At 56.5% G+C, this 51511-nt stretch carries 53 protein-coding genes and 2 tRNA genes; 29 read left to right on the top strand and 26 right to left on the bottom strand.

Features of this window, described 5'->3' with window-relative positions; all coding sequences use genetic code 11:
* Window positions 1-63: 63 nt before the first annotated feature.
* The gene (locus ACK4S7_RS00275; RefSeq protein WP_409643418.1) at window positions 64-900 is read left to right on the top strand and encodes an ABC transporter permease; all 837 of its coding nucleotides are present in this window, start codon (window positions 64-66) and stop codon (window positions 898-900) included.
* Between the two features lie 12 nt (window positions 901-912).
* A complete protein-coding gene (locus ACK4S7_RS00270; protein ID WP_409643273.1) occupies window positions 913-2043 on the top strand; it encodes an ABC transporter ATP-binding protein in 1131 nt (376 codons plus the stop codon).
* Window positions 2044-2058: 15 nt separating this feature from the next.
* On the opposite strand, the gene ACK4S7_RS00265 is transcribed toward ACK4S7_RS00270, so the two are convergent.
* The 5 genes from ACK4S7_RS00265 to ACK4S7_RS00245 form a co-directional block, all read right to left on the bottom strand.
* Window positions 2059-2856, bottom strand: a complete 798-nt coding sequence (locus tag ACK4S7_RS00265; protein WP_409643271.1) for an FKBP-type peptidyl-prolyl cis-trans isomerase — start codon at window positions 2854-2856, stop codon at window positions 2059-2061.
* A 375-nt stretch (window positions 2857-3231) separates the two neighbouring features.
* A complete protein-coding gene (locus tag ACK4S7_RS00260; RefSeq protein ID WP_409643269.1) occupies window positions 3232-4623 on the bottom strand; it encodes an aspartate aminotransferase family protein in 1392 nt (463 codons plus the stop codon).
* Between the two features lie 101 nt (window positions 4624-4724).
* Window positions 4725-5462 carry a gamma-glutamyl-gamma-aminobutyrate hydrolase family protein gene (locus ACK4S7_RS00255; RefSeq protein WP_409643267.1) on the bottom strand — a complete coding sequence of 246 codons (738 nt, stop codon included), beginning with the start codon at window positions 5460-5462 and terminating at the stop codon, window positions 4725-4727.
* Complete coding sequence (locus tag ACK4S7_RS00250; protein ID WP_409643265.1) at window positions 5459-5770, bottom strand: hypothetical protein; 312 nt, start codon at window positions 5768-5770, stop codon at window positions 5459-5461. Before ACK4S7_RS00250 ends, ACK4S7_RS00255 begins: the two co-directional genes overlap by 4 nt.
* Window positions 5767-6930 (bottom strand): isovaleryl-CoA dehydrogenase, encoded by a 1164-nt coding sequence (locus ACK4S7_RS00245; protein WP_409643263.1) that lies wholly within the window; start codon window positions 6928-6930, stop codon window positions 5767-5769. Before ACK4S7_RS00245 ends, ACK4S7_RS00250 begins: the two co-directional genes overlap by 4 nt.
* A gap of 108 nt (window positions 6931-7038) precedes the next feature.
* On the opposite strand from ACK4S7_RS00245, the gene ACK4S7_RS00240 reads away from it, so the two are divergent.
* From ACK4S7_RS00240 to fdxA, 4 genes are all read left to right on the top strand, one after another.
* Window positions 7039-8274 carry an NAD(P)/FAD-dependent oxidoreductase gene (locus ACK4S7_RS00240; protein WP_409643261.1) on the top strand — a complete coding sequence of 412 codons (1236 nt, stop codon included), beginning with the start codon at window positions 7039-7041 and terminating at the stop codon, window positions 8272-8274.
* A gap of 7 nt (window positions 8275-8281) precedes the next feature.
* Window positions 8282-11068 carry a helicase-related protein gene (locus ACK4S7_RS00235; RefSeq protein WP_409643259.1) on the top strand — a complete coding sequence of 929 codons (2787 nt, stop codon included), beginning with the start codon at window positions 8282-8284 and terminating at the stop codon, window positions 11066-11068.
* Window positions 11069-11082: 14 nt separating this feature from the next.
* Window positions 11083-11331, top strand: coding sequence for an RNA-binding S4 domain-containing protein (locus ACK4S7_RS00230; RefSeq protein WP_409643257.1), 249 nt, complete (start codon window positions 11083-11085; stop codon window positions 11329-11331).
* 106 nt (window positions 11332-11437) lie between these two features.
* On the top strand, window positions 11438-11776 hold the full coding sequence (fdxA, locus tag ACK4S7_RS00225) for a ferredoxin FdxA (RefSeq protein WP_409643255.1): 339 nt from the start codon (window positions 11438-11440) through the stop codon (window positions 11774-11776).
* On the opposite strand, the gene ACK4S7_RS00220 is transcribed toward fdxA, so the two are convergent.
* From ACK4S7_RS00220 to lipB, 3 genes are read right to left on the bottom strand one after another with little or no spacing between them, the layout of a single operon-like run.
* Window positions 11773-13065, bottom strand: a complete 1293-nt coding sequence (locus ACK4S7_RS00220) for an NADH:flavin oxidoreductase/NADH oxidase family protein (RefSeq protein WP_409643253.1) — start codon at window positions 13063-13065, stop codon at window positions 11773-11775. The genes fdxA and ACK4S7_RS00220 overlap by 4 nt on opposite strands.
* A complete protein-coding gene (locus ACK4S7_RS00215; RefSeq protein ID WP_409643251.1) occupies window positions 13062-13355 on the bottom strand; it encodes a hypothetical protein in 294 nt (97 codons plus the stop codon). Before ACK4S7_RS00215 ends, ACK4S7_RS00220 begins: the two co-directional genes overlap by 4 nt.
* 16 nt (window positions 13356-13371) lie before the next feature.
* Complete coding sequence (gene lipB, locus ACK4S7_RS00210) at window positions 13372-14049, bottom strand: lipoyl(octanoyl) transferase LipB (protein WP_409643249.1); 678 nt, start codon at window positions 14047-14049, stop codon at window positions 13372-13374.
* 79 nt (window positions 14050-14128) lie between these two features.
* On the opposite strand from lipB, the gene ACK4S7_RS00205 reads away from it, so the two are divergent.
* Window positions 14129-14872: a hypothetical protein gene (locus ACK4S7_RS00205; RefSeq protein ID WP_409643247.1), complete on the top strand. Its 744-nt coding sequence runs from the start codon at window positions 14129-14131 to the stop codon at window positions 14870-14872.
* On the opposite strand, the gene ACK4S7_RS00200 is transcribed toward ACK4S7_RS00205, so the two are convergent.
* Genes ACK4S7_RS00200 through ACK4S7_RS00190 form a run of 3 tightly spaced genes read right to left on the bottom strand, consistent with a single transcriptional unit; the run spans window position 14862 to window position 16771 of the window.
* A complete protein-coding gene (locus tag ACK4S7_RS00200) occupies window positions 14862-15446 on the bottom strand; it encodes a GNAT family N-acetyltransferase (RefSeq protein WP_409643245.1) in 585 nt (194 codons plus the stop codon). The two genes, ACK4S7_RS00205 and ACK4S7_RS00200, sit on opposite strands and share 11 nt — an antisense overlap.
* 9 nt (window positions 15447-15455) lie before the next feature.
* Window positions 15456-16313 (bottom strand): oxygen-dependent coproporphyrinogen oxidase, encoded by an 858-nt coding sequence (gene hemF / locus ACK4S7_RS00195; RefSeq protein ID WP_409643243.1) that lies wholly within the window; start codon window positions 16311-16313, stop codon window positions 15456-15458.
* Window positions 16310-16771 (bottom strand): tRNA (cytidine(34)-2'-O)-methyltransferase, encoded by a 462-nt coding sequence (locus ACK4S7_RS00190; protein ID WP_409643241.1) that lies wholly within the window; start codon window positions 16769-16771, stop codon window positions 16310-16312. Before ACK4S7_RS00190 ends, hemF begins: the two co-directional genes overlap by 4 nt.
* Before the next feature lie 276 nt (window positions 16772-17047).
* On the opposite strand from ACK4S7_RS00190, the gene ACK4S7_RS00185 reads away from it, so the two are divergent.
* A complete protein-coding gene (locus ACK4S7_RS00185) occupies window positions 17048-18079 on the top strand; it encodes a cell wall hydrolase (protein WP_409643239.1) in 1032 nt (343 codons plus the stop codon).
* 196 nt (window positions 18080-18275) lie between these two features.
* Here the strand turns inward: ACK4S7_RS00185 and ACK4S7_RS00180 are convergent, their stop codons facing one another.
* From ACK4S7_RS00180 to petA, 7 genes are all read right to left on the bottom strand, one after another.
* Window positions 18276-19700, bottom strand: coding sequence for an ATP-binding protein (locus ACK4S7_RS00180; RefSeq protein ID WP_409643237.1), 1425 nt, complete (start codon window positions 19698-19700; stop codon window positions 18276-18278).
* On the bottom strand, window positions 19700-20419 hold the full coding sequence (locus tag ACK4S7_RS00175) for a response regulator (protein WP_409643235.1): 720 nt from the start codon (window positions 20417-20419) through the stop codon (window positions 19700-19702). Before ACK4S7_RS00175 ends, ACK4S7_RS00180 begins: the two co-directional genes overlap by 1 nt.
* A 127-nt stretch (window positions 20420-20546) precedes the next feature.
* The gene (locus ACK4S7_RS00170; protein ID WP_409643233.1) at window positions 20547-21113 is read right to left on the bottom strand and encodes an EF-hand domain-containing protein; all 567 of its coding nucleotides are present in this window, start codon (window positions 21111-21113) and stop codon (window positions 20547-20549) included.
* 335 nt (window positions 21114-21448) lie between these two features.
* A tRNA-Gly gene (locus tag ACK4S7_RS00165) sits at window positions 21449-21522 on the bottom strand.
* Window positions 21523-21641: 119 nt separating this feature from the next.
* A complete protein-coding gene (locus ACK4S7_RS00160; protein WP_409643231.1) occupies window positions 21642-22505 on the bottom strand; it encodes a cytochrome c1 in 864 nt (287 codons plus the stop codon).
* Window positions 22506-22523: 18 nt separating this feature from the next.
* The gene (locus ACK4S7_RS00155) at window positions 22524-23819 is read right to left on the bottom strand and encodes a cytochrome b (protein WP_409643229.1); all 1296 of its coding nucleotides are present in this window, start codon (window positions 23817-23819) and stop codon (window positions 22524-22526) included.
* A gap of 14 nt (window positions 23820-23833) precedes the next feature.
* A complete protein-coding gene (gene petA / locus ACK4S7_RS00150; RefSeq protein ID WP_409643416.1) occupies window positions 23834-24397 on the bottom strand; it encodes a ubiquinol-cytochrome c reductase iron-sulfur subunit in 564 nt (187 codons plus the stop codon).
* A gap of 390 nt (window positions 24398-24787) precedes the next feature.
* Between petA and ACK4S7_RS00145 the strand changes: the two genes are divergently transcribed.
* Window positions 24788-26161, top strand: a complete 1374-nt coding sequence (locus ACK4S7_RS00145; protein WP_409643227.1) for a class II 3-deoxy-7-phosphoheptulonate synthase — start codon at window positions 24788-24790, stop codon at window positions 26159-26161.
* On the opposite strand, the gene ACK4S7_RS00140 is transcribed toward ACK4S7_RS00145, so the two are convergent.
* The 3 genes from ACK4S7_RS00140 to ACK4S7_RS00130 all read right to left on the bottom strand — a co-directional run bounded on the left by ACK4S7_RS00140 (window position 26158) and on the right by ACK4S7_RS00130 (window position 28253).
* The gene (locus ACK4S7_RS00140) at window positions 26158-26880 is read right to left on the bottom strand and encodes a response regulator transcription factor (protein WP_409643225.1); all 723 of its coding nucleotides are present in this window, start codon (window positions 26878-26880) and stop codon (window positions 26158-26160) included. The genes ACK4S7_RS00145 and ACK4S7_RS00140 overlap by 4 nt on opposite strands.
* Window positions 26881-27026: 146 nt before the next feature.
* A tRNA-Gln gene (locus tag ACK4S7_RS00135) sits at window positions 27027-27101 on the bottom strand.
* A 63-nt stretch (window positions 27102-27164) separates the two neighbouring features.
* Window positions 27165-28253: a branched-chain amino acid aminotransferase gene (locus ACK4S7_RS00130; protein ID WP_409643223.1), complete on the bottom strand. Its 1089-nt coding sequence runs from the start codon at window positions 28251-28253 to the stop codon at window positions 27165-27167.
* Between the two features lie 60 nt (window positions 28254-28313).
* Between ACK4S7_RS00130 and ACK4S7_RS00125 the strand changes: the two genes are divergently transcribed.
* The 4 genes from ACK4S7_RS00125 (at window position 28314) to ACK4S7_RS00110 (ending at window position 31155) form a co-directional block, all read left to right on the top strand.
* On the top strand, window positions 28314-28823 hold the full coding sequence (locus ACK4S7_RS00125) for a MarR family winged helix-turn-helix transcriptional regulator (protein ID WP_409643221.1): 510 nt from the start codon (window positions 28314-28316) through the stop codon (window positions 28821-28823).
* A complete protein-coding gene (locus ACK4S7_RS00120; protein ID WP_409643219.1) occupies window positions 28823-29137 on the top strand; it encodes a phosphoribosyl-ATP diphosphatase in 315 nt (104 codons plus the stop codon). Before ACK4S7_RS00125 ends, ACK4S7_RS00120 begins: the two co-directional genes overlap by 1 nt.
* Window positions 29138-29152: 15 nt before the next feature.
* Window positions 29153-29530, top strand: a complete 378-nt coding sequence (locus ACK4S7_RS00115; RefSeq protein ID WP_409643217.1) for a histidine triad nucleotide-binding protein — start codon at window positions 29153-29155, stop codon at window positions 29528-29530.
* Window positions 29531-29595: 65 nt separating this feature from the next.
* Window positions 29596-31155, top strand: coding sequence for an amino acid permease (locus ACK4S7_RS00110; protein ID WP_409643215.1), 1560 nt, complete (start codon window positions 29596-29598; stop codon window positions 31153-31155).
* Window positions 31156-31209: 54 nt separating this feature from the next.
* Here ACK4S7_RS00110 and ACK4S7_RS00105 read toward each other — a convergent pair whose 3' ends face one another.
* Window positions 31210-32463, bottom strand: coding sequence for a multidrug effflux MFS transporter (locus ACK4S7_RS00105; protein WP_409643213.1), 1254 nt, complete (start codon window positions 32461-32463; stop codon window positions 31210-31212).
* A 47-nt stretch (window positions 32464-32510) separates the two neighbouring features.
* The gene (radC, locus tag ACK4S7_RS00100) at window positions 32511-33206 is read right to left on the bottom strand and encodes a RadC family protein (protein WP_409643211.1); all 696 of its coding nucleotides are present in this window, start codon (window positions 33204-33206) and stop codon (window positions 32511-32513) included.
* A 110-nt stretch (window positions 33207-33316) separates the two neighbouring features.
* Here radC and ACK4S7_RS00095 point away from each other — a divergent pair, with 110 nt between their 5' ends.
* The 16 genes from ACK4S7_RS00095 (at window position 33317) to ACK4S7_RS00020 (ending at window position 47529) form a co-directional block, all read left to right on the top strand.
* A complete protein-coding gene (locus ACK4S7_RS00095) occupies window positions 33317-36499 on the top strand; it encodes a YdbH domain-containing protein (RefSeq protein ID WP_409643209.1) in 3183 nt (1060 codons plus the stop codon).
* A 25-nt stretch (window positions 36500-36524) separates the two neighbouring features.
* The gene (locus tag ACK4S7_RS00090) at window positions 36525-36764 is read left to right on the top strand and encodes a YnbE family lipoprotein (protein ID WP_409643207.1); all 240 of its coding nucleotides are present in this window, start codon (window positions 36525-36527) and stop codon (window positions 36762-36764) included.
* Window positions 36764-37156 carry a YdbL family protein gene (locus ACK4S7_RS00085; RefSeq protein WP_409643205.1) on the top strand — a complete coding sequence of 131 codons (393 nt, stop codon included), beginning with the start codon at window positions 36764-36766 and terminating at the stop codon, window positions 37154-37156. Before ACK4S7_RS00090 ends, ACK4S7_RS00085 begins: the two co-directional genes overlap by 1 nt.
* A 179-nt stretch (window positions 37157-37335) precedes the next feature.
* A complete protein-coding gene (locus ACK4S7_RS00080; RefSeq protein ID WP_409643203.1) occupies window positions 37336-37653 on the top strand; it encodes an AtpZ/AtpI family protein in 318 nt (105 codons plus the stop codon).
* A 67-nt stretch (window positions 37654-37720) separates the two neighbouring features.
* A complete protein-coding gene (locus tag ACK4S7_RS00075; RefSeq protein ID WP_409643414.1) occupies window positions 37721-38476 on the top strand; it encodes a F0F1 ATP synthase subunit A in 756 nt (251 codons plus the stop codon).
* A gap of 43 nt (window positions 38477-38519) precedes the next feature.
* Window positions 38520-38747: a F0F1 ATP synthase subunit C gene (locus ACK4S7_RS00070; protein ID WP_125229901.1), complete on the top strand. Its 228-nt coding sequence runs from the start codon at window positions 38520-38522 to the stop codon at window positions 38745-38747.
* Between the two features lie 58 nt (window positions 38748-38805).
* The gene (locus ACK4S7_RS00065) at window positions 38806-39300 is read left to right on the top strand and encodes an ATPase (RefSeq protein WP_409643201.1); all 495 of its coding nucleotides are present in this window, start codon (window positions 38806-38808) and stop codon (window positions 39298-39300) included.
* A complete protein-coding gene (locus ACK4S7_RS00060) occupies window positions 39293-39913 on the top strand; it encodes a F0F1 ATP synthase subunit B (RefSeq protein ID WP_409643199.1) in 621 nt (206 codons plus the stop codon). Before ACK4S7_RS00065 ends, ACK4S7_RS00060 begins: the two co-directional genes overlap by 8 nt.
* 85 nt (window positions 39914-39998) lie before the next feature.
* Window positions 39999-41942 (top strand): excinuclease ABC subunit UvrC, encoded by a 1944-nt coding sequence (gene uvrC, locus ACK4S7_RS00055; RefSeq protein WP_409643197.1) that lies wholly within the window; start codon window positions 39999-40001, stop codon window positions 41940-41942.
* Between the two features lie 55 nt (window positions 41943-41997).
* Entirely contained in the window at window positions 41998-42882 is an 885-nt protein-coding gene (locus ACK4S7_RS00050; protein WP_409643195.1) for an alpha/beta fold hydrolase, read from the top strand.
* Between the two features lie 60 nt (window positions 42883-42942).
* Window positions 42943-43254, top strand: a complete 312-nt coding sequence (locus tag ACK4S7_RS00045) for a hypothetical protein (protein ID WP_409643193.1) — start codon at window positions 42943-42945, stop codon at window positions 43252-43254.
* A gap of 37 nt (window positions 43255-43291) precedes the next feature.
* The gene (locus ACK4S7_RS00040; protein WP_409643191.1) at window positions 43292-43882 is read left to right on the top strand and encodes a DNA repair protein RecO; all 591 of its coding nucleotides are present in this window, start codon (window positions 43292-43294) and stop codon (window positions 43880-43882) included.
* 152 nt (window positions 43883-44034) lie between these two features.
* Window positions 44035-45081 carry a 3-isopropylmalate dehydrogenase gene (leuB, locus tag ACK4S7_RS00035; protein WP_409643189.1) on the top strand — a complete coding sequence of 349 codons (1047 nt, stop codon included), beginning with the start codon at window positions 44035-44037 and terminating at the stop codon, window positions 45079-45081.
* A 27-nt stretch (window positions 45082-45108) separates the two neighbouring features.
* Window positions 45109-46317 (top strand): trans-sulfuration enzyme family protein, encoded by a 1209-nt coding sequence (locus tag ACK4S7_RS00030; RefSeq protein ID WP_409643187.1) that lies wholly within the window; start codon window positions 45109-45111, stop codon window positions 46315-46317.
* Window positions 46314-46724: a Co2+/Mg2+ efflux protein ApaG gene (apaG, locus tag ACK4S7_RS00025; RefSeq protein ID WP_409643185.1), complete on the top strand. Its 411-nt coding sequence runs from the start codon at window positions 46314-46316 to the stop codon at window positions 46722-46724. Before ACK4S7_RS00030 ends, apaG begins: the two co-directional genes overlap by 4 nt.
* Window positions 46725-46734: 10 nt before the next feature.
* Window positions 46735-47529 (top strand): LysR family transcriptional regulator, encoded by a 795-nt coding sequence (locus ACK4S7_RS00020; protein WP_409643183.1) that lies wholly within the window; start codon window positions 46735-46737, stop codon window positions 47527-47529.
* A 10-nt stretch (window positions 47530-47539) separates the two neighbouring features.
* On the opposite strand, the gene ACK4S7_RS00015 is transcribed toward ACK4S7_RS00020, so the two are convergent.
* The 3 genes from ACK4S7_RS00015 to ACK4S7_RS00005 all read right to left on the bottom strand — a co-directional run.
* Window positions 47540-48850 carry a serine hydrolase gene (locus ACK4S7_RS00015; RefSeq protein WP_409643181.1) on the bottom strand — a complete coding sequence of 437 codons (1311 nt, stop codon included), beginning with the start codon at window positions 48848-48850 and terminating at the stop codon, window positions 47540-47542.
* Between the two features lie 116 nt (window positions 48851-48966).
* Complete coding sequence (gene parE, locus ACK4S7_RS00010; RefSeq protein ID WP_409643179.1) at window positions 48967-50955, bottom strand: DNA topoisomerase IV subunit B; 1989 nt, start codon at window positions 50953-50955, stop codon at window positions 48967-48969.
* Window positions 50956-51040: 85 nt separating this feature from the next.
* Window positions 51041-51511, bottom strand: a 471-nt coding sequence (locus ACK4S7_RS00005; RefSeq protein WP_409643177.1) for a GcrA family cell cycle regulator, incomplete at its 5' end; no start/stop codon positions are given.

Raw genomic sequence — 51511 nt, 5'->3', positions numbered from 1 at the left:
CGCGATGTTCATCTTGATTGCATTGCAGTCCATGCGTTCGAACAAAGTGAAGGAGGTGCGTTGATGTTTAACCGCACCGCCATTGCCCCGCTCGAATATACCCGCAAATTGTGGATGCGCAGTTGGGTCGGGCTGACCATGCTGTTCCTATATGCGCCACTAATTGTGCTGATGATCTTCAGCTTCAACGACAGCAGGCGCAACATCGAATGGAAGGGCTTCACTCTTAAATACTACGAGAAAGCGCTGAACAACGACAGTCTGGTCGAGGCGATGGTCAATTCGCTCACCATCGCATTTCTGGCGACAATCGTCAGTCTGGTCATTGGTGCACTGGCTGCAGTCTTGCTGTGGCGCTTTCGTTTTCCTTTCAAGGGACTGGTCGAAGGCACAATGTCTTTGCCGATCATTGTACCCGAAATCTGCCTGGGCGTCGCGTTTCTGATCTTCTTTGCGAAGGTTGACTGGCCAACGGACCAGCCATGGCCGCTAAACCTGTCAGCCATCACCATCGCCCATATCACCTTTTGCTTCCCCTTTGTTGCCATGGTTGTCCGTGCGCGGCTGGCGAGTTTCAACCGGGAGGAGGAAGAGGCCGCAAAGGACCTTGGCGCAACCGAGTGGCAGGCATTTCGCGACGTCCTTCTGCCGCATATCAGGCCGGCCTTGATCGCAGGCGCGCTTCTTGCCTTCACGCTAAGTCTCGACGATTTCGTCATCACCTTTTTCACCAGCGGTCCCGATACGATCACTTTCCCGGTGAAGGTTTATTCCATGGTGCGCTTCTCGGTCACGCCGGAGGTCAACGCCGCATCGACCATCCTGATCATCCTTACCGTCGCACTGACCTTCATTGCCCTGAAATATCAAGGTGTGAAGAGCATCGCGGAAACCCATTGAAATGTTCCTATCATGAGCGAAACCAATCAGCCTATCATCCAAATCCGGAATGTATCCAAACGCTTCGGCAAGGTGACCGCGGTCGACAATATCAGTCTGGATATTCGCGCTGGCGAATTCTTCGTCCTGCTTGGGCCATCAGGCTGCGGCAAGACGACTTTATTGCGCATGATCGCTGGCTTTGAGATGCCAACCGAGGGGCAGATTCTGATCGATGGTCAGGACATGAGCCTTGTTCCGCCAAACAAGCGGCCAGTGAATATGGTCTTCCAAAGCTACGCCGTGTTCCCGCATATGAATGTGACTGACAATGTCGGCTATGGTTTGCGCATTGCAGGTGTGTCGAAGTCAGAGACCCGCGACCGCGTTGCCGAGGCGCTTGAGCTTGTGAAGCTTGGCGGGTTTGAGGACCGGATGCCCGACCAGATGTCCGGTGGGCAGCGTCAGCGCGTTGCGCTCGCGCGCAGCCTTGTAATGCGGCCCAAGGTATTGCTGCTTGATGAGCCACTCTCCGCGCTCGACGCGAAACTGCGTGCGCAGATGCAATTTGAGCTTTCGGACCTTCAGGACAAGGTCGCCATAACATTTGTCACTGTCACCCATGACCAGGACGAGGCCCTGTCAATGGCAAGCCGCGTTGCAGTCATCAACAAGGGCGAAGTGGCGCAGCTCGCGCCGCCCTCGGACCTCTACGAATATCCCGCCAACCGCTTTGTCGCGGATTTCGTTGGCTCAGTGAATATATTTGAAGGGAGGCTGACGCTCGACGAACCTGACAAGGCTGCTGTCGAATGCCCCGGTCTTGGCAAGATTTACCTCAACCACGGTGTCACCGGACCCCATGGCGCAAATGTGTGGGTCGCGCTTCGTCCTGAAAAAATTTACCTGCATGTTCCGGGCGAAGGCAAAGCCATCCGCGCCGCTGCACAAGACGCGCCAGACGGCCATAACTTCGCGCGCGGCACGATTAAGGGCATGAGCTATCTTGGCGACATCACATTATATGACATTCAACTTGAAGGCGGCCAAATCATCCGCGTGAGCCGCCCCAACCTCTCCCGCCATGACCAGGAAGACTTCACCTGGGATGACAAGGTCAGCATGCACTGGCGAGCGGACAGCCCGGTTGTGTTGTTAAGCTAGGCGAAATCGCCGCTTTTAATTGTCCGCGCTCGGCGCTGGCCGAAGGTCTATCAGCGTGACGATAATGTTGCTTTGCGGGGCTGAATCAGCAGCCTTTGGCATGCAAAAGCGATAGGTTGAGCCGATTGGCATCATCTTCAGGCTTTCGTTAAAAACGGGCGAAGCCTGGCTCAGCGGAATCTTCTCCCATTCGCTTTTCTGCTGCACGATGCCTGATGTTGCGTCGAACACGGTAAAATCAACCAGAGCCATGTCGCCATCGACCGGTTTTTTGCCCGCGGCGGCTTTTATGATGTCGAAGCCAACTCCTGACGCGGTGGATTGCGAACAAGTACGTTCGGCAGCGGGAATGACGGGTTTTGGCGGCGGGTTGGTGAAGGACAACAGATCAACCTCAAACACCAGATCAGCGTTGGCTGGAATTGGCCCGCTTCCCGCCGCGCCATAGCCTAGAGCTGCAGGGATGCAGAGGCGGTAGCTGCCACCCGGTTGCATCAGTTGCAGGCCTTGGGCAAAACCTGGAATGACGCCGCCAACGGGGAATTGGGCGGCTTGCCCTGAGTCAAATTCGGTACCGTTGGCCGTCAGCATACCCTTATAGTTGACGGTAACCTTGGAATCTGCACTTGGCCGCTCCCCTTTGCCGGGCTTTACGATAGTGTAGGACAGTCCCTCAGGCGTCGTCGTCGTGCACGAAAGCACTGGCGCCTTCGGCTTTGCTGCGACGGGTGCTGCTGCCTGTGCGGGTGCAGCTTGCACGAAAAGGGCGGGGGTGAGGGCGGCAACAGCCGCGCGCTTGAACGAAGATATCATGCGCCTTCGATAATGATTGGCCGCCATTTGTCCAGTTGGGTTTTAGGGCTTTGAGGGATTACCGATTTTACAAAGTCACATTAAGGTCTCACCAAAAACGATCTGGTGGCCGCCAGCGTCGCATTAATCAAACGCTCTTCTAACACTGAGAAAGAACATGGCCGACATCTGGCCGACGCGGCGATTCTCTCAAACGAAATCCTACATTGCAAGCTGGATCCAACTATTGAGATGCGGAAACGCGTTCAGCATGACATGGAGGGTCAGTCAGCCACCACGTGCCCTGACAAAAAGAGCACGTCCACCACCCGCGTTACCCGCACCGACCCCGTCACCCTGAACTTGTGTCAGGGTCCATCCTGCCTCTACTCGCGCTTATCCGATCGCCCGAAGCTTTGGTTCGGCTTCATCGAGCGACTTGTGGATAATGCCGACAAGCTCATCAATCTGCGCTGGCGTGATGATCAGCGGCGGGCACATGACGATACTGTCGCGAATGCCGCGGACCATCAGGCCATTGCGGATGCAGATGTCGCGCACCATGGGCCCGGCCGTCCCTTCGGCGCCGCCAAAGCGGGCACCGGTCGCCTTGTCTGCAACAATTTCGACTGCGCCAAGCAAACCGATGGAGCGGGCTTCCCCCACCAGCGGGTGGTCGCGCAAGGGTGCAAGTGCCTTGGCCAGATATGGCCCGGTTTCATTGCGGACTTTGTCGACCAGGCCTTCGCGTTCCATGATCTCGATATTGCGCAACGCCACGGCGGAAGCGACAGGGTGGCCCGAATAAGTGTAGCCATGAACGAAATCGCCGCCGGTCTTCATAACCTTTATGATATCCGCGCTGACGGCAACGGCGGAGATGGGCAGATAGCCGGACGACAGTCCCTTCGCCATGGCGATGATGTCGGGTTGAATGCCCATGGTCTCATGCCCCCACATATTACCGGTGCGCCCAAAGCCGCAGATCACTTCGTCGCAGACCAGAAGAATGCCGTATTTGCGGCAGATCGCTTCAACCTGAGGCCAGTAATTTGCAGGTGGGATGATGACTCCGCCAGCGCCTTGCACGGGCTCGCCAATGAAGGCGGCGACGTTTTCGGGGCCGACTTCCAATATCTTGTCTTCAATCGCCTTGGCGCACGCCGTGCCGAAATCCTCCGGCGTCATGTCGCGGCCTTCATTGTACCAATAAGGCTGGCGCACATGCTCGATGCCAGCCATTGGCAATATGCCAGGCGCAGGAAAGCCCTGGCCATGCATGGCCTTCATCCCGCCCATGCTGACGCCTGCAACCGTTGAGCCATGATAGGCATTATGGCGGCTGATGATCACGGTGCGGTTGTGCTCGCCCTTCACCTGCCAATAATGTCGTACCATGCGCAATATGGTGTCATTGGCTTCCGAGCCTGAGCTGTTGAAAAACACATGCGGCAGGCGATTGTTGGTCAGGCTCGCAATCTTGTCGGCAAGCATAATGGCTGGCGCGTTCGCCGTTTTAAAGAAGCTGTTATAATATGGCAGCTCAAGCATTTGCTCCCGCGCAACCTCCGCCAATTCGTCGCGGCCATAGCCGACGTTGACGCACCACAGGCCAGCCATCCCGTCCAATATGCGGTTGCCATCGCCATCATGGATGTAGCAGCCTTCGGCGTGGGTAATAATACGGCTTCCGCCCAGATCCTCGATTTCCTGCCAGTCGGCTTGCGCTGGCAAATGGTGGGCGATGTCCAAACGGCGAAGTTCGGCGATGTCGTAATTGCGTGGCATGTTATTCTCCCTGAAATGTAATGGCTTTGCGTCGTGCGCAAAGGTTCAGGGCGAAAAGCCGATCCGCGCTTGATAGCGATTAAAGCGGGTCACTGTAGTGTTCACAGATCGCCTCTTAACGCCTTTCCCAAAAGTTGGAAATAGGTTTGAGAATCCACATCATTTTCTGTGCCCCATTCGGGATGCCACTGCACCGCCAGCAGGGGCGCTCCGTTGGGCCGCGCGCTATAGGCCTCAATCAATCCATCAGGCGCGCGGGCTTCGACATTCAAACCATCGGCTAATTTTCCAATGCCTTGATAATGAACGGAATTCACGTTCAGCGCGCTCTTGGCATAAGCGCCACCCAACATGCCTCCATCAGTGAGTTCAACAGCGTGGCGGTGGTCGAACATGTCGTCGAAGCTGGCGTCGTCCGGCGCATGGTGACGGAGGAGGTCGTCGCTTGCGCTGGTGTCGCGGCGCAGTGTTCCGCCCAAGGCGACGTTGATCTCCTGAAAGCCACGGCAAATGCCGAACACTGGTTTTTGCGCGTCAATCATGCGGTCGACCATCGACATCGCAATTTCGTCGCGGCCGTCATCGAAGGGACCGTCGCCGCCGTCTTCGCCATAGAGCCGCGTGGCGACGTTGGACGGGCTGCCAGTGAGCAATATGCCGTCGATGCGTGGGGCGACCTCAGCGGCGGTCATCAGGTCGGGAAGCGAGGGAATGATGAGTGCTGCAACATCGGCATAGATCATGGCCGCCCGTATATATCGGTTCATCACCGCTTGAGCGACTTCGCTGCCGATAATGCGATTGCAGGCAATCACACCCAATACCGGACGGCTCATCATGTTTGCTCCTGCGCTACCTCTTCCTTGGCTTGTTCAGCAATTTCAGCGGCTTTGTCAATTTCTCGCTTCTTTTTGCGGCTAATCAGAAATTGCCAAACCCCAAACAGGTTGATGAACAACAATACGCCGTTCTGGATGGCCAATGGCATTCCGTCAGGTGCGGTCAGCCCTGAATAGACCCAAAGGCAAGCGACAATGGAGAACAGGACAAAGCCAAAGCCTGTGACACGGCGGCTAAAATCGGCAGCGACCATGGCTGCGGCCAAGATCGTTCCTATTGCCGCAATCCATTCAACTGGTCCGTTCACGCTGCTCCGATCAACTCCCGGCCAATCAACATCCGGCGGATTTCATTTGTTCCCGCACCAATGTCGAGCAACTTGGCATCACGCCAATAACGCTCAACCGGCCAGTCCTTGGTATAGCCAGCGCCGCCCAATGCCTGGATTGCTTCGCCTGCAACCTTCACCGCGCTTTCGCTGGCGAGCAGAATGGCGCCTGCCGCGTCGAAACGTGTGGTCTGGCCGGCGTCACAAGCGCGCGCGACATTATAGACATAGCTGCGCGCCGAATTCAGCGCGACATACATGTCCGCGACCTTTGCCTGCATGAGCTGAAAACTGCCGATAGGCTTGCCGAACTGTTTGCGTTCGCGAACATAGGGCAGGACGACATCGAGGCAGGCCTGCATCACGCCAAGCTGAAGCCCCGCAAGTACAACGCGTTCATAGTCGAGCCCAGACATCAATACGCCTACGCCGCCATGCAATGGGCCCATCATCTGTTCTTCGGACACAAAGCAGTCGTTGAATACCAGCTCGGCCGTGGGTGAGCCGCGCATGCCGACCTTGTCGATCTTCTGGCCGATGGAGAAACCCTCCATGCCCTTTTCGATCAAAAAGGCCGATATGCCACGCGACGCAGCTTCGGGCGCAGTCTTCGCATATACGACCAAAGTGTCGGCATAAGGCGCGTTGGTAATCCAGAATTTGGTGCCATTCAGGATGTAGCCGCCTTGAACCGCTTCGGCCTTTAGCTTCATTGAGACAACGTCGGAACCAGCACCCGCTTCAGACATGGCAAGGCTGCCAACATGCTCGCCCGAAATGAGTTTGGGCAGATATTTCGCCTTTTGATCAGGCGTCGCCCAGCGGGCGATCTGGTTGACGCACAGGTTGGAGTGCGCGCCGTAGGATAGGCCAATGGAGGCAGAAGCGCGGCTGACTTCTTCGACAGCAACGACATGCTCCAGATAGCCAAGGCCAAGGCCGCCATCGGCTTCATCCACGGTTAGGCCATGCAGGCCAAGCTCACCCATTGCAGGCCAGAGCTCTTCGCGGGGAAACCAGTCCTCCGCGTCAATTTTGGTGGCGAGCGGCGCGATTTTGTCGGTTGCGAAACGCTTGGTCGTATCGCGGATCATGTCGGCGTTTTCACCAAGAGCGAAGTCTAATGTCATGCTTGTCATGGCTTTGCTCTGCCAGTTATTTAATGGGGCTGCAAGCATGGGACTAGCCAGTCGGTGACCTTTTGCTTACCGCTTCACTCATGGTCCCTCAAGAACGAATCTTTCCATATGCATTATGATATTCTTATAGTCGGCGGCGGTCATGGCGGCGCGCAGGCAGCAATTGCGCTGCGGCAGGCCAAGTTTGAAGGCAGCATTGCTATTATTAGCGCTGAGCGTGAATATCCCTATGAGCGCCCGCCATTGTCGAAAGACTATTTTGCAGGAGACAAGGCATTTGAACGCATTATGATAAGGCCAGCGGCTTTCTGGGCGGAACGTGCCATCGACATGATGCTCGGGCAGCGGGTCGAGACTGTCGATGCCAAAGGTCATACAGTTACCACTTCGGACGGATCCGTAATCTCCTACGGCAACATGATTTGGGCCACAGGCGGAAGTCCGCGCCAATTGCCGGTGGAAGGCAGCAATCTGCGCGGAATGCATGTGGTGCGCACCCGTGCCGACGTTGATCGCATGGTGGAAGGTCTGGATGATGTCGCCGATGTCGTCATTGTGGGCGGCGGATATATCGGGCTAGAGGCAGCGGCTGTCCTGCGCAAGATGGGCAAGAAGGTGACTGTGCTGGAGGCGATGGACCGCGTGCTGGCGCGGGTTGCGGGCGAACGACTTTCGCGTTTTTACGAGGCAGAGCATCGCGCGCACGGCGTCGACGTGCGATTGGGCGTCGAAATCGCATCCATCGAGGGCGAGGAGTATGTAACAGGCGTGCGTCTAGCCGATGGGGACGTAGTCCCGGCGCAGATGGTCATTGTCGGCATTGGTATCGTTCCTGCCGTTGCGCCATTGATAAACGCTGGCGCCGCTGGTGGAGCAGGTGTGGATGTAGATGGATATTGCCGGACGTCCCTGCCGGACATTTTTGCCATTGGCGATTGCGCGGCACATGCAAATGATTTTGCTGGCGGTAACATCATGCGTGTTGAATCCGTTCAAAACGCGAATGATATGGCCAATGCTGTGGCAAAGAGCCTCACCGGCGAACGGACTGCTTATCATGCCGTGCCATGGTTCTGGTCCAACCAATATGACCTGCGTTTACAGACAGTGGGCATTAGCGCCGGTTTTGACGATACAGTGTTGCGCGGTGATCCCCATACGCGCAGCTTCTCGTTGATTTACCTAAAGGCGGGTAAGGTCATCGCGCTCGACTGCGTCAACGCGACCAAGGATTATGTCCAGGGCCGCTTGTTTGTGACCGAGGGCCTTTCGCCCACGGCTGAACAATTGGCTGATACCGAAGTTACATTGAAGGAACTCGCCGCAACTCTTACGGCCAACTAATAGCGATTTGCCCCCAGTCCGTTCAGCCCTCACGGCCATTTTAGGCCCCACCAACACTGGTAAGACCCATCTTGCCGTGGAGCGGATGTGTGCCCATTCCAGCGGGATGATCGGCTTTCCGCTGCGTTTGCTCGCGCGGGAAATCTACGATCGCGTTGTGGCGATCAAGGGCGTGCAAAATGTTGCGTTGATTACCGGCGAAGAGCGGATCGAACCGCCGCAAGCGCGCTGGTATTGCTGCACCGTCGAAAGCATGCCCATTCAAAAGGAGTTTGCCTTCGTCGCAATCGACGAAGCGCAATTGGGTGCCGATCCTGAGCGCGGGCACATTTTCACTGACCGGATATTGCACGCGCGCGGGCGCGAAGAAACGATGATTCTGGGTTCCGAAAGCCTTCGCCCGATCATCCGCTCGCTGCTACCAGATGCTGAAATCATTTCGCGGCCTCGATTTTCTACGTTGAGCTATGCAGGCGCGAAGAAACTGTCCCGCTTGCCCAAGCGTTCGGCGATTGTCGCCTTTTCGATCGAACAGGTTTACGCCGTGGCCGAAACTTTGCGCCGGATGCGCGGGGGTGCGGCAGTTGTCATGGGGGCCTTGTCGCCGCGCACCCGCAACGCGCAGGTCGCGATGTTTCAATCGGGTGAAGTCGATTATCTCGTCGCCACGGACGCTATCGGCATGGGGCTGAATCTCGACGTGGCGCATGTCGCTTTTGTCAGCTTGTCCAAATTCGACGGGTCACGCCGCCGCCGGTTGACCGTCGCGGAAATGGCGCAAATTGCCGGTCGTGCCGGCCGACATCAGCGTGACGGCAGTTTTGGGACCTTGGCTGGCGAGGGCAGTGAATTTACGCCTGAAGAAGTGCTGGCAATTGAAGGACACAGCTTTCCGCGGCTCGACTGGCTGTATTGGCGTGAGGCAAAGCCGCGCTTCAATGACATCGCCACCTTGATTGCGGATCTGGAGAAAAGGCCAGATCGAGCAGGCCTTCTTCCTGCGCCAAAGGTCATCGACCTTCTTGTCCTCAAGCGCTTGGCCGACATGCCCGACGTGAAAGCTTTAATACGCCATCCTGTCGACGTCGCACGTCTGTGGGAAGTCGCTTGCCTGCCCGATTTCCGCCAAATGGGTGAGGAACATCACAGCCGGTTTGTCGCGTCGCTATGGCAATATCTTGGGCAGAATGAACGCGTCATTCCGCAGGGTGTCTATGCCAGCGAACTGGCGCGCCTCGATAATGTTCAGGGGGACGTCGACACCCTGTCGGCGCGAATCGCGGCGGTTCGGACGTGGACCTATATTGCCCATCGAAACGACTGGCTCGCCCATCCACCTGCCATGGCGGAACGCGCACGGGCACTGGAGGAAAAACTATCCGACGCATTGCATGATGCGCTGCGTCAGCGATTTGTTGACAAACGCACTTCCATGCTGCTGCGCAAAAGCGCGACAGATGTTGGCCTGTTGCCGGTAGATATTCAGGCTGACAATCGTGTTCTTGTCGATGGTGAAGACATTGGTACTTTACAGGGCTTTGCGTTTCGGGTTGACCCGGCGGCCAAAGCGGGAGACCGTAAGCTGTTGTTGGCTGCTGCCGAACGACATCTGGCGGCACATTTGAGACAAAAGGCAAAGGACGTAAGTATGGCAGAGGACAGCGAATTCTCGCTTGCAGCCGATGGAGAGGGCAAGCCCGCAATTTTCTGGAAGGGCGAACTTCTTGGGGCATTGACCAAGGGCCGGACGCTTCTTCAACCTGCATTTGCGCCTGTAAGGGCTGTTGCCGGACTTGAAGGAGACGCCCTGCGTGAAATCACCACCCGCGCTGAAGGATGGATTGAGGCGCAATTGGCCAAGGCAATGGGCGGGATCGTCGGGTTATTGGAACTGGCCCAGCAAGCTGATGTGGACGGGAATGTACGTGCACTCGCCGTCCGGCTGGCGGACGAGGGCGGTATTGCCGGACGACATTACCTCGCCGATGCGGTTGCCGCATTGCCCAAGGAAGCGCGCGGGGCGGCGCGCAAGGGCGGAATCGTCTTTGGCGCGCTCGATATCTATCATCACGCTGCATTAAAACCTGCGGCTGCCAAGTGGCGCGCAGCGTTGTTTGCCGCGCGCGACAGCCGGGCGATGCCTGAACTTCCCCCTGAAAGCGCTGTACATTTGAAGGCGTGGAACTTTGCCAACGCGTCGGAGGCACGCAATGCCGGCTATCGGCGAATTGGCGATGAATATGTCCGCATTGACCTTGCCGAACGCGTTATCAAAAAGGCGCATGAAGCGCGCGGGCAGACCAATTTGTTCGGCATGGACATGGCCTTTGCAACGTCTTTGGGAATCAGCGAAGCCGGCCTGAAGGCATTGATGCGCGATGCAGGCTTCCGTCCAGCGGACAAGCCGCCCGAACCGGCGGCTGAGCCAGACCCGGTTTCTGATGCCGTGGCCGACGCATCGGAGCCACTTGCAAGCGAGGCGGTGCCAGCGCCTGAACCAGAGGCTGCCCAAGCAGAGGCCGCTGTCGAACAAGAGGCAACCTCCGCGGAACCCGTCGCTACACCCGCAGCAGAGCCACAAGCGATCACTTTGACGCATTGGCGATGGGTCGGCTTGCCCAAGCCGCGTCCACCCGAACAGCGTCAGCAACGTGCCAAGCCACATCAACAAAAGACGCATGCTGCCGGAAAGCCAAAAGCAAAGCCCGAACGTGCGCCCGTCGCCGCACAACAAAATGCGCAACCATCGTCTCTGGCGTTGCAACTGGCTGCGCTTAAGGGCCTTAAGTTCTAGGCGGCTGGGCGACTTTGCGGATCGACAGGCTTCTCTTCTTTCTGCGCTTCGCCAAAAGCCGGACTCTTGCCCAAAGCTGGGCAGAGGCAGGGCATATCCGCGTCAATGGCCGCCGCGTCGAAAAAGGTAGTCTGTTCATTGCCGTTGGAGATGTCATCACGATGCCAATTGGCGAGGTAGTGATCACGCTAAAGCTATTGTCTATGCCATTTCGGCGGGGTCCAGCGTGCGAAGCGCAACTTTGCTATCAGATTATTGACTAAAATTTGCCGGCCAGTTGCATTCCGCCGTTGACTTCCCCCTGCGCCTCGCAATAGGCAGTTGAAGTGAAGCGGCTAATTCGCCGCCACCTTTGGGAGAATTCCGCAAGTGACCTATGTCGTTACCGATGCCTGCATCCGCTGCAAATATATGGACTGCGTTGAAGTGTGTCCGGTGGATTGCTTCTATGAAGGCGACAATATGCTCGTCATCAATCCTAATGAATGCATCGATTGCGGCGTGTGTGAACCTGAATGTCCTGCGGAAGCGATTTTGCCAGATACCGAAAATGGCCTTGAGCAATGGCTCGAATTGAATGCGACCTACAGCGCCGAGTGGCCGAACATCACGTCAAGCCGTGAGCCGCCCGCTGATGCGGATGAGCATAAGGGCGAAGAAGGCAAGTACGAGAAATATTTCAGCCCTGAGCCAGGCGAGGGCGATTAAGCCTTCGCGCTGCGCCGCGCTTTTAACCAGTTTTTCTGATAGCTTTCCACCTCACGCAGCGCGGCAAATACCGTGGTGTTTGGTTGTGTCCGACCAGTGCGTCCAAGTGCATAAATCTGGCTGTAGAACCAATATTGCGTGGCAAAGCCTTCAATGCCGCGAATGGCTTTGATCTTGCGCAAGCCTGAAAGCCACTCAGGCAGAAGCTTCAACTGGTTCTCGACCTTCGGCAACATTGCCGTACCGCCCAGCAGGCGCTTCGGCGCTTCAGGCATCACACATAAAGGCCGCGCCAAGCCGATGACGTCTGAAGCGCCGTTGCGCAACGCTTGCTCCATTGCCGACGCGCTTCGGAAGCCGCCGGTCACCATCAATGGAATCTTGAGTTCAGCCTTCATCGCTTGGGCAAAATCGACAAAATAGGCTTCACGCGCGAGGGTGGTATCAGCGACATTTTGCGCTTCCTCGGATTCCATGCCCTCAATGCCCAGTAATTTCGGCTGCTCATAAGTGCCGCCCGAAATTTCGATGAGATCAACCCCGGCATCCTGTAACCAGCGGGCGACCTGAAGGCTGTCTTCAAAGGCAAATCCACCGCGCTGGAAATCCGCGCTGTTCAGCTTGACTGAAATGGGAAAGTCCGGCCCGATTAATGTGCGGACCGTGTTGATGGTAAACATCAGGAACCGTGCGCGATTGACCAGGCTTCCGCCCCACCGATCCGTGCGCTGGTTCGACCGGGGGCTTAAGAATTGCGAGATCAGATAGCCATGCGCGGCATGGATCTGGACGCCTGTAAACCCGCCATTTTTGCAATGTAGAGCCGCCTGACCGAAGCGGCCAATGAGGTTCAATATCTCGTCCTCGGTCAAGGCAATCGGCATTCCGAACTGTCCGCCCGGCAGGCCCAGTTTCACCGCAGAAGGTGCTTTAGGATGCGGGTTTACCGCGCGCATCGTTTGCCGACCGGCATGGCTAATCTGTGCCCAGAAATGATTGCCGTTGCGTGTGGCTGCCTTTGTCCAGAACTGAAGCGCGGTCATCATCTCGGTATCAGGCTGCCCGTCAAAAAAGACGTTGCCGGGTCGCTCCAAATGGTCGGCGTCAATGTGAATATTGCCGGAAATCTGAAGGCCAGCACCACCATCCGACCAAATGCCATATAAACGTTGCAATTCCGGCGTTGGACGACCTTGCGGATCTGCCAGTCCTTCGGTCATCGCGGCCTTTGCGATGCGATTGTTAAGCACTGCCCCGCAAGGCAATGTCAGCGGGCTGTTTAACCTCACTTGGACGCGCTGGACGCTTCGGTTTTTGCTGTGCCCGCAGCATTTGATTCCGAAGCGGATCCTTTAGCAGCATCAGCCGTCGCTCCTGGCTCAGAATCGGGAGAAATGGCTTCGACGGGCGTCCCATCAGTCGACTCATCGGTATTAATCATGTCGTCACTGATGGTGCCTTCAAGGCTGTCGAGGTTATCCATACGCGTTTCGGTGACTTGATTATCTTCTTTGGAATCGCCGCACGCCGACGCAAGCAGCAACAGGGCAAATGCAGGCACTAAGAGGGAAAAGCGCATAATATCCTCGCTTGGTTTATGACGTCGCGACCGTACAATTTCCGCCCGCTTTGGCAAGGCTGTTGAGAAAATGCGGGAAAGTGTCGGACAAAGCGGCGTCGAAGTCCGCAAGACCGGCTTTTACACCCAAAGCAGCGAGGCTGGTCACCGGATATTCGGATATCCCGCATGGTACAATGCCGGCAAAATGGCTGAGATCAGGGGAAATATTCACCGCGAAGCCATGCATGGTGACCCATTTCCGGATACGCACCCCGATCGCGCCAATCTTTGCCTCCTGTCCATCCTGTGTGTCGCACCAGATGCCGATGCGCCCTTCGGCGCGGCGCGCTTCGATGCCGAACTGCCCCAGCGCGTCTATCACCCAGCCTTCAAGCGCATGAACGTAACACCGGACGTCTTTGCCACGGCGGGCAAGGTCGAACATCACATAGCCAACACGCTGACCGGGGCCATGGTAGGTGTATCGCCCGCCGCGTCCGGTGTCATATACCGGAAATTGCTGGCTCAGCAGTTCGGCAGGGTCGGCGCTCGTGCCACTGGTATACACAGGCGGATGTTCGAGCAGCCACACAAGCTCACGACCGCCAGTGTCACGGATCGATGCCTGCAACGTTTCCATACGCGCCACCGCGTCTGGATAGGGCGTAAGGCCTTCCGATACTTCCCAGTCAATATTCCCACGCAAATCCATGAAGCGCCCCTTAGCATAGCGCAAGCACCTTGCCACCGCATATGTCTGGCTCTACGCGCCAGATATGCAGGGAGACATTATGGCAAAGAAGCTTGATTATCGCGCCGTGTGGTCGGACGCGCGGGGGTTATTGGCAGCCCATAAAGAGGCGATTTTCCCTATCGCGGGCTTCTTTATCTTTATGGCAGCATGGATCTCGGCGTTTCTGGTGCCTCCGCTTCTGATCGATAACATCGACGATACCAATCAGGTGATTACGGAGATAAGCCGATATTTTGAAAGCAATTGGCGCGTTCTTTTGCCAACGATGCTGGTGACTATCTACGGAAGTCTCACTCTCTATGTTCTGATGTCAGGCCGCCCGCTGTCAAAGGTGGGCGATGCTTTCGCTCTGTCGGCAGCCATTTTTGTTCCTTATCTGTTGGCAAGCCTTATCGTCGGCTGGGCCACCTTGGCCGGATTTATGTTGTTCATCATACCGGGGCTTTATGTGTCGGGACGCTTTGCGATCTTACCCGCTGTCATCTCACGCGAAGCCGGGCTGGGTATAAGCGGATCGATAAAGCGGACCTGGCAAATCAGCACCGAATGCGGCTGGGCTATCCTGTTCCTGATGCTTTTCGTTGCTGTAGCACTGCGCATTTTGGCAGGTATAGCCAATGCTGCGGTCGTTGCGGTCTGTCAGGCCATTGCCGGTGAAGGCGGCGTACCAATTGTCGAGTCAGGGGTAAAAGGACTATTTGCAGCGGTGGAGGCGGTGTCTTTTGTCTTAATGCTCGTTGCCGTCAACCGGCAGCTTTCGGCGCAAACAGTTACGCAATAATCGGGACATGCGGCGCTGCTCCGCGCGGGATAAGACCGGTCAGGCGCGGGTCGGGGAAAGTCTCAAGCTGTCGTTGAAAGGCAGTAAAACCGGACCTCTGGTAAAAGGCCAGTGCGTTAGGGCTATCGAGTGTGCAGCTATGCACCCACATGCGCTGAACGCCAGCTTCGGCCCAGCCGAGTTGCAGCGCCATCGCCATTAGCCATTTGCCGTGCCCCCTGCCGCAAAGCTCTGGCACGAGGCCAAAAAATGCGATCTCGCATTGTCCGGACTGCCTGAAATCCAGCTCAAGAATGCCAACTTCAATTCCGCGCCTGTCGAGAACTGCCCAGATACGCACAGCCGGGTCGTGAATGGTTTGCAGCAGATCCAGATCGCTCAATTCCAACCGCGAGAACCAAAGCCATGGTTCGCCAACGCGGCGAAACAGAGTGCGGTATGTGTCGGCCGTTGGCGCCAGCCACCGTTCCAACCGCAGATCCGAGGGCGGCATGGCACGCAAGGGCGGACGGCTTGTCATTTCCAGTGACGTGACAATCGCACCAAGGTCGCCATTGGAAATCGGGCTAAACATTGGTCGTGATTAGTCCCAGGCCACTTCGGGCGGCAGGCTCATCAAAATGGCATCAACATTGCCGCCAGTCTTTAATCCGAACGTGGTGCCACGGTCATAGACCAGGTTGAATTCGGCGTACAGCCCGCGCCAGCGCAACTGCGCCTGCTTTTCTTCCGGAGTGAACGGCTGATTCATCCGCTTACGAACGAGCTTGGGGAAGATGTCGAGAAAGGCATTGCCGACGTCGCGGGTCAGCGCGAAATTCTGTTCAAACAACGCATCGCTTGTGTTTTCCAGATGGTCATAAAATATCCCGCCAACGCCGCGATGAACATTGCGGTGCGGAATCCAGAAATAATCCTCGGCCCATTTGCGATAGCGTTCGTACACGTCGGGGCCATAAGGTGCGCAGGCCGCGCGCAACCGCGCGTGGAAATCGGCAGTGTCTTCTTCATACGGAATTGGCGGATTAAGGTCGGCGCCGCCGCCAAACCAGCTTTTCGTGGTTACCAGATAGCGCGTGTTCATGTGAACGGCGGGGACATGCGGATTTGCCATATGCGCAACAAGGCTGATTCCGGTCGCGAAGAAATTGGGATCTTCGGCCGCGCCGTGGATGGTCTTGGCAAATTCGGGGTTGAAGCTGCCGCCGACGGTAGAAACATTCACGCCCACTTTTTCGAAAATCTTCCCTTTCATCACGCCGCGCACGCCGCCTCCGCCGGGGGAGCCGTCATGGTCATGCCGGTCCCATGGCGTATATTCAAACGACGCATCCGACCCTGCTTCTCTCTCGATAGCCTCAAACGCGGCGCAGATGTTGTCGCGGAGCGATTCGAACCATGTCCGCGCGGCCTGTTGGCGTTCATCAAGAATCAGGGTCATAAATTTTCTCCCGGAAATGAATGGGTCTGTCTAAGACCTTCTGCCAAAGCGATGCCAGCCGATACCGAAATATTCAAGGACCGAAATCCAGGTGCCATCGGAATATACACCCGCGCGTCTGCCCTTGCATGCACTTCGGGAGGAGCGCCGCTACTTTCGGAGCCCATCAGAATGACGTCATTAGGCTGAAAGCGAAACTGGGGAAGTGGCGTCGAGGCCTTGCTTGACATCAGGACGAGCCGCGCACCGTCAAGCGTCTCAAGAAAAGCGGTCCAATCTGCGTGCCGCTGAATTTTGACGTGCGCCATATAATCCATCCCTGCGCGCTTCAAAGCCCGTTCGGAAAAGGCAAAGCCACAGGGTTCGATAATGTCGCATATGACACCAAAACAGGCGGAAGTGCGCAATACGGCACCCACATTTCCCGCCATATCCGGCTGATAAAGCGCAATGCGCATGCTAACTCCCCCGTCCTAATCAGTTCAAGCGGTTAGCGCGCATCGCGCACCGCTGGCAACAGCGAGCGTAACAATCATTTATCGACCTTCACCCACAACGAGATTGATTTTATCAGCCAATATTGATGTATAATAATGTAAAATAGATAATAATATTAAAGACTTATTCAGGATGCGTCCCGCGCTGATACAGCCCGAAAATCGTTCACACAGCACCGATTAATTCCGCTTAAAGCAAAGCTGCAAACGAATCCAAATGAGCTTGTCTGTCGCAATATGTTTCAGGAACCCATTTCTAGAATTGCTCAGCGCGTGCCAGACGAGGCTCCGCCCGCGCGTCGCCGGTTGATCGGTTTGGTAGAAATTGTCTTAGTTTTATTGGCCTTCACCTTGCTCGCTTTGGTGCCCTCGGTTGCGCAGATTGCGCCGGTCGCAAACAGTGGCGCATCATCGCAATCGGTCCATTCTGAATGGGATGCCGAATATCCGGCGGAGAATTTTCCGGGGTCAGCGTTTTTCTATCTCGATCCAGCCGATACAGGCGCGCGCGGGTTGAATGGCAATGAACTTGGCAACAATGCAGCGCGACCCTTCATTTTGCGGTCGGGTAGCCTCGAACATGCCCGCGCGATGAAATGCCTTACCGATGCCATTTATTATGAAGCGGCCAATGAACCGGATGCTGGACAGCGCGCCGTTGCCCAAGTGATCCTGAACCGCATGCATCATCCAGCATATCCGAACAGCGTTTGTGGCGTTATCTATCAAGGGTCGGAGCGAAGCACCGGATGCCAGTTCAGTTATAGCTGCGACGGATCAATGGCCCGCGTGCCTGAGCGCCTGTCGTGGTTTCGTGCCCGAAATGTCGCTGCGGACGCGCTGGCGGGATATGTCTACGCACCTATTGGCATGGCAACACATTATCACGCGACTTATGTATATCCCGCTTGGGCACCAAGCTTGCATGTTATTGGAACTATCGGCAGCCACCGTTTCTACAGCTGGAAAGGCATGGCGGGGGACCCCACCGCTTTCGTCAGCAATCATGCAGGCCGGGAACCCATGCCCGGGCCAAAACCGCGTTTGGCGTCGGTGCTGTCGTCGACCGGGCTCGATCCGGCCTCGCTGCAGAAGAAATACGACGCCGAATTTGCGGCAGGGTTGGTGACAGTGCAGGCTCAATACGGGGTCGCTGATGCGGCCATAACGGGAGACCAGCGGCCTGCTGGTGTGGCTGGATTACAAAGTTCAGATATCAAGCCGCAATATCGAAACAGCGGAACATGGAAAATTCAACCAGACGGCTAAACTTATCGGTTTGGCTGTCGTTATGGCTTTTAGACCGCGAGGTCATGGTTTCTACAACAATTACTGTTGCGATATAGGTCCATCGGAAATCATGCTCTTGTGTTCGGCAAAGCTCTGCCGTCTGAACGGTGAAGCTTGAACATATCGGCTTCCGGATGCGCTCCCACCCACCTAGCACCGGAAGCCGTTTTTTCCCTTATTGCTTAAATGAAATGGTCGCCCGCAAGCCGCCTGCGGTTCGATTCTCTAACCGGACATCGCCTCCATGCGCGCGCGCAATGGCACGCGATATTGTCAAGCCAAGCCCCGATCCGCCCGTTGACCGGCTGCGCGACCTTTCAGCGCGCGTAAAGGGTTCAAACATGCTTTCAGCCAACGCCGGATCAATGCCCGGGCCTTCATCATCAATGTCGACGAAAATCATCCCGTTTTCCTCGCGCACCGTTAATAGCGCGCGGTTTCCATAGGCAATGGCGTTGCCAATAAGATTGCGCAGCGCACGCCGGATAAGCACTGGACGGACGTCTGCGACATGGCGCCTGTCAGGTGGCGTCAGCTGGGCCGCGGCAAAATCGCTCGTGACGGTTTCGATCATGGCGCCAATATCCACGGATTGCACTGGCTCGCCTGATTTTCCAAGCCGCGCGAGCGTTAATATATCGTCCAATATGGTGACCATCTCATCAATGGTGGACGCCATTTTCTCCCGTTCGTCATCATCTTCGACCGACTCGATCCGAACGCGAAGCGCGGCGAGGGGTGTCTTCAAATCATGACCAATGGCACCGAGCATGACGTCCTTTTCGCCAAGCAGGTTTGATACGCGCGCCTGCATGGCGTTAAATGCGACGATCAACTGCTGTACATCCTCGGGACCTGCACGTTCCATGGGTTGAGGCTCGCCCGCAATTCCAACCTGGCGCACACGCTTGGTCAGATCATCCAGAGGCCGGGCGATTCGTCGTGCGACCAGTGCCAGAGGAATCATGACTGCGGCAAACAGCGTAAACGTCTGCAGCAGTAATGCGAAGATAGAAGCATTTTCGTTGGGACGCACCAATCCTGCCGCATTCAACCAACGTCCATCTGGGAGGCGCGCAGAAAAAAGGACGGCCCTATGGGGTGTTTCGCGGTTCGCTTGGCGAAATCCTGTAGTCCGCCAGCGGCGAAGTTGCGGGTCCCGCAATTCAGGCGGCAGTGCGTTGACAGAAACGGCGGAAATACGGACGTCCGACAATTCAATATCCCCTTGCCGCAAAAACTCCTGCGCGCGAACAGACATGTCGCTTTGATAGTCAGCGCGGGGAATATTGAGTGGGGAGGCGGATAAGGTGATCGCGACGATCCCGCTGCGGCGGCCCGCGCGTGGTGATTTGAAACGCTCTCTTTCTGTCCTTCGTTGGCTGTTTGCCGGGTCAAAGGCGTCCGTGCCCTGTCTTTCGATCTGATTGGCGACGCGGCCGACCACCATGACAGATGTTTCAGCAACTGCACGCGACCGGACGCCTGAAAGCAACAAAGCCGCGTTTACCGATTGCGCGATCAACAAGGCTGACGCCGCTACGAGCAATATCTGCCCGTAGAGGCTTTTTGGCCAAAAACGGAAATGGCGCGCAGCCATTAAAGCCGCGTAACCGTGGTCGAGAAACGGTATCCGCCACCCCAGATGGTTTTGATATGCTGCGGATCTTTGGGATCGCGCTCGATCTTGCGACGCAGCCGGCTGACCTGATTGTCGATTGCCCGGTCAAAGGGCCCGCCTTCGCGTCCGCGTGTCAGATCAAGCAACTGGTCGCGGGTGAGAACCTGGCCTGCGCGCTCAACAAGTGCCTCCAACATCCGGAATTCGCCGGACGACAGCGGCACCAATATGCCTTCGGGGTCGTGAAGGGTTTGTTCGGTTGTATTGACGGTCCATCCGTCGAAATTGAAACTGTTGCCGCTCCGGTCGAGTTTAGGCGCGCCAGATGTAACCCGGCGTAACACCGCCTTGATTCTTGCAACAAGCTCGCGTGGCGAGAAGGGTTTAATGACATAATCGTCTGCACCAATTTCAAGGCCGATGATGCGGTCCGTTTCTTCTGATTTCGCCGTGAGCAAAATGACGGGCGGACCGTCATGTGCGCTAATGTAGCGGCACAGGCTAAGCCCGTCTTCGTCAGGCATCATGATGTCGAGCAGCACCAGATCAATGTCGTAGGATAAAAGCGCTGAGCGTGCGGTAGATGCGTTGGCCGCGTCCGTGACCCGGAAGCCCTGGCGTTCCAGATATTTCCCTAATGGCTCGCGAATCGATGCCTCATCATCGACGAGCAATAAATGGGGACGGGACTTGTTCATATCAAACCAACTTATGGCCGCTTTCTGGCGTCAGGCCAGAAAAAAGGCCGGAGGAGAAGGAAAGAAACTCCTCCGGCCAGGAAATGACACGGTCCAAAGGGGAGGAAGACCGCGCCAGCAAAGCTCGTTAGCCGCCGTTCGGTCGCGAAGGGGTCATTCGTCCACCCCAGTTCCCCTTTCGACCAGCCTTACGCTCGTCGGCCGAGATGCTGCCGTCTCCATTGGTATCAGCCTTGGTAAATCGGGCCTCAACAGCGGCGCGAAATTCGGCCTGGGATATAGCCTTGTCACCATTGGTGTCAGCGCCGGCCATCATGGCCATTCCGCCACCGCCGCGACGTCCACCATGCGCTCCCATCTTGCCACGCTCCATACGCTTGGCACCACGGTCTTCACGGCGGTCAGCACGTGCTTCGCGCGCTGCCATAAATTCACTTTGGCTAATGGAACCGTTTTTGTCAGTGTCCATTTTTGCAAAACGCTGTGCCATCATAGCAGTCCGGTCGGCTTCGTTTAAAATCCCATCCTTATTTGCGTCCATTTTGGCAAAACGCGCGTCGCCAGCCGCAATGGCTTCGGCTTTGGTGACGATTTTGTTGCCGTCCTGATCGGCTTTGCCCGGCGCAGCGTAAAGCGCCGCTGCCGAAGTTACCGATAATGCCATCAGGCCAGCATAAATTGAAAGCTTCTTCATGTTCGTCGCTCCTTGTTGTCTGCATGTGACTACAGACGACCTGATAAGCGATATATGTCGCAACAGTTTGTCACGGCAACGGCGGCTTTGTCGCAAACTGTATCAAACAGCCGTGCCGATGGCGGGAGGTTAAGCGGTTGAAGCGGCGGTGACACAGGCAAGTGGAGCACAATCGCATCACGGTTCTGTCAGCGATCATTGACCGGAACTTGGAGCGGGTAAGGGGGTGCCGCAGGCGAACGGAGCGCAGCGGAGGACAGCCGTAGGCCCGAAGGGCCGGAGACCAGCGAAGCTAATCGAACCCCGGACCTATCGGCAGACTACTAAGTGAAAGTTGGAGCGGGTAAGGGGAATCGAACCCCTCTAGCTAGCTTGGAAGGCTAGTGCATTACCACTATGCTATACCCGCAACAGGCCAGTTGGCCGTTTCGAGCGCCGCTATTGCCATTATCCGGCCCTAGCGTCAACGCTCTCTTTGTAAAAGAATGGGCCGCAAAAGCGGCCCTCTCCTAAATCTGTCTTATCCAATCAATGCTTTTTGTCAGCCCAGATGGTTTTGTAGGACATCCAAGCCAACACCGTGAAGATAATGAGAAAGCCAAGGGCTGCCCAACCGGCGCTCTTACGATTTTCCATCTTCGGCTCGGCGGTCCAGGCCAGAAACGCAGAAACGTCCTTTGCCATCTGTTCCTTCGTCGCTTTTGTCCCATCGTCATAAGCTACCTGATCATCGACCGCGATCGGGTTAGCCATGGCGATATTCAGATTTGGAAACCATGGGTTGAAGTTCAGACCAGGAGGCGTTGCGGCTTCAGGATATTCTTTCAGCAATTCTTTGCCTTCAGCATTCTTGTAACCCACTTGTTCGCGGTAACCCATCAGCAATGAGTAAACATAGGCCGGACCATTGGCACGAGCCTTTGTAATCAACGAAAGATCTGGTGGAAGCGCGTTGTTGTTGGCTGCTCGCGCGGCAACTTCATTCGCGAAGGGCGAAGGAATTTTATCCGCAGGAATGGCAGGCCGGGTTGCCGCTTCGCCCGTTTCGGGGTTGATGCTTGGCACTTCCGTCTTCCAGGCTTTTGCCAATGCTTTCACCTGTTCTTCGCTATAACCCAAGGCAGCAAAGTCACGGAAAGCGACGAGGTTAAGGCTGTGGCAAGCGGCGCAGACTTCGGAATAGACCTTCAATCCACGCTGCAACTGGCCGCGGTCAAACTTGCCGAACGGACCGTCGTGCGCAAAGCTTACGGCCAGTGGCTTTTCGTGAAACTCATGCTCTGCCGTGGGCTGTGCAGGTTCTTGGATGGCCGTAACAACGGTGTCCCCAAGACCAAGCAAAAGCATGCCACTGAAAAACAGGCCTACCAAAAAAGCAATTAAACGAACCATGATTATGCTTTCCCTGTTTTACGCAGCCGCTGGCTGAAGCGGTTTGCCAGTGACGGCTTCGGTGATTGAATTAGGCAACGGAAGCGGCCGTTCAATGCGCGAAACAATCGGCAAGATGATCAAGAAGTGAGCGAAATAATATGCCGCCGTTATCTGGCTGAGCACGACCCACTGCGTGTAAGGTGGCTGTGCGCCGCAATAGGTCAGAATGACCAGGCTTGGGATCAAGCCGAACCAGAAGAACTTGCGGAACAGCGGACGGTAATGCCCCGAACGAACCGGCGATGTATCCAGCCAAGGCAGGAAGAACAGCAGCAGGATCGACCCGAACATCGCAAGGACGCCCATCAACTTGGCTTCAATCAGGACAATGCCCGTGAACGGAATGCCGAAGTTGACGGTGAACGCCTTCAAAATCGCATAGAATGGCAGGAAGTACCATTCAGGCACGATGTGCGCCGGTGTCGACAGTGGGTTGGCCGGAATATAGTTATCGGGATGACCCAACATATTTGGCGCAAAGAATGTCACAGCAACGAAGAAAATCAGGAAGACCCCGAGGCCGAAGCCGTCTTTTGCTGTGTAATATGGATGGAACGGAACGGTGTCCTGTTCACCCTTTACGCTCACACCGGTCGGGTTGGACGAACCTGGAATGTGCAAAGCCCATACGTGCAATATGATGACACCGGCAATAACGAACGGCAGCAGATAATGCAGCGAGAAGAAACGGTTCAGCGCAGCCTGATCGGGGGCAAAGCCGCCCAAAATCCACTGGCGTAGGGGTTCCCCCACCAAAGGAATGGCGGAGAAGAAACCTGTAATAACCTGCGCGCCCCAGAAGCTCATTTGGCCCCATGGAAGAACATAGCCCATGAAGGCTGTTGCCATCATCAAAAGGAAGATGGTGACACCCAGCAGCCAGATCATTTCGCGTGGTGCCTTATATGATCCGTAGAACAGGCCGCGGAAAATGTGGATATAGACCACTATGAAGAAGAAGCTTGCACCGTTCATATGTGCGTAGCGGATGAACCAGCCGGAGTTCACGTCGCGCATGATATGCTCAACGCTGTTGAACGCGCCGTCGACGCTTGCATAATAATGCATGGCGAGGACAATGCCGGTTACAATCTGGATAACAAGTGCGACGCCTGCAAGGACACCGAAGTTCCAGAAATAATTGAGGTTACGGGGAACCGGATAACCGGCGCCTATGGCGTTATAGACCAGACGCGGCAAGGGAAGGCGTTCATCGACCCACTTACTTACCGTGCCTTGCGGCTTATATTCTTGTGCCCAAGGGAAGCTCATTGCGTTTTAGCTCCTCAACCGATTTTGACGACTGTGTCAGAAATGAATGCGAATTCCGGAACGACGAGGTTCGTCGGAGCCGGACCCTTCCGAATGCGTGCGGCAGTGTCATAATGCGAGCCATGGCACGGGCAGAAATAGCCGCCATATTCGCCCTTCACTTCGCCGGACGCAGCACCCAGCGGCACGCAACCCAAATGGGTGCAAACGCCAAGGGTGATCAACCAGTTTTCTTTGCCCGGTTTCGTGCGTTCAGCAAGAGTTTGGGGATCACGCAGCGAACCGACATCAACCTTGTTGGCGTCTTCGACTTCGGCTGGAGTCAGGTTTCGGATAAAAACAGGTTGCTTGCGCCAGCTGGTCTTGATCGACTGGCCGGGCTGGATAGCTGCAACGTCAACTTCGATCGAGGCGAGCGCGAGCACATCGGCACTTGCGCTCATCTGGGATACCAAAGGCATGGCAACAGCCGCTGCGCCAACACCCGCAAAACTGACCGTAGCAATGTGGATGAAGTCACGACGGCGTACCGCTGGTGCTTCGCCGCCACCTTCAACCCGCAATTCGTTAACTGGAATACCATCCTGAGTCGCGCCTTCGGCGTTCAAAGCCGACGCGGCGGGGTCTGCCGGCGCCTTTACAGGTTTTTTTCCTGTGCCATTTGTCTTTTTGACTGTCGACATAATCTGCCCTTTTTGCGTCGCGGATCTGTTCCGCGCAATACCGTCGAAATCCTATCACACCAGCCGCAAACAAACACTTGGGCCCACGGCAGGGGCGATTCAGCGGCCACATAGACGCCTTTCTGGCCATTTGCCAACAGGCAATTTGGTCAACGAAGCGCCAAACGACGCCAGCTTGGTTGCATTTTGTGAAACCAACGGAAATTAGCGGCTAATACTTGCTACTGGCAACATATTACGCCTAAAGGGCGCAAATTTTAATCGATTATTGTTGGAGTGATACCCATGGCGACAAATTGGACGCCGGAAAGCTGGAGAGACGCAACTGGTATTCACATGCCAGTCTATAAGGACGCTGCTGCACTGGCCGCGACCGAAGAGACCTTGCGGAATTACCCGCCACTGGTTTTTGCGGGCGAAGCACGTAACCTGACGGCCGATCTTGCCAAAGTGGCTGAAGGGAAGGCATTCCTGCTTCAGGGCGGTGATTGCGCCGAAAGCTTTGCCGAGTTTCATCCCAATAACATTCGCGATACATTTCGCGTGATATTGCAGATGGCGGTAGTCCTCACATTTGCGGGCAAGTTGCCGGTGGTTAAAGTCGGGCGGATGGCTGGACAATTCGCCAAGCCGCGTTCAACCCCGACCGAGACGATTAATGGCGTGGAACTGCCAAGTTATTTCGGCGACATCATCAATGACATTGAATTTGTCGCTGAAGGCCGGGAGCCCGACCCGGCGCGCATGGTCCGCGCCTACAGCCAGGCGGCCTCGACCCTGAACCTGCTTCGCGCGTTTTCCAATGGCGGTTACGCCAACCTGCAACAGGTCAATGCCTGGACGCATGATTATATGGGCCGCTCGCCCTGGGCCCAGAAATATCGCGAAACGGCAGACCGTATCAGCGAAGCACTGGCGTTCATGGAGGCTTGCGGTATCACGCCAGAGACCGTGCCGCAGATCAAGGGCACAAGCTTTTATACCAGTCATGAGGCTTTATTGTTGCCCTATGAACAGGCGATGACGCGTCAGGACAGCTTGACCGGCGGATGGTATGATACGTCGGCGCATTTCCTGTGGATTGGCGACCGCACGCGGTTCGAAGGTTCGGCGCATGTCGAATTCCTGCGCGGCATTGGCAATCCCATTGGCATCAAATGTGGTCCAAGTCTTGAGCCCGACGCCCTGTTGCGGATGCTAGACACATTGAACCCTGCGCGTGAGGCAGGGCGGGTAACGCTGATTTCGCGTTATGGCTATGACAAGGTTGAAAGCGGATTGCCCACATTGGTGCGCGCAATTCAACGAGAGGGGCATCCCGTTATCTGGTCATGTGACCCTATGCACGGCAATGTGGTGAAATCAGCGAGCGGATATAAGACGCGTCCATTCGAACGTATTTTGGCTGAGGTGCGCGGATTTTTTGCCGTCCACCGTGCCGAAGGCAGCTTTGGCGGCGGCATCCATATCGAGATGACTGGCCAGAATGTGACCGAATGCACAGGCGGCGCAGTTGCCGTAACTGACGAAGGTCTGGCAGACCGGTACCATACCCATTGCGACCCGAGATTGAACGCAGCGCAGTCGCTTGAGCTGGCATTCCTGCTTGCTGAAATGCTGAACCAGGAAATGAACGAGCGTGCGAAAAAAGCAGCCTAGTCCCGTGGTTTTACATCCGTGAGCGAAGCCTGACGGGCAAAGGATTCAAGCCGGTAGCCGTAACCGAATACCGTGAATATGCGGAAGCCATTTTCCGGCTGTAGCTCCAACTTCGCACGCACCCGCGAAATGTGCATATCGAGTGTGCGTGTCGCCAGTGTTGCAGTCGTCCGCCAGATGGTTTGCATAATAAATTCGCGCGACAAGGTTCGGTCGGCGTGTTTGAAAAACAGTTCAGCGAGCTCAAATTCCTTTGCCGTCAGTAAAACGTTTTTGCCATGAACAGTCACGCTGTTGTCCAGCCGATTCATATGGTAGATGCCATAGGTTACTTCGGTGTCAAAAGCGCCGCCGCCCGACGCTCCACGCAGCAAAGCGTTCACGCGCGCTGCAATAACTGCCCGATCTTCCGGTTTTGTGATGTAATCATCCGCACCTGCGGTCAGCGCGTCGGTAATATCCCGCTTGGCAGACCGGTTGGCCATTATGATGACTGGCGGGGCTTTGGGTAATGTGTTCTGGATCCATCCTAAAAAGGACGCTCCATCCTTGCACCGGATATTCCAGTCGAGAATGACGAGATCAAATGTCTCGCGTAACAAAGCTTGCGTTAATGTTTCACCGTCGGTGTAACCGGTCGCACTATAACCGAGTTCTTCCATTATAAGTTTCAGATGAGCCACGACGTCCGGCGCATGGTCGGCAATAACTATCCTCATGGTGGTCCGCCCCTCAGCAACCGGCCGAATTTACGGCAATGAGATGTAAATACGCTAAATATCATTCAGTTACCAGCCAGAGGCCAAACTTTTTACAAACGTTTACAATATTTTTCGGGAAGACACAATTTTGGGAGGAGTGTGAATGGCTGGGGCGGCAGGGATCGAACCTGCGAATGGCGGCATCAAAAGCCGCTGCCTTACCGCTTGGCGACGCCCCAGCAAGCCAGCGAACTGGCCGTTGCGGGGCGGCTTATATCGCGGGAATCATATAGCGCAACAGCTTAATCGATGCGTTGCACCCAGCCATGGCTATCTGCAGCAACTCCGCGTTGGATATCCACAAGTTTTGACCGGATTTGCTGAGTCATCTGTCCTGCCCCGCCTGCGCCGATGGTGAAGCTGCCATCTGCGGACCGCACGGTGCCCACTGCTGTAACGACCGCAGCCGTGCCGCAGGCGAACGCTTCGACCAGGCGACCTGATTCTGCATCTTTACGCCATTGGTCGATGGCGTAGCGTTCTTCACGCACGTTCAATCCTTGCTCGCGCGCAAGTGTCAGGACGGAATCACGCGTGATACCTTCCAATATCGTACCGTCGGCCGGTGGCGTGATAATTGACCCGTCATCAAACAGGAAGAACAGGTTCATTCCACCCAGTTCCTCGACCCACCGATGTTCGGCTGCATCAAGAAAAACAACCTGGTCGCAACCTTGCTTTATTGCTTCAGATTGCGCCACAAGGCTCGCGGCATAATTGCCGCCGCACTTCGCCGCGCCAGTGCCGCCGGGCGCCGCGCGCGTATAATGTTGCGAAACCCAGATCGAAATTGCAGGCGCGCCGCTCTTGAAATAATTGCCGGCGGCAGAAGCAATGACCATGAACAGATATTCTGCAGAAGGCTTCACGCCCAAAAACACTTCGCTGGCAATCATGAACGGCCGCAAATAAATCGAGCCGCCCTCGACGGGTGGAAACCAATCCTTATCGACCGCGACCAGTTGCTTGCATGCTTGCAGAAACATTTCTTCCGGCAGTTCAGGCATCGCCAGGCGCTTTGCTGAACGTTGGAAGCGGCGGGCATTTTGTTCCGGACGGAATAGTGCCATCCCGCCATCTTCAAGGCGATAGGCCTTAAGTCCTTCAAAGATTTCCTGCGCATAATGCAACACGGCCGTTGCAGGATCGAGTGTCAGCGGTCCGCGCGGGCCTACCTTGGCATCATGCCAGCCATTTTCGTCCGAATAGCGGATGGTGACCATGTGATCAGTAAACACCCGGCCAAAACCGGGATCTGACAGTCGCGCAGCGCGCTCGGCGGGATCCACAGGGTTCGGGTTTACCTCAAAAGGAAATGCGCCAGCGGTCATCTATGCTCTCGTTTATTAGGGTCTTGCACTGTCCTATGGGCTGGGCCAAGATACGTCAATATGGCTGTCCCATCTTCTGTTTCTGTCTCGCCGACCGCTTCGCCCTTGTTCCTTCGTGAAAACGAAGTGCGGCGCGGGGTGGAGCTTCTGTTCTTTGGTTACACTCGTTTGACGCGCGCTATTGACGAAGGCTTGGCAGAACATGGCCTTGGCCGCGCCCATCATCGTGCGCTGTATTTCATTGCGCGCCAGCCTGACCTGCCCATCAGTGCGCTGCTCAAAATCCTTGCCATTACCAAACAGTCGCTTGGACGGGTATTGACCGATTTGGCCGACAAGGGCCTTGTCGAAACACGCACGGGTCAGGTTGACCGCAGGCAAAAATTGCTTCGCCTGACGCCTGAGGGCGTAACTTTTGAAGCGCAGTTGTTCGAGGCTCTGCGCAATAGCCTTGCGTCGGCTTATGCGGCCGCGGGGCAGGAATCGGTAACGGGCTTCTGGCGCGTTCTCGAAGGGTTGATACCAACAGAAGACAAGGCCATGGTCGTCGCCTTGCAAAAGGATATTTGATGCGCGATACCCTCACACGGCTTGAAGAAACGATTGCCAAGAGGGCAGGAGCGGCGCCTGACAGCAGCTATGTCGCCTCGCTACTCGCCAAAGGACGCGGCAAGATCGCGCAAAAGCTTGGCGAAGAAGCGACCGAAACCATCATCGCGGCGCTTACGGATGATGCACAGCATGTGACGGCCGAGGCGGCCGATCTCATTTTCCATTTGATGATATTGCTGCGTGACGTGGGCGTGACGTTGGACGATGTGCTGGCCGAGCTTGATCGCAGGGAAGGGGTCTCTGGCCTCGTCGAAAAGGCGGCGCGCAAATAATCCATGGAGTGATATATGCCGATTGACCCAACACTGGAATATGACGACCAAAACATCTTCGCGAAAATACTGCGCGGCGAGATACCGTGCCGCCAAGTGTTCGAGGATGAATGGGCGCTCGCCTTTCACGATATTAATCCGCAAGCGCCTGTCCACATTCTTGTCATTCCCAAGGGCGCCTATGTCAGTTGGGATGATTTCAGCGCAAAAGCCAGCGACGCCGAGATTTCAGGATTTGTCCGTGCGGTGGGGCAAGTATCACGCGAAATGGGGCTATTGGAACCAGGATATCGATTGCTTGCCAACATAGGTGTGGATTCGCATCAGGAGGTTCCGCATCTGCATGTCCATATTTTCGGTGGAAAACCGCTCGGCCCCATGCTTATGCGGTGAAATTATGTTGCGCGGCGACATTTAGAGGCTAGGTTCCGCGCGATAAGAAATCCATCGGGGAGATTATGATGGCGATTGAACAGCAATCCGTGATGCAGCGCATGTTCGCGCGCAAAACGATCGCACAAGTACAAAGAGAGTCAGCAAGCAGCGAACTGAAGCGTTCGCTGGGCAAGTGGAATCTTCTGCTGTTGGGCGTTGGTTGCATCATCGGTGCGGGTATCTTCGTCCGTACGGGTAGCGCAGCAGCACTGCATGCCGGCCCTGCTGTCATGTTGTCTTTCGTTGTGGCTGGCCTTGTCTGCGCCTTTGCGGGCCTCTGCTACGCCGAACTATCCTCGACCTTGCCGGTCTCGGGTTCCGCTTACACCTACAGCTACACCACATTGGGCGAATTTGTGGCTTGGGTCATGGGCGCGCTGCTCCTTTTGGAATATGGGCTTGCGGCATCAGTTGTTGCCGTTGGCTGGAGTGGCTATGTCGTCAGTCTGCTGGCGGATTTCGGTCTGGTTATTCCGCCGCAATTCACTGGTCCTACCGGTCATGCAGTAATGCGTGATGGTGCGCCGCTGATCGTCGATGGTACTGCGGTTACTGCAATCTTCAACTTGCCTGCATTTGCCATTTGTATGTCACTCGCTTTGTTGTTGATGGTTGGCGTATCGGAATCGGCCAAGGTCAACAACGTCATCGTGGCCATCAAGGTCAGTGTGCTCGCTGCCTTCATCATGGTCGGCGGTTATATCGTCCTGTCCAACTTGCCTGAGCTGATGGCGACCAACTGGACACCGTTTATTCCTGAAAATACCGGCGATGGCGAATTCGGTGTCGATGGCATCATGCGTGCCGCGTCGATCGTTTTCTTTGCGTATATCGGCTTTGAAGCTGTCTCGACCGCGGGTCAGGAAGCCAAAGACCCGAAGCGTGATATGCCTTTCGGCATTATCGGCTCGCTGGTGGTCTGCACTGTCATCTACATGCTGGTTGCAGCAATCATGACGTTGTTGGTACCTTATGCGACACTGAACGTGCCTGATCCAGTTGCGGTTGTGGTCGATAGTTTCGGCGCACAATGGTCGTGGCTTGCCAAGACCATCAAGGTCGGTGCGATCATCGGTCTGACCTCGGTTGTTCTGGTGCTCATGTATGCGCAAACGCGTATTTTCTATACAATGGCGCGTGATGGCCTGTTGCCGAAAATATTCTCCAAGGTGCATCCACGCTTCCACACACCTTATGTAAACACGCTGTTAGTAGGCACGATCACGGCGGTTGCCGCAGGCTTCTTTGACATTAACGTTCTGGGTGACATGACCTCGGTCGGCACCCTGGCTGCGTTTGCCATTGTCTGCCTTTCGGTAATCTACCTGCGGCGTGCAGCGCCCGAATTGCCACGTGGCTTTTCGGTGCCATTATATCCCATCGTTCCGATCCTCGGCATCCTGTCGTGCCTGTATCTGATCACGACGGTGCCTTTCAGTGTGCTGGTGTTCTTCATCTACTTTTTGGTTGCGGCCATCGTGTTGTATTTCGTCTACGGCATGCGCAATTCCAACCTGCAGCATGACCAGATGATGGATGACGCGCCGGACATGGGTGAATTCCCTGGTCCAGTCGTGGAATAAGGTAACCGCAAATACCAAAAGGACAGGGGCGCTTCGGTGCCCCTTTTCTTTGCCTTAGTTTCGCGGATTGGTGGGAATGGGCTGGGTGGTGCGGGGGCGCGTGAATAGCTTCCCCTTTTCACACCACAGGACTAAGCCCAGCGCGACCAGCCCGCAACATAGAAAGCCAAGCGCTACCGGATAAACCGTGCCGTCAAACTGTTGCCCGATAAATGCGCCAAGCGATGCCGCGAGCGCCGTGCGGACAAAGGTCTGGAATGACGACGCTGCCCCTGCGACATGGCCAAAGGGCGTCATCGCAATCGACGAGAAATTGGAGCCGATAAATCCGATCATCGCCATATTGCCCGTCAGCAATATCAGAAAAATCGGAAGCGACGTTGGCGCATAGAATGCGGCAAGCAATTGTAGCGCTCCCAGCAGGATGAATGTCAGAAGCGCCGTTTGCGATACACGGCGTGCGCCAAAACGTTCAACAATGCGTGAGTTGGTAAAGTTGGACACAGCAATGCCGATAGCGATGATGGCAAAGCCAATTGTGAAAAAATCCGCAGCATTGAACACTTTGTCGAACATCTGCTGCGAGCTGTTGAGATAGCCAAACAAAGCGCCCTGCGTCACGCCAGCGCCAATCATATAACCAGCCGCGTTTCGGTTGAGGATGACGACTTTCCATGCCTTGGCCAGCGCATGTGGTTCGATGGGAATGACATTTTCGGGTGCCAATGTCTCGGGCAGTCGCAGATAGACCCAAATGGCAGCGGCAACCGCCATAAACGCCATCAAGTCGAAAATCACGCGCCAGCCAGCAAACAACAGGACCATCTGCCCAATTGTGGGCGCGATAATTGGCACAATCATGAAAATCAGGAAAATCGTCGACATCCGCCGGGCCATGGCGTCGCCTTCGAACTGGTCACGAATGACGGACACGACAAGCACGCCCATTGCCGCTGCCAGCAGCCCGTGCGCAAAACGCATTGCCAGCATGATTTCGAAATCTGGCGCAATCGAACATGCCAGCGAAAATACCGCCGCGCCGATCGTTGCAATCAATAATATAGGCTTTCGGCCATAGCGGTCGGAAAGCGGGCCATAGATTAATGCACCAATTCCGGTTCCAGCGAGAAAAGTCGAAATGACATACTGAATCCTGTTCGGATCGGTCAGCCCGAAACCACGCACCATCGCGGGAAACGCAGGCAACATGGCGTCAATGGCAAGGGCATTCAGCGCCATCAGCGACGCCATCATGACGGTGAGTTCGCGCGGACCGATGGATTTTTTGCTTCGAGTCTGGGAGGGCATAAGGGAGCTATGCGGGAGCGGGCATCATTTTGCCACCCACTAACGGGCTAAATCAATCCCGCGCTGCGCATGCTGCTAAAGCCATTTTTGCCGATGATAATATGGTCGTGCACGGCAATTCCAAACTTTTTACCCGCATCGGCAATATCGCGGGTCATTGTTATATCTTGGCGGCTGGGGGAGCTATCCCCGCTCGGATGGTTGTGAACAAGTATGATGGCTGCCGCGCCCAGATCCATCGCCCGCCGGATAACTTCGCGGGTATAGATAGCGGCCTGATCGACGGAGCCTTCGCTGGCAACCTCGTCACGGATAAGCATATTTTTGCTGTTGAGATATAATGTACGTACGCGTTCAATCGTCAAATGCGCCATATCCGCCCGCAAATAATCCAGCAGAGACTGCCATGAGGACAATATGGGGAGTTCACGCACCGGTTCGCTCAAAAGGCGGAGCGCCGCAACCTGGACTATCTTAAGTGCAGCCACGCTGGTTTCGCCCATCCACTTTTCCTGCAGGATACTGTCGGCGTCGGCGGTGAGCAGCGCGGACAGACTGCCAAATCGTTGGATCAGGTCCTTCGCGATCTGCTTGGTATCACGACGCGGTATTGCAAGCGCGAGCAGATATTCTATCAATTCATGATCATGCAGGCTCTCGCCGTTTTTCTCCAGCAAGCGTTTGCGCAGGCGCGCGCGGTGACCGGCGCCGTGATGTTCGATCTTGTTTGCGCTTTCAATCATCACCGCTATCCCTTTGTGATATATCTCTTTTCTGCGATTTTTCAAAACACTGCAAGCAACTTGACGCGAATGGCGTTGCAACATGACGGCCTTTCCCGCATTTGGGAGTGATGCAGGACACTGCCAGCGAAACACCGACCGGAGATGTCGATGTACAACCATATAGCGGTGTGCGTTGGAAGCGGCGCATCTTCGGCGCGGTGGGCGTTTTGCTCGCTGTCCTGCTGCTATTTACATGGACGCAGCGGAACAGCATCGCTGACCGCTTTGTGCAAAATGCGTTTGCCGAACGCGGTATAAAGGCAAGTTACAAGGTCGACACCATTGGTTTCCGAACGCAGCGGATCCGCGACCTTGTGATTGGTGATCCTGCACGCCCCGATCTTACCGCCCGGCGAGTTGAAATCGACGTGGCGCTGAATTTCTCGGGGGCAAATTTACGTGATGTGCGCGCCGATGGCGTAATGCTGCGCGGGCGGTTTGTTGATGGCAAATTATCCTTCGGCGAACTGGACAAATTCAGGGACCCCAAGTCCGCCGAGCCTTTCGAGTGGCCCGACATCGCCGTAAACATTAAAAACGCCCGCGCGCGTATTGATACGCCCTGGGGTGTTTTTGGTGCTGGCCTGAATGGCAGCGGTCTGTTGCGGAACCGCTTTGCCGGCAATTTGTCTTTGCGGTCCCCGGGCATCGCTGCCGCTGGCTGCACTGCGGCAAAATTGAAATTTGACGGCAAACTGATGCTCGAATGGCGTGAGCCGCGCCTGATCGGTCCAGTTACGTCCACCGTCGCAACGTGCCGCAAAGCCGGATTTGCACTTGATAGTCCGCGCCTTGATACTGATCTCAGGCTATCGGAGCGCTTCCGTTCTTGGTCGGGTAAACTCGCCTATTCGGCCGTTGCAGTTGATATTCCGCAGGCCCGGTTGCGGGATATAGCCGGCAGCTTGTCAGTTGATGGCAAGCTGGCGCGCACCAACTTTGCCTTTAAAATGACTAAAGGAATGTTGCGATTTGCCCCGCTTTCCGTGGCGCGTCTGATGCTGGACGCTCAGGGGACTGCCGGTTTTGCTGATGGGCGAATCGCACTGTCTACCCGCGGGGGAATGTCCCTGACTGGCGGCGCATTTGACCGCGGCACAATCTCCGGCCTTGGCAATCTTGCCACAAAAACCCGGGACACGCCCGTTGGGCCAATCTTCGCCCGCATGGCGCCTGTGCTGGAACGCGCTGGTGACCAGTTTAGCGCCAGCCTCAATTTTGATGCATTTCAGGATTTTCAAGGCCGCCGTGGGACAAATGTCGCTGCTCTTGCCATAACGAGTGCATCGGGTGTCCGCGTGCGGCAAATGGGCGAGTTTGTTTTGGCAGCAACCACCGCCGGATGGCGGCTAAATGCACCGGCGCAGCTCTTGCTGTCGGGCCCCAACGTCCCAGCAACCACCCTGAAGCTCGCACAATCTGGCCAGAATTGGTCCGGTGATCTGATGATTGCGCCTTATGCTTCGGGCGGCACAAGCCTTGCGGTGTCCCGACTTGCTTTTAACGGTGTACCGGGCGGCACGTGGCGCTTTGCCGGGCAAGCGAGAATGTCGGGACCGCTGCCTGGTGGTTTTGTGAACGGTTTGGATGTGCCTATTTCGGGGCAATATAATGCCGGCGCATTCTCCCTATATGATGGTTGTCAGAATTTGCGTTTTGACGCGCTGCGCGTGTCGAGCCTTGCCTTGCGTGGACAGTCGCTGCGGCTATGCCCCGATGCAGGCCAATACATGTTGACATACCGCCACGGCAATGTGCGCTTTGCGACCAATGTCGCGGGTTTCAATACGCTGGGTACATTGGGAAGCACACCAGTTGCCGCACGCAGCACGAGCGTAAGGTTTAGCCTGAGCGAGGGATTTGCTGCCAAAAATGTTGTGGTCGAGTTGGGGCAAGCCGATGCGCCGACCATTTTCAACATTGCAGGCCTTGATGGCAGCTTTGGCCAGGGCGGTGTGTCCGGCACATTGACTGGCGGCGCGGGACAAATCGGCAATGTACCGCTATTAATCGACGAGGCATCGGGCGGGTGGCGGTATATCGCGCAGCTACTCACCCTTAACGCGCGTCTGAACGTGTTGGATGCCGAACAGGTTGACCGGTTCAAGCCGATGCTGGTGCCTGACATGCTGCTGACGCTCGAAAACAATGTCATCACCGCAATCGGGACCCTTGTTGAACCTACCACAGGTACACGTGTGTCGGATGTCGATATCCGGCATGACCTGCGCAATAACAACGGGCGTGCCCTGCTTGCGGTTGACGGACTTCGATTCGGCAACCGCTTCCAACCGGATTTGCTTACGCCACTTGTTTTGGGCGTCGTCGCCAATGTGGATGGCACCGTTTCGGGAGATGGCCGTATCGAATGGGACGGGGCAGGGGTGCGCAGCACTGGCCGTATTGCGACAAGCAACATGGATCTCGCCGCAGCCTTCGGTCCAGTGGAGGGACTCGCGACAGAGATAGTTTTCACCGACCTGCTCGGCCTTCGGACTGCATCGGGCCAGATTGCGACGCTCGGGTCGGTGAACCCCGGCATTCCTGCGCTGGGCGGGACAGTCAGCTATAGACTGTTACCCAACAGGCAGGTGGCAATTGAGGCGGGGCGCTGGCCGTTTGCGGGGGGCGAGTTGATCCTTGAACCCACCGTGCTGGATTTCCGCGATGAGTCCGAACGGCGGCTGACATTTCGCGTTATTGGTGTGGATGCTGAAAAATTGCTCGCGGGATATGATTTCCAGAATCTGCGCGTCACGGGCGTGTTCGACGGCACATTGCCCATGGTTTTCAATCAAGACGGCGGCAGGATCGTCGGTGGGGCATTGGTATCGCGCCCCGGCGGGGGCGAGGTCAGCTATCTGGGTGAGCTGGCGTATGAAGACATGGGTATGTTTGCCAATTATGCATTCAACGCGCTCCGCTCAATCCGTTATTCGACATTGACCATTGGCGTTGGTGGCGATCTGGCGGGTGAAATTGTGACGGACATCAGTTTCACCGGCTTGCAGCAGGGCGCGATGGCCAAGCGCAATTTCATCACGCGGCAACTGGCGCGAATTCCCATTAAATTCAACGTAAGTGTGACGGCCGAGTTCCAGAAGCTTATCGGATCGATCCGTGGCCTGTATGACGGGAACTACGCGGCGGACCGGGATCTGAAATATTTGCTCGACGAACAGAAAAAGCAGGATGCGCTAACCCCGTTGCCGCAACCTGTTGAAAACGAAAAAGAACCAGCAAATGAATGAACCATTCAGCAAAGGGAAAGCGAATATGGCGCATAGCCTGCATCAATTGACGAACCGCACGGATAATGCGATTCGCCGCCTTATGGGGAAAGTGATATTCTTGTTCACGCCGTTGATGGCGTCGGTTCTTACGGGATGCGTACAGGTTACGGCACCCGACAAGCCAATAGTCATCAACCTCAACATCGCGATCCGGCAGGAAATCTTGTACAAGCTGGCTGCGGCGTCCGAAAAAGTGATTGAAGAAAATCCGGAGATATTTTGATGAAGAATTCGGTTGAAATGATGATTGCAGCGTTATTGCTCGGCGCCACTGCAACAAGCGCCGTTGCCTTCCAATCGGGTCGCGATCCAGCATATCAAAATGCGCGTGCCAGCGGCTTGGTCGGTGAAAAGTCCGATGGCTATCTGGGCTTTGTGGTTTCGCCATCGCCGGCCATTCGCGCCTTGGTCGAGGATATCAACATCAAGCGCAAGGCAGCTTATTCGAAAGAAGCGCTCGCCAATGGCGCGACAGTAGAGGAAATGGCTTTGCGCAGCGGCTGCCGGTTGATCGGCGAACGCACGGTCGCTGGTGAGAAGTACCAGACACCTTCGGGCCAGTGGAAGACTCGTGACGCCAGCACGCCGGAATTGGACCCGCGCTGCCCACAATAAGTGGTCAAGCTTAGTTCCGATGGGCCGTGGCAGAGATGTCGCGGCCTTTTCTTTTGCATTGCAACATTCTTGCGGGCGCGCTGTTGACTTGGCGCGGGGCCTCTCCTAAAGCGCCGGTGCCTAGGCGGGGTTTGCCCGATTTCGAGGTGGTTTCCCTTATTCAGAAAGGCTGGAATCACATGAATTCAAACAGCCCCGGGCAGGACAATGACGGCAAAAGCGACGCACGGCTCGATTCGTTAGATTTGCAGCTGAAAGCGGCGCGGAAAGCCGAAGCGGTTCGCGCTGGTAAAGATCAGGTTCCGGCCAAAGGAATGCGGCAGGGGAACCGGGTTTTAACCGAGCTGATCGCTGGTCCGGCTGGTGGTGCTTTGGTTGGCTGGTTGTTGGACCGCTGGCTGGGTATCGCACCTGCGCTCCTGTTGACCTGCATGTTTTTGGGCATCGCAGTGGCCTTCAGGAATATTATAAAGATCTCCGCAGAGCGTCCGGACTAATCCGGACGCTTGACGTGTATTTAACAGGGTAGTGAACGTGGCAGGCGAAAGCGGCAAAATCGATCCGATGTACCAGTTCAAGATTGAGCCGCTCGCGCAGCTTAATCTCGCAGGTTACGACGTCTCCTTCACCAACTCTTCGTTGTTCATGGTGCTTGTTTTAGGCGCACTGTGGGTATTCATGGCCGGCGGAATGAAGCGGGAGATGGTTCCCGGTCGCTGGCAGATGGCAGTCGAAGGCGCAACTGGCTTCATCAACAACATGCTGACCGCAAATGTCGGTCCCGAAGGCAAGAAATACGTGCCTTTGGTTTTCTCGTTATTCATGTTCATCCTGATGGCGAACCTGATGGGCATGATGCCCTTTGGCATCGTCCCCGGCGTACATCCTTTCACAATCACAAGCCACCTGACGGTAACGGCTGTGCTGGCGTTGTTCAGCTTTGGTACGGTGTTGGTCGTAGGCTTCTGGAAGCATGGCCTTCATTTCTTCAGCCTGTTCGTCCCGCATGGCACACCATGGTGGCTGCTCTGGCTGATCCCGGTCATTGAGCTCTTTTCTTTCATGATCCGTCCATTCAGCCTCGCTTTGCGTCTCTTCGTTGCGATGACTGCGGGTCACATCATGATGAAGGTGCTCGCCGGATTTGTGATCAACGGCCTTAATGCAGAAGCCGCTTGGGTCCCGTTGATCGTCAGCTTCCCGGCGTTTGTGCTGATGATTGGCATTACCCTGCTTGAGCTGCTGGTCTCCGCAATTCAGGCTTATGTTTTCGCGCTTTTGACGTCGCTGTACATCAACGACGCCGTAAATTTGCACTAAGATTTCAACCACTAAGTTTTATCATTTAACAGGAGTTATTATCATGGACGCAGAAGCAGCCCAAATGATCGGTGCCGGTCTGGCAGCAATTGGTGCCGGTATCGCCGCCGGCGGTGTTGGTAACGTTTTCAGCTCGTTCCTTCAGGGTGCATTGCGTAACCCTGCAGCAGCCGACAGCCAGCAGGGCCGTCTGTTCATCGGCTTCGCCGCCGTCGAACTTCTCGGTCTGCTCGCGTTCGTTATCGCGATGATCCTGATCTTCGTTGCCTAATTGACGGTTCGCCCCGGCTCCGCGCCGGGGCATTCTTTCACAAGGACAAACGCGTAATATGCCCCAGATTAGTCAGATCCTTGATACCTATGCATCGCAGTTCTTTTGGCTGTTGATTGTCTTTGGCCTGGTCTATTTCACGATCGGCCGGGGCATGCTGCCAAAAGTGGAAGCAACGATGGACGCCCGTGATCGCAAGATCGCCGACGACCTTGCTGCTGCCGAGCGTGCACGGGCCGAGGCCGACAATCTGGGCGACAGCGGTGCTGCCGACCTGACGGCGGCACGGAACGAGGCGCAAGCCAAATCAGCCGCTGCCAAGGCGAAGGCTGCGAAAGACGCCGACGCGCGTTTGGCGAAGGCAGATGCCGAGATCAGCGCCAAGATCGCGGCTGCCGAGGCTGAACTGGCTCAGGCAACCGCAAATGCTCTGGCGGGCATTGAAACTGTTGCGGCTGAAGCCGCTGCGGACATCGTCGCCAAGGTTTCCGGTGCCAAGGTTACAACCGCGCAAGCCGCGACAGCAGTGAAGGCGGTAATGTCCCATGGCTAATCCAACCGCACCAACCGAAGCGACCGCGACGGCAACCGCGTCTGCAACCGACGCTGGCGTTACTTCGTCCTCGGTTGCTGAAACGACGGCGACAACCGAAACACCTGGCGGCGAAGAAGAACATGTCTCGCCTTCCGCTCTTGGTTTTGACGCCACGATGCTGGTCGCCTTGGCAATGCTTGCGGTGATCGTGCTGGCCATCTGGAAAAAGGTTCCTGCGATGATCGCGGGCGCGCTCGATAGCCAGATTGCGGGCATCCGCGCGCAACTGGATCAGGCAACCGCGCTTCGCGCTGAAGCCGAAGCCATCAAGACGGAATATGAAGCCAAGGCAAAGCAGGCGGCAATTGATGCCGAGGCGATGAAAGCTGCTGCGGAAGAAGAAGCGAAGCTTATCGTATCGCGCGCCAAGTCCGATGCCACCGCCTTGATTGGCCGTCGTGCACAGGCTGCCGAAGAAAAAATTGCTGCTGCTGAACGCGCTGCGATTGCCGATGTTCGCAAAAAGGCGGCTTCGGCTGCTGCGGCTGCTGCGGCGCAACTCATCGCCGTGCATCATGATGCAACAGCCGACGCTGCGCTCATCGACCAATCGATTGCCGCGCTGAACTAAATTTCTCCGCACAGTGTAATGGTGATTCCGGCATTTGCGGGAATGACATTGAGTATGCGGATTGCTCCGCCTACATGGCAGGAACATGTCCAAAGCCGACCGTCCCGACCAGCCCAACGCCGCCTCCCGCTTTAGCGAGGAAAAGGCGACTTTTGCCGTGCGCGGTGCGGACACGCCTGATCTCGAAACCGGCATCGCAGCGATCCGCAATGTTTTAAAAACGCTGCCCATGAAACCCGGCGTATACCGAATGCACGATGCGCGGGGCGACGTGCTCTATGTCGGAAAGGCGCGCGCGTTGAAGAACCGCGTCGGCAATTATGTCCAGATAGACCGAATGCCGAACCGGCTGCGCCGTATGGTGGCGCTGACGCGGTCCATGACCATCGTCACGACCAACAGCGAAGCCGAAGCCTTGTTGTTGGAGGCGCAGCTTATCAAGCGGTATCGCCCTGCCTACAATGTATTGCTGCGCGATGACAAAAGTTTTCCCTTCATACTTCTACGTGCCGACCACAAATTCCCTCGCATTCAAAAGCATCGCGGCGCACGGCGGCACAAGGGGCAATATTATGGCCCGTTCGCCAGCGCTGGCTCGGTCAACCAGACACTGAACGCGCTAGAGAAACTGTTCCTGTTGCGCAGTTGCTCCGACAGTTTCTTCAACAATCGCGACCGGCCTTGCTTGCTGTACCAGATCAAGCGTTGCTCCGCGCCCTGTGTCGGGCGGATTGATGACGCCTCTTATGAAAGCCTTGTGGCGGACGCAAAATCGTTTCTGGACGGAAAATCCTCTGCCGTGCAGGCAAAGCTTGCCAAGGAAATGGAAGCTGCCGCCGAGGCGCTCGATTTCGAACGGGCTGCGATGGTGCGCGACCGGCTTAAGGCGCTGACCTTCATTCAAGGGTCTCAGGCAATCAACGCGCAAGGCGTTGGCGACGCCGACATCTTCGCGCTCGCGCACCGAAATGGCGTGATGGGCATTCAGGCGTTTTTCATCCGTGGCGGTCAGAATTGGGGGCATCGGTCGTTCTTTCCCGCCCATGTCTCGGAAATGAGCGAAGACGAGGTGTTCACCAGTTTCCTCGCGCAATTTTACGAAGACGTGCCGCCCGCCAAATGCATCCTCTTGGACCGGGAACTGACCGAAGCTGACTTATTGGCGCAGGCGCTGTCCGAACGCGCGGAGCGCAAGATCGAAATCAGCGTCCCGCAACGTGGCGACCGGGTGCGATTGGTCAAGCAGGCGACGCGCAACGCCGAAGAAGCGCTTGATCGCAAGCTCGCGGAGAGCACCACGCAGGGCAAATTGTTGCAAGAGGTCGCTGACTTGTTTGAACTCCCCGAACCGCCGCGCCGCATTGAAGTTTACGACAACAGCCATATTCAGGGCACAAATGCGCTTGGCGCCATGATTGTGGCTGGTCCCGAAGGCTTTATCAAAGGCCAGTATCGCAAATTCAATATCAAGAATCCCGACACCGCCCCGGGTGACGATTTTGCCATGATGCGCGAAGTCATGGCGCGGCGCTTTGCGCGCCTCATGGCCGACGACACGGAGCAGGAACGCGACGAAAACTGGCCTGACCTTGTGCTGATCGACGGCGGCAAGGGACAAATGAGTTCAGTGATGCAGGTCGTCCGCGAACTGGGTGTCGAGGATGTCGCGTTCATTGGCGTTTCCAAAGGTCCCGACCGCAATGCAGGGCGCGAGACTTTTCACTTTCCCGACGGGCGCGAATTTACCCTGCCAGTCAATGCGCCAGTGATGTTCTATCTACAGCGATTGCGTGACGAGGCCCACCGCTTTGCCATTGGCGCGCACCGTGCGAAGCGCAGCAAGGCAATTACCGTCAGTCCGCTTGACGAAGTGCCTGGCATCGGCCCGTCCCGCAAAAAAGCGCTGCTGATGCATTTTGGCACCGCCCGGGCCGTGCGCAACGCGAGCCTCGAAGATTTGCAGAAAGCTCCCGGCGTGTCCGCTGCCGTCGCGCAGACGGTATATGACTACTTCCACGCGAATGGCTGACTTAAGCTTGCAGTTGCCCCGCACCTGATTACAAAAGCGCGCAAGGGAGAGATTTATGCCGACCGTGCGCGCAAATGATATCGATATTTATTATGAAGAAAGCGGACCCGTTGATGCGCCGGTCATCCTGCTCGTCATGGGGCTAGGGACGCAGATGATTGCCTGGCCCGATGAGCTGATCCAAGGGCTGGTCGCGCAAGGCTTTCGCGTAATTCATTATGACAATCGCGATGTCGGCCTGTCACAACGCATGGATGGAGCGCCTGCAGCCAATCTGGTGTGGACGATGGTCAAGGCACGCTTCGGCCTGCCCATAAGGCCAGCTTATTCGCTTAGGGATATGGCTGAGGACGGCCTTGCCCTGCTTGACACACTTGGCATCGCAAAGGCCCATGTCGTGGGCGCGTCGATGGGTGGAATGATCGTCCAATTGATGGCCGCGCATTACCCGGAGCGTATCTTGACGATGACGTCTATCATGTCCTCCAGCGGCAGGCCGGGGCTTCCGGGGCCGCGTGCTGACATAAGAAAGCGATTGATGGCTCCGCGTCCGTCCAACCCGACCCGCGAAGAGGCAGTGCGTTTGGGTGCTGAGGCGATTGAGGCCATTTCCTACGCGGATATGAAACGGCCACATGACGCCTTTGTCGATATGGCGGCGCGCGCATTTGACCGGGGCTATTATCCCATCGGCATGAAGCGGCAATTGCTGGCAATTATCGCGGATGGAAGCCGTGTCGAGCGATTGAAGACCATTAAAGTCCCAACCTTGGTTGTCCACGGCGGCGCTGATCCGCTGGTTCCCAAAGAGGGGAGTGAGGATATTGCGCGGCTGGTTCCGGGCGCGCGTCTGGAAATTATCGACGAAATGGGTCATGATCTGCCACCTTCGCAGGTTGGCCGGATGGTCGATATCATCGCGGAGCACGCGAGGGCCTAGGAATGCTGCGCTGCACAAATTTTGATTGCGTGTCCGCGCAGCTTCGATAGATATGCGATTATGACGACCAACCAACTACTACTCGAAGCCATCGCACTTAAAAAATGTGTAACTACCGTATACAATAACGTGGCGATGAAACTGGCTCCGCATGTATTATATTCGAAAAATAACGCCCTGTTTATCGATGCTGTTACGCTCGAAAAACATGGTGAACCGCCGCGCGAGAAGAAGCTGGGCGCGTTTCATTTGCTCGGGCTGAATGAGCTTCAGTTGACCGAACAGACGTTCGCAGTCGACGCATTGTTTGAACCTGCCGCTGAAAAATATGCTGGCGTCACCTTGTTCATGGTCAGCGCCGACGCAGGATAAAACTTTCCCTCAAGCCATTGACTTGGCATGAGGGGGCATGGACATTTCGGCATCTGCCATTATCTGCGCAGTCCGCAATCACGGTGAAACTGGCGCTATCGTGCGTGGCTTTACCGCTGAATATGGCATGCTTGCCGGCTATGTCGCGGGCGCACGCGGACGCCAGTTGCGGCCAGTCCTCATTCCCGGTAATGTCATTAAGGGCGAATGGCGCACACGCCTGGCCGGGCAGCTGGCCCGCCTGACGCCCGAACCTTTGCACAGCCGCGGCCATTTGTTAGGCGAGCCGTTGGCGATAGCAGCGATTGACTGGGTGACGGCGCTGACCGCTGCGACACTGGCAGAAGGCGCACCACATCCGCGAGTCCATAGCGCTATCGACGGATTGCTCTCCGCCATCGAACTGGCCCCGGCTGCGCGGGTGTGGGCGGGTGCCGTGGCGCAATATGAGACGTTGTTGCTGGCTGAGCTTGGCTACGCCGAGGAACATGATACCGACAGCGCGCCGGTGGCGATGATGGCCCAAACCCGCAAACGTCTGGTAGCACATGTTCTTGGCGACCGCCGCGCCGACGTCATGGCGGCCCGTGAGCGGTTGGTGGAGCGGCTGAAAAGGGCGGTTGCATAAGCGGTCTGCTGTTGGCAGGGGAAACCGTGACATTTCAGTATCGTCATGCTGAACGGTTCAGCATCGTTCGTGCCCAATAGCCTACGGCCTGTGACGAGAAATGGACCCTGAACGATTTCAAGGTGAAGATAGCAAATTAGAGGACAGGTCGAATGCTCATTGCCTTATTACCCGGGGACGGAATTGGACCCGAAGTCATCACTGAAGCGCGCCGCGTGTTGGACGCTCTCGAGATTGACGGGCTGACCTTTGAAGAAGCGCTGGTCGGGGGTGCGGCTTACAAGGCGACTGGCCACCCCCTGCCGCCCGAGACGCTGGCGCTTGCAAAGCGGGCCGATGCGTTACTGTTCGGTGCGGTTGGCGACCCGGATTGCGATGCTTTGGAACGCCACCTTCGCCCGGAACAGGCGATCCTTGGCTTGCGCAAGGAACTGTCCCTGTTCGCGAACCTGCGCCCAGCGACCCTGTTTCCCGAACTGGCAGACGCCAGTGCGCTTCGGCCTGAGGTCGCCACGCAGATCGACATGATCATCATCCGCGAACTGAACGGCGATGTTTATTTCGGCGAAAAGGGCATGCGCAAAACTGCCGATGGCAAGCGCGAAGGCTATGACATCATGTCTTATGATGAGGACGAGGTCCGCCGCATTGCCCGCGTCGGCTTTGAAACCGCCATGGCGCGGGGGAAGAAATTATGCTCGGTGGACAAGGCCAATGTGCTCGAAACCTCGCAATTGTGGCGCGATGTCGTCATCGAAACCCATGCAGAATATCCGGACGTTGCCTTGAGCCACATGTATGTCGACAATTGTGCAATGCAATTGGTCCGCAATCCCGGCCAGTTTGATGTGATCGTGACGGGCAACCTGTTCGGCGACATCCTTTCCGATCAGGCAAGCATGTGCGCTGGTTCTATCGGAATGCTGCCCAGCGCGTCGCTGGATAGCAACCAGAAGGGACTTTACGAACCCATCCACGGCAGCGCGCCCGACATTGCCGGGCAGGGCAAAGCCAACCCGCTCGCCACCATCCTGTCCGCCGCGATGATGCTGCGTTACTCGCTCGGCCTGCCAGAGCATGCCGACCGTATCGACGCGGCTGTTGCAAAGGCGCTTGCCGCTGGCGCACGTTCGCCCGACCTTGGCGGGAATATGACCACTCGCGAAATGGGCGACGCAGTGCTTGCTGCCTTGACCTGAACCCTGCTCTCCCCGAAAAGCGAAACCATGAAGAAAACAACCGGCCAGAATCGCGAAATCACGCAGCATTGGCGTCCCGCCACCCAAGCCGTGCGTGGCGGCACGTGGCGTAGCGAACATGGCGAGACGTCTGAGGCATTGTTCCTGTCCTCGGGCTTCACCTATGACGACGCTGAAACCGTCGCTGCGCGCTTTGCAGGCGAGCAAGATGGTATGACCTATTCGCGGTTGCAAAACCCGACGGTGCAAATGCTTGAGGAACGTATTGCGTTGATGGAAGGCGCCGAAGCGTGCCGTGCGCAAGCCACCGGAATGGCGGCGATGACCACTGCGTTATTGTGCCAGTTGCAAACGGGCGATCACGTTGTCGCCGCACGCGCCGCCTTTGGCTCATGCCGCTGGCTTACCGACAATTTGCTGCCCAAATGGGGCATCAGTACGACCACTATCGACAGCCGCGATAATGACGCCTGGAAAGCGGCAATCCAGCCAAACACCAGAGTGTTCTTCTTCGAAACGCCTGCAAATCCGACAATGGATATCGTCGACATGGCCTATGTCTGTGGCTTGGCAAAGGAACATGGCATAACCACCGTCGTCGACAACGCCTTCGCCACCAGCGTGCTCCAGCGCCCAATGGATTTTGGCGCGGACGTTGTCGCTTATAGCGCGACCAAGCTGATGGACGGACAGGGCCGTGTGCTCGCCGGCGCCGTCTGTGGTTCACAAAAATGGATCGATGACGTGCTGCTGCCATTTCAGCGTAATACCGGCCCCAATTTGTCGCCGTTCAACGCATGGGTGGTGCACAAGGGGCTTGAGACGCTTGAACTTCGCGCCATGCGGCAGTCGGAGAACGCGCTGGCGGTAGGCAAATTCCTGGAGAGCCGCGTGCCGCATATCATGCACCCCGGCCTCGAAAGTCATCCACAGCACGCGCTCGCGATGCAACAGATGAAGGCCTGCGGACCCATTTTTGCGTTTTCACTCGATGGCGGCCGCAAACAGGCCCATGCTTTGTTGAATGCGCTTCAACTCATTGATATATCAAATAATATTGGCGATGCGCGAAGCTTGATGTGCCACCCCGCGTCCTCGACCCATCATGGCATGGGACCTGAAGCGCGGGAAGCTATGGGCGTGGGCGAAGGCATGATACGCATCAATGTTGGCCTGGAAGATCCGGCCGACCTCATCGAAGACCTGGATCAGGCATTAAAGGTGGCCGGCTTATGACCAATATCCTCGATTCATTTTTCGCGGTGAGTGCCACGACCGAAGGTGTGACTGTCCGCGTGTCACCGAATTTCCTTCAGGAACAATCAGTGCCGGCGCAAGGGCGCTGGTTCTGGTCTTATCATATCCGCATCGAGAATAAGGGCGACGAGCCAGTGCAACTGATGACGCGGCACTGGCGCATCACCGACGGGCGCGGCACAATCAGCCATGTCGACGGCGATGGCGTGGTGGGCGAACAACCCCTTCTGCGTCCCGGCGAAAGCCATGATTATGTTTTCGGCTGCCCATTGCCGACACCCAGCGGCATGATGGAGGGGCAATATCGCTTTCTGCGTGAAAACGGCACAACCTTCCTCGCCGAAATCCCACTCTTTACGCTAGTGGCACCGGCCACGGCGCGATGAGGCGCGCGCGATGAAACGTACGCATCTGCCTTTAAATGGTTTGCGTGTACTCGACGCATCTGCGCGCCATTTAAGCTTTACCAAGGCCGCCGACGAGCTCGCTGTTACACCCGCCGCGGTGGGCCAGCAAATCCGGGCGCTTGAGGATATGTTGGGCGTCGTGCTGTTTCGCCGTACGCCCAAGGGGCTTGAACTCACCGATGAAGCTGCAAACGGCCTTGATGCCTTGCGCGCCGGGTTCCTGCAGTTCGAAGAGTCGGTCCGCGCCATGCAGGCGGGGCAGTCATCCAATTCACTGACCATCGCCGCGCCGCGTGATTTTACCGCGAAATGGCTGGCAGCCCGGCTTGCGACTTTCAGCAAGGCCAACCCCGACACGCGCTTTACTTTGGTCGCAGCGGACGAAGATGTCGATTTTACAGAGGCCAATCTTGACCTCGCCATCCGCCTGACCACTGGCCCCGGCGAACATGAAGGCATTCGGCTTTCGGCGGGCGCTTATGTTACCGTCGCCGCGCCAGAGGGCGGAACAGACACGCTTATCAGCTGGCCCAAGTGCCCGGTGGCCGACGGCGTTGCTGCCTTGCGTCTGGCCGACGCCGGCCTTGCCATCGACGCTGCCGCCATCGGGCTGGGCAGGGCAACGGTCCCGCTGCTTCTGGCCGAAAAAGATTTGGCGAGCGGCAAGGTCCGCGCAGTCGACAATGCCATGGAAAGCGATCAATCTTACTGGCTCGTCGCGCCCTTGCCGCAATGGCGGCAGAAGAAGGTAAAGGCGCTGGTTGAGGCGTTAACGGGGCAGTGAGGCGTCGCTGTCAACTACCCGCCGCATTGTCCAACAACCGCCCCATCAGGATCCCAAACGCCCCGTTGTCGACATTGGCGGCTGGATTGTTCCAGCTGCCGGTGACGGTGTAATGGTCCCCACTTTTTGACTTGCCCAAAAAGCTCATCGAGATAACGCCCGGCTCAGACCCGCCTTTGTAGCCCAAATAGGTCCATTTCGATGCCGCCACCGGCGAAACCCCTTTGTTCACGGCCATGATGTTTAACATCGTCTGATTGTCCATGCCCCGCATATTGAGCAGCAGGGCCGCCATATCGACGGGGCTTGCGAACCATTCAATGCTGTCGATTGCGGCCGGTCCTGACCCAAAACCCATGACATTGATCTTTTCAAACACAAGGTCGGCGGCGTTCTCCTCCAGCATTGCCCGCTGCTTGGCCTCATTCGCGGTCTCAAAGCTTTTGCGCAATGCAGGATTCGTCTTCAGCGCAAACGCCTCGACCGTTTTGAGCAAGGGGAGGGCACGGTCCGGATTGCTATGCCCGACCAGCGCCAGCTTCTTCTCTATTGCCTCGCGCCCCAACACACCGATTAGCGCGTCGGTGGCGGCATTGTCGCTGACGGAGATCATCCATGTGGCCAATGTCTGCAAGGTGACTGGCGTGTCGCGCGGCCAGCCTTGCGTGGCTGGGGACGAATAGCTAATCGCGGTCAACGGGACGACATCCGACCATTTGCGGCGGCCAGCGTCCACCTGAGACGCGAGCTCGGCTAGCACATAAAGTTTGAAGGTGGAGCCAATGGCGAATTGTTGCGTGACATTGCGGCCGGCGATTTGCGTGCGCGTGCCGTTGGGTATTACCTTTTCTACCAGATAACCCGCCGCGCCCGGCAGAGCAGCGAACGCAGCATCTATTTTGGCGAGCGAATCGCCCTTCGGTTCAAAGCCTTTGATCAACAGGCCAGTCACTTTGTTCGGTGCAGTCGCTTCGACCGCGATATCGGCGGTGGCAATTGCCCGTTCAAATTCAATGGTTATGACAGCGCTATGCGGGCTGTTAGGCGCAACCGAGGCGATCTTTAGCGGCTGGCCATATTGGGCAATGAACTGGTCCGTCAGCGACTTAAGTTGTGCCTCGGATATGACAGCAAGAAATGATGGCGCGAAAAAATCTGTGGGTGCCGTTTTGCCGGCGAGAAAATCCGGAAGTTGCGCAATCCTTGAATCCAGTGGCGCGGCCGGTTTCGCAGTGGCAGGTGGCGGCGGTGTCTGCGCACGCACGGGCACGGAGGAAATGAATAAAGCGCCAACGACAAAAGCCGACATCATTGTTCGCATATGATCTCTCCCGATGGTCAGCCTGAAGAGTTAACGCCCCCGACCGTTATTACAACACCAACAGCGTCATACCGAACTTGTTTCAGCATGTTATTTTTTCACCGAACCTTCGCCGCTCAAGCGTCTATCGTATCTTCATCCAACTGCGCAGCATTTTCTTGAATGAAGTTAAACCGGTGCTCAGGGTTCTTGCCCATCAGACGGTCGACCAGGTCATTGACGACAGCACGCCGTTCATATTCATGCGGCAAGGTGATACGGATCAGCGATCGGGTCGCTGGGTCCATGGTCGTTTCTTTCAACTGGTTGGGGTTCATTTCACCCAGCCCCTTGAACCGGCCCACATCGACCTTCTTGCCCTTGAACACAGTGGCCTCCAGTTCGGCGCGGTGCGCGTCGTCGGCGGCGTAGACGCTCTGGCTGCCATGCGTCAGTCGATAGAGCGGCGGCCGGGCGAGGAACAGATGCCCTGCTTTCACGATTTCCGCCATTTCCTGAAAGAAAAACGTCATCAGCAAGGTTGCGATATGCGCGCCATCGACGTCCGCATCGGTCATGATGATGATGCGCTCATAGCGCAGATTATCGGGGTTACAGTCCTTGCGTGTGCCGCACCCGAGCGCCAGTTGCAGGTCGGCGATTTCATTGTTCGCGCGGATCTTGTCAGCGGTCGCCGAGGCAACATTCAGGATCTTGCCCCGGATAGGTAAAATCGCCTGCGTCTTGCGGTTGCGCGCTTGCTTGGCGCTGCCACCTGCGCTGTCGCCTTCGACGATGAAGAGTTCAGTACCGGTTGGGTCGTCTGACGCGCAATCGGTCAGCTTGCCGGGCAGCCGTACCTTTCTGCCAGAGGTCGCGGTCTTGCGCTTCACTTCGCGCTCTGCCTTGCGGCGCAGGCGATCGTCGACCTTTTCAAGGATGAAGCCCATCAACGCCTTGCCGCGTTCCATATTGTCCGCAAGATAGTGGTCGAAATGGTCGCGCACCGCGTTCTCTACAAGGCGGGTGGCCTCGGGAGAGGTCAGTCGGTCCTTTGTCTGGCTTTGGAACTGCGGGTTGCGGATAAATACCGACAACATCAACTCTGCTTCGTTGAAGATGTCTTCTGCGGAAATTTGTGCCGCTTTCTTTTGGCCAATCAATTCGCCAAAGGCGCGCAATCCCTTGGTCAGCGCAGCACGGACGCCAGCCTCGTGCGTGCCGCCGTCGGGCGTCGGAATCGTATTACAATACCAGCTGTAGGAGCCATCGGAGTATAAGGGCCACGAAATCGCCCATTCGACGCGCCCTTGCGCATCGGGAAAATCCTGCGTTCCGGCGAAAAACTCGGTGGTGGCGCAGGCGCGGGTGCCAAGCTGCTCGCGCAAATGGTCGGACAATCCGCCGGGGAACTGGAACACGGCTTCGGCTGGCACATCTTCGCTGGCAAGCTCAGCATCGCAGCGCCAGCGGATTTCGACGCCAGCGAATAGATAAGCCTTTGACCGGGCAAGTTTGAACAAACGCGCTGGCTTGAACTTGGCGTCTGGCCCGAAGATTTCGGGATCCGGCGTAAACGCTATCGTCGTCCCGCGACGGTTTGGTGTGGGACCAAGCTCCTCCAGCTTGCCCACTGGATGGCCTTGCGAGAATCGCTGACGGTAAAGCTGCTTGTTGCGGGCCACCTCAACCAAAGTGTCCGTGGACAAGGCATTCACCACCGATACGCCAACGCCGTGCAGACCGCCTGAGGTCGCATAAGCCTTGTCGGTAAACTTGCCGCCCGAATGCAAAGTGGTGAGGATAACTTCAAGCGCAGATTTATCTGGAAATTTCGGATGTGGATCGACAGGAATGCCGCGACCGTTGTCGGTGATGGTCAGTCGATTGCCAGCGCCCAGATGCACTTCGATCCTGCTTGCGTGGCCAGCCACGGCCTCATCCATCGAGTTGTCGAGTACTTCGGACGCAAGGTGGTGCAAGGCACGTTCGTCGATCCCGCCAATATACATTCCCGGGCGACGGCGAACCGGCTCAAGCCCCTCCAGCACTTCAATCGCTGAAGCGGTATAATCATTGGATGCTGCGGTTGCGGCCGCGCTCCCGCCAAACAGGTCATCGGTCATGACGATGCTATAGGCGCGGTAGAGTCACCCACGCAAGCGCGAGCGCAAAGCATTGAAAATCGCCTGTGGATATTTCAGCTCCGCCTTAGCGGACGCGGGGTCCACCAAAGGGCATGGGTGGCGGAGGACGGCGCACACCGCGTGGAAGCTGCGCCTGATAGGCACGTCCGCAATGTTCGACGCAATATGGGAAGCCGGGGTTGACCGCTTCGCCGCAGAAATGAAAATCAGCTTCACCGGGGTGGCCCAATGGCCAACGGCAAATGCGCTCGTTCAAATCAAGCAATGACGTTTTGTCTGCCATTTCGGGGCTTGGCTTTGCAGGGACGAGGCGGCGTGGCGGGGCAGGCGGGATAGGTGCCTGCTGATCGCCGGGGCCCTGACGCATGAAACCGCCGGGTCCGATGGACACGATGCGTGGCATCGACGAGACGCGCGGCGCGGGTGCCTCTGCGGCATCCTCATCGCCAGGGACAGGTGCAACAGGTTCAGCCACCGGCGCACTTGGGCGAGGCCGAACTGGCGCAGCAGCGGTAACAGGTTGCTTGGCCGGGGC

This window comes from Sphingorhabdus sp. (assembly GCF_046292425.1).
Lineage (GTDB): Bacteria > Pseudomonadota > Alphaproteobacteria > Sphingomonadales > Sphingomonadaceae > Sphingorhabdus_B.
The sequence above is the reverse complement of the archived record's forward strand: the minus strand, read 5'-3'. Positions and strand labels throughout refer to the sequence as shown.

Excerpts from the sequence above, each read along its gene's own strand:
- ACK4S7_RS00190 (WP_409643241.1), bottom strand. The coding sequence starts at position 16,771 with ATGCGCATTGCGCTTTATCAGCCGGATATGGCGGGAAATGTGGGTGCC.
- ACK4S7_RS00275 (WP_409643418.1), top strand. The coding sequence starts at position 64 with ATGTTTAACCGCACCGCCATTGCCCCGCTCGAATATACCCGCAAATTG.
- ACK4S7_RS00205 (WP_409643247.1), top strand. The coding sequence starts at position 14,129 with ATGGCAAAGAAGCTTGATTATCGCGCCGTGTGGTCGGACGCGCGGGGG.
- ACK4S7_RS00115 (WP_409643217.1), top strand. The coding sequence starts at position 29,153 with ATGCCGATTGACCCAACACTGGAATATGACGACCAAAACATCTTCGCG.
- apaG (WP_409643185.1), top strand. The coding sequence starts at position 46,314 with ATGACCAATATCCTCGATTCATTTTTCGCGGTGAGTGCCACGACCGAA.
- ACK4S7_RS00090 (WP_409643207.1), top strand. The coding sequence starts at position 36,525 with ATGGCGCATAGCCTGCATCAATTGACGAACCGCACGGATAATGCGATT.
- ACK4S7_RS00030 (WP_409643187.1), top strand. The coding sequence starts at position 45,109 with ATGAAGAAAACAACCGGCCAGAATCGCGAAATCACGCAGCATTGGCGT.
- ACK4S7_RS00130 (WP_409643223.1), bottom strand. The coding sequence starts at position 28,253 with ATGACCGCTGGCGCATTTCCTTTTGAGGTAAACCCGAACCCTGTGGAT.
- ACK4S7_RS00015 (WP_409643181.1), bottom strand. The coding sequence starts at position 48,850 with ATGCGAACAATGATGTCGGCTTTTGTCGTTGGCGCTTTATTCATTTCC.
- ACK4S7_RS00050 (WP_409643195.1), top strand. The coding sequence starts at position 41,998 with ATGCCGACCGTGCGCGCAAATGATATCGATATTTATTATGAAGAAAGC.
- ACK4S7_RS00215 (WP_409643251.1), bottom strand. The coding sequence starts at position 13,355 with ATGCGCTTTTCCCTCTTAGTGCCTGCATTTGCCCTGTTGCTGCTTGCG.
- ACK4S7_RS00065 (WP_409643201.1), top strand. The coding sequence starts at position 38,806 with ATGCCCCAGATTAGTCAGATCCTTGATACCTATGCATCGCAGTTCTTT.
- ACK4S7_RS00170 (WP_409643233.1), bottom strand. The coding sequence starts at position 21,113 with ATGAAGAAGCTTTCAATTTATGCTGGCCTGATGGCATTATCGGTAACT.
- ACK4S7_RS00240 (WP_409643261.1), top strand. The coding sequence starts at position 7,039 with ATGCATTATGATATTCTTATAGTCGGCGGCGGTCATGGCGGCGCGCAG.
- lipB (WP_409643249.1), bottom strand. The coding sequence starts at position 14,049 with ATGGATTTGCGTGGGAATATTGACTGGGAAGTATCGGAAGGCCTTACG.
- leuB (WP_409643189.1), top strand. The coding sequence starts at position 44,035 with ATGCTCATTGCCTTATTACCCGGGGACGGAATTGGACCCGAAGTCATC.
- ACK4S7_RS00185 (WP_409643239.1), top strand. The coding sequence starts at position 17,048 with ATGTTTCAGGAACCCATTTCTAGAATTGCTCAGCGCGTGCCAGACGAG.
- radC (WP_409643211.1), bottom strand. The coding sequence starts at position 33,206 with ATGATTGAAAGCGCAAACAAGATCGAACATCACGGCGCCGGTCACCGC.
- ACK4S7_RS00045 (WP_409643193.1), top strand. The coding sequence starts at position 42,943 with ATGACGACCAACCAACTACTACTCGAAGCCATCGCACTTAAAAAATGT.
- ACK4S7_RS00200 (WP_409643245.1), bottom strand. The coding sequence starts at position 15,446 with ATGTTTAGCCCGATTTCCAATGGCGACCTTGGTGCGATTGTCACGTCA.
- ACK4S7_RS00155 (WP_409643229.1), bottom strand. The coding sequence starts at position 23,819 with ATGAGCTTCCCTTGGGCACAAGAATATAAGCCGCAAGGCACGGTAAGT.
- ACK4S7_RS00125 (WP_409643221.1), top strand. The coding sequence starts at position 28,314 with ATGGCTGTCCCATCTTCTGTTTCTGTCTCGCCGACCGCTTCGCCCTTG.
- ACK4S7_RS00145 (WP_409643227.1), top strand. The coding sequence starts at position 24,788 with ATGGCGACAAATTGGACGCCGGAAAGCTGGAGAGACGCAACTGGTATT.
- ACK4S7_RS00105 (WP_409643213.1), bottom strand. The coding sequence starts at position 32,463 with ATGCCCTCCCAGACTCGAAGCAAAAAATCCATCGGTCCGCGCGAACTC.
- ACK4S7_RS00265 (WP_409643271.1), bottom strand. The coding sequence starts at position 2,856 with ATGATATCTTCGTTCAAGCGCGCGGCTGTTGCCGCCCTCACCCCCGCC.
- ACK4S7_RS00075 (WP_409643414.1), top strand. The coding sequence starts at position 37,721 with ATGTACCAGTTCAAGATTGAGCCGCTCGCGCAGCTTAATCTCGCAGGT.
- parE (WP_409643179.1), bottom strand. The coding sequence starts at position 50,955 with ATGACCGATGACCTGTTTGGCGGGAGCGCGGCCGCAACCGCAGCATCC.
- ACK4S7_RS00120 (WP_409643219.1), top strand. The coding sequence starts at position 28,823 with ATGCGCGATACCCTCACACGGCTTGAAGAAACGATTGCCAAGAGGGCA.
- ACK4S7_RS00070 (WP_125229901.1), top strand. The coding sequence starts at position 38,520 with ATGGACGCAGAAGCAGCCCAAATGATCGGTGCCGGTCTGGCAGCAATT.
- ACK4S7_RS00180 (WP_409643237.1), bottom strand. The coding sequence starts at position 19,700 with ATGGCTGCGCGCCATTTCCGTTTTTGGCCAAAAAGCCTCTACGGGCAG.
- ACK4S7_RS00175 (WP_409643235.1), bottom strand. The coding sequence starts at position 20,419 with ATGAACAAGTCCCGTCCCCATTTATTGCTCGTCGATGATGAGGCATCG.
- ACK4S7_RS00085 (WP_409643205.1), top strand. The coding sequence starts at position 36,764 with ATGAAGAATTCGGTTGAAATGATGATTGCAGCGTTATTGCTCGGCGCC.
- ACK4S7_RS00060 (WP_409643199.1), top strand. The coding sequence starts at position 39,293 with ATGGCTAATCCAACCGCACCAACCGAAGCGACCGCGACGGCAACCGCG.
- ACK4S7_RS00255 (WP_409643267.1), bottom strand. The coding sequence starts at position 5,462 with ATGATGAGCCGTCCGGTATTGGGTGTGATTGCCTGCAATCGCATTATC.
- ACK4S7_RS00245 (WP_409643263.1), bottom strand. The coding sequence starts at position 6,930 with ATGACAAGCATGACATTAGACTTCGCTCTTGGTGAAAACGCCGACATG.
- ACK4S7_RS00160 (WP_409643231.1), bottom strand. The coding sequence starts at position 22,505 with ATGGTTCGTTTAATTGCTTTTTTGGTAGGCCTGTTTTTCAGTGGCATG.
- hemF (WP_409643243.1), bottom strand. The coding sequence starts at position 16,313 with ATGACCCTGATTCTTGATGAACGCCAACAGGCCGCGCGGACATGGTTC.
- ACK4S7_RS00110 (WP_409643215.1), top strand. The coding sequence starts at position 29,596 with ATGATGGCGATTGAACAGCAATCCGTGATGCAGCGCATGTTCGCGCGC.
- ACK4S7_RS00270 (WP_409643273.1), top strand. The coding sequence starts at position 913 with ATGAGCGAAACCAATCAGCCTATCATCCAAATCCGGAATGTATCCAAA.
- ACK4S7_RS00140 (WP_409643225.1), bottom strand. The coding sequence starts at position 26,880 with ATGAGGATAGTTATTGCCGACCATGCGCCGGACGTCGTGGCTCATCTG.
- uvrC (WP_409643197.1), top strand. The coding sequence starts at position 39,999 with ATGTCCAAAGCCGACCGTCCCGACCAGCCCAACGCCGCCTCCCGCTTT.
- ACK4S7_RS00080 (WP_409643203.1), top strand. The coding sequence starts at position 37,336 with ATGAATTCAAACAGCCCCGGGCAGGACAATGACGGCAAAAGCGACGCA.
- ACK4S7_RS00020 (WP_409643183.1), top strand. The coding sequence starts at position 46,735 with ATGAAACGTACGCATCTGCCTTTAAATGGTTTGCGTGTACTCGACGCA.
- ACK4S7_RS00260 (WP_409643269.1), bottom strand. The coding sequence starts at position 4,623 with ATGCCACGCAATTACGACATCGCCGAACTTCGCCGTTTGGACATCGCC.
- ACK4S7_RS00040 (WP_409643191.1), top strand. The coding sequence starts at position 43,292 with ATGGACATTTCGGCATCTGCCATTATCTGCGCAGTCCGCAATCACGGT.
- ACK4S7_RS00095 (WP_409643209.1), top strand. The coding sequence starts at position 33,317 with ATGCAGGACACTGCCAGCGAAACACCGACCGGAGATGTCGATGTACAA.